The 57,671-nt window shown below is 58.3% G+C and carries 50 protein-coding genes and 7 tRNA genes (2 of these 57 running past the window's edge); 40 read left to right on the top strand and 17 right to left on the bottom strand.

The window, feature by feature from the left end:
- Positions 1–127: the 3' end of a citrate synthase gene (gltA, locus tag ACOI7Z_RS01315; RefSeq protein ID WP_023288873.1), read on the top strand. It extends 1,157 nt beyond the left edge of the window; only the last 127 of its 1,284 coding nucleotides appear in the window; its start codon lies beyond the left edge, outside the window; its stop codon occupies positions 125–127.
- An 85-nt stretch (positions 128–212) separates the two neighbouring features.
- Here gltA and nei read toward each other — a convergent pair whose 3' ends face one another.
- The 6 genes from nei to ACOI7Z_RS01285 are packed head-to-tail and all read right to left on the bottom strand — an operon-like array spanning position 213 to position 4,776.
- A complete protein-coding gene (gene nei, locus ACOI7Z_RS01310) occupies positions 213–1,004 on the bottom strand; it encodes an endonuclease VIII (RefSeq protein WP_032455160.1) in 792 nt (263 codons plus the stop codon).
- A gap of 15 nt (positions 1,005–1,019) precedes the next feature.
- Positions 1,020–1,664: a pyroglutamyl-peptidase I gene (gene pcp / locus ACOI7Z_RS01305; RefSeq protein WP_048334976.1), complete on the bottom strand. Its 645-nt coding sequence runs from the start codon at positions 1,662–1,664 to the stop codon at positions 1,020–1,022.
- A 29-nt stretch (positions 1,665–1,693) separates the two neighbouring features.
- Entirely contained in the window at positions 1,694–2,446 is a 753-nt protein-coding gene (gene pxpA / locus ACOI7Z_RS01300) for a 5-oxoprolinase subunit PxpA (RefSeq protein WP_087849755.1), read from the bottom strand.
- Positions 2,436–3,368 (bottom strand): 5-oxoprolinase subunit PxpC, encoded by a 933-nt coding sequence (gene pxpC / locus ACOI7Z_RS01295; protein WP_023288869.1) that lies wholly within the window; start codon positions 3,366–3,368, stop codon positions 2,436–2,438. Before pxpC ends, pxpA begins: the two co-directional genes overlap by 11 nt.
- Positions 3,362–4,018 carry a 5-oxoprolinase subunit PxpB gene (gene pxpB, locus ACOI7Z_RS01290; RefSeq protein WP_087849756.1) on the bottom strand — a complete coding sequence of 219 codons (657 nt, stop codon included), beginning with the start codon at positions 4,016–4,018 and terminating at the stop codon, positions 3,362–3,364. The genes pxpC and pxpB overlap by 7 nt, the downstream gene beginning before the upstream one ends.
- Before the next feature lie 14 nt (positions 4,019–4,032).
- The gene (locus ACOI7Z_RS01285; RefSeq protein ID WP_087849757.1) at positions 4,033–4,776 is read right to left on the bottom strand and encodes a type 2 GTP cyclohydrolase I; all 744 of its coding nucleotides are present in this window, start codon (positions 4,774–4,776) and stop codon (positions 4,033–4,035) included.
- A 267-nt stretch (positions 4,777–5,043) separates the two neighbouring features.
- On the opposite strand from ACOI7Z_RS01285, the gene ACOI7Z_RS01280 reads away from it, so the two are divergent.
- Positions 5,044–6,522: an MFS transporter gene (locus tag ACOI7Z_RS01280; RefSeq protein WP_032455154.1), complete on the top strand. Its 1,479-nt coding sequence runs from the start codon at positions 5,044–5,046 to the stop codon at positions 6,520–6,522.
- Here ACOI7Z_RS01280 and phrB read toward each other — a convergent pair.
- Together phrB and ACOI7Z_RS01270 are read right to left on the bottom strand one after the other, a co-directional pair.
- Entirely contained in the window at positions 6,494–7,936 is a 1,443-nt protein-coding gene (gene phrB, locus ACOI7Z_RS01275) for a deoxyribodipyrimidine photo-lyase (protein ID WP_065882493.1), read from the bottom strand. The two genes, ACOI7Z_RS01280 and phrB, sit on opposite strands and share 29 nt — an antisense overlap.
- Positions 7,937–8,118: 182 nt before the next feature.
- Positions 8,119–8,328, bottom strand: coding sequence for a DUF2517 family protein (locus ACOI7Z_RS01270; RefSeq protein WP_004142243.1), 210 nt, complete (start codon positions 8,326–8,328; stop codon positions 8,119–8,121).
- 307 nt (positions 8,329–8,635) lie between these two features.
- On the opposite strand from ACOI7Z_RS01270, the gene kdpF reads away from it, so the two are divergent.
- Genes kdpF through kdpE form a run of 6 tightly spaced genes read left to right on the top strand, consistent with a single transcriptional unit; the run spans position 8,636 to position 16,421 of the window.
- Positions 8,636–8,725: a K(+)-transporting ATPase subunit F gene (gene kdpF / locus ACOI7Z_RS01265; RefSeq protein WP_020323459.1), complete on the top strand. Its 90-nt coding sequence runs from the start codon at positions 8,636–8,638 to the stop codon at positions 8,723–8,725.
- Positions 8,725–10,404: a potassium-transporting ATPase subunit KdpA gene (gene kdpA / locus ACOI7Z_RS01260; protein WP_087849758.1), complete on the top strand. Its 1,680-nt coding sequence runs from the start codon at positions 8,725–8,727 to the stop codon at positions 10,402–10,404. The genes kdpF and kdpA overlap by 1 nt, the downstream gene beginning before the upstream one ends.
- A gap of 20 nt (positions 10,405–10,424) precedes the next feature.
- Positions 10,425–12,473 (top strand): potassium-transporting ATPase subunit KdpB, encoded by a 2,049-nt coding sequence (gene kdpB, locus ACOI7Z_RS01255; protein ID WP_087849759.1) that lies wholly within the window; start codon positions 10,425–10,427, stop codon positions 12,471–12,473.
- 10 nt (positions 12,474–12,483) lie between these two features.
- A complete protein-coding gene (kdpC, locus tag ACOI7Z_RS01250; protein WP_023288862.1) occupies positions 12,484–13,059 on the top strand; it encodes a potassium-transporting ATPase subunit KdpC in 576 nt (191 codons plus the stop codon).
- Complete coding sequence (gene kdpD, locus ACOI7Z_RS01245) at positions 13,060–15,747, top strand: two-component system sensor histidine kinase KdpD (protein WP_065882498.1); 2,688 nt, start codon at positions 13,060–13,062, stop codon at positions 15,745–15,747.
- Positions 15,744–16,421: a two-component system response regulator KdpE gene (gene kdpE, locus ACOI7Z_RS01240; RefSeq protein WP_002894776.1), complete on the top strand. Its 678-nt coding sequence runs from the start codon at positions 15,744–15,746 to the stop codon at positions 16,419–16,421. The genes kdpD and kdpE overlap by 4 nt, the downstream gene beginning before the upstream one ends.
- Here the strand turns inward: kdpE and ACOI7Z_RS01235 are convergent.
- The 3 genes from ACOI7Z_RS01235 to seqA are packed head-to-tail and all read right to left on the bottom strand — an operon-like array spanning position 16,403 to position 19,116.
- Entirely contained in the window at positions 16,403–16,840 is a 438-nt protein-coding gene (locus tag ACOI7Z_RS01235) for an arginine:ornithine antiporter (RefSeq protein WP_087849760.1), read from the bottom strand. The genes kdpE and ACOI7Z_RS01235 overlap by 19 nt on opposite strands.
- A gap of 54 nt (positions 16,841–16,894) precedes the next feature.
- Positions 16,895–18,535 carry a phosphoglucomutase (alpha-D-glucose-1,6-bisphosphate-dependent) gene (gene pgm, locus ACOI7Z_RS01230; protein ID WP_023288859.1) on the bottom strand — a complete coding sequence of 547 codons (1,641 nt, stop codon included), beginning with the start codon at positions 18,533–18,535 and terminating at the stop codon, positions 16,895–16,897.
- A gap of 32 nt (positions 18,536–18,567) precedes the next feature.
- A complete protein-coding gene (gene seqA / locus ACOI7Z_RS01225) occupies positions 18,568–19,116 on the bottom strand; it encodes a replication initiation negative regulator SeqA (RefSeq protein WP_032428668.1) in 549 nt (182 codons plus the stop codon).
- A gap of 183 nt (positions 19,117–19,299) precedes the next feature.
- Here seqA and ybfF point away from each other — a divergent pair, with 183 nt between their 5' ends.
- The 8 genes from ybfF (at position 19,300) to ACOI7Z_RS01185 (ending at position 26,957) form a co-directional block, all read left to right on the top strand.
- Positions 19,300–20,073: an esterase gene (ybfF, locus tag ACOI7Z_RS01220; protein WP_023288857.1), complete on the top strand. Its 774-nt coding sequence runs from the start codon at positions 19,300–19,302 to the stop codon at positions 20,071–20,073.
- A gap of 133 nt (positions 20,074–20,206) precedes the next feature.
- Complete coding sequence (gene ybfE, locus ACOI7Z_RS01215) at positions 20,207–20,500, top strand: LexA regulated protein (protein WP_002894767.1); 294 nt, start codon at positions 20,207–20,209, stop codon at positions 20,498–20,500.
- Positions 20,501–20,651: 151 nt separating this feature from the next.
- Positions 20,652–21,182: a flavodoxin FldA gene (gene fldA, locus ACOI7Z_RS01210; protein WP_002894765.1), complete on the top strand. Its 531-nt coding sequence runs from the start codon at positions 20,652–20,654 to the stop codon at positions 21,180–21,182.
- A 291-nt stretch (positions 21,183–21,473) separates the two neighbouring features.
- Positions 21,474–21,926: a ferric iron uptake transcriptional regulator gene (gene fur / locus ACOI7Z_RS01205; RefSeq protein WP_004885952.1), complete on the top strand. Its 453-nt coding sequence runs from the start codon at positions 21,474–21,476 to the stop codon at positions 21,924–21,926.
- A gap of 127 nt (positions 21,927–22,053) precedes the next feature.
- A complete protein-coding gene (tcuR, locus tag ACOI7Z_RS01200; RefSeq protein ID WP_023288855.1) occupies positions 22,054–22,980 on the top strand; it encodes a tricarballylate utilization LysR family transcriptional regulator TcuR in 927 nt (308 codons plus the stop codon).
- A 97-nt stretch (positions 22,981–23,077) separates the two neighbouring features.
- Positions 23,078–24,481, top strand: a complete 1,404-nt coding sequence (gene tcuA / locus ACOI7Z_RS01195; protein WP_023288854.1) for an FAD-dependent tricarballylate dehydrogenase TcuA — start codon at positions 23,078–23,080, stop codon at positions 24,479–24,481.
- On the top strand, positions 24,468–25,607 hold the full coding sequence (tcuB, locus tag ACOI7Z_RS01190) for a tricarballylate utilization 4Fe-4S protein TcuB (RefSeq protein WP_023288853.1): 1,140 nt from the start codon (positions 24,468–24,470) through the stop codon (positions 25,605–25,607). Before tcuA ends, tcuB begins: the two co-directional genes overlap by 14 nt.
- Before the next feature lie 54 nt (positions 25,608–25,661).
- Positions 25,662–26,957, top strand: a complete 1,296-nt coding sequence (locus tag ACOI7Z_RS01185; RefSeq protein ID WP_023288852.1) for an MFS transporter — start codon at positions 25,662–25,664, stop codon at positions 26,955–26,957.
- A 51-nt stretch (positions 26,958–27,008) separates the two neighbouring features.
- Here ACOI7Z_RS01185 and chiQ read toward each other — a convergent pair whose 3' ends face one another.
- The 4 genes from chiQ to nagE all read right to left on the bottom strand — a co-directional run bounded on the left by chiQ (position 27,009) and on the right by nagE (position 33,033).
- Positions 27,009–27,341 (bottom strand): ChiQ/YbfN family lipoprotein, encoded by a 333-nt coding sequence (gene chiQ, locus ACOI7Z_RS01180; protein WP_023288851.1) that lies wholly within the window; start codon positions 27,339–27,341, stop codon positions 27,009–27,011.
- 47 nt (positions 27,342–27,388) lie between these two features.
- Complete coding sequence (gene chiP, locus ACOI7Z_RS01175) at positions 27,389–28,792, bottom strand: chitoporin ChiP (RefSeq protein ID WP_087849761.1); 1,404 nt, start codon at positions 28,790–28,792, stop codon at positions 27,389–27,391.
- Positions 28,793–29,231: 439 nt separating this feature from the next.
- Positions 29,232–30,899, bottom strand: coding sequence for a glutamine--tRNA ligase (gene glnS / locus ACOI7Z_RS01170; RefSeq protein ID WP_004885933.1), 1,668 nt, complete (start codon positions 30,897–30,899; stop codon positions 29,232–29,234).
- Between the two features lie 178 nt (positions 30,900–31,077).
- Positions 31,078–33,033, bottom strand: a complete 1,956-nt coding sequence (nagE, locus tag ACOI7Z_RS01165) for a PTS N-acetyl glucosamine transporter subunit IIABC (RefSeq protein ID WP_087849762.1) — start codon at positions 33,031–33,033, stop codon at positions 31,078–31,080.
- Positions 33,034–33,349: 316 nt separating this feature from the next.
- Between nagE and nagB the strand changes: the two genes are divergently transcribed.
- The 12 genes from nagB (at position 33,350) to ACOI7Z_RS01105 (ending at position 40,446) form a co-directional block, all read left to right on the top strand.
- Positions 33,350–34,150, top strand: coding sequence for a glucosamine-6-phosphate deaminase (gene nagB, locus ACOI7Z_RS01160; protein WP_012542446.1), 801 nt, complete (start codon positions 33,350–33,352; stop codon positions 34,148–34,150).
- A gap of 114 nt (positions 34,151–34,264) precedes the next feature.
- Complete coding sequence (nagA, locus tag ACOI7Z_RS01155; RefSeq protein ID WP_032455137.1) at positions 34,265–35,413, top strand: N-acetylglucosamine-6-phosphate deacetylase; 1,149 nt, start codon at positions 34,265–34,267, stop codon at positions 35,411–35,413.
- Between the two features lie 8 nt (positions 35,414–35,421).
- Complete coding sequence (nagC, locus tag ACOI7Z_RS01150; RefSeq protein WP_032455136.1) at positions 35,422–36,642, top strand: DNA-binding transcriptional regulator NagC; 1,221 nt, start codon at positions 35,422–35,424, stop codon at positions 36,640–36,642.
- Positions 36,643–36,761: 119 nt separating this feature from the next.
- Positions 36,762–37,514, top strand: a complete 753-nt coding sequence (locus ACOI7Z_RS01145; RefSeq protein ID WP_023288846.1) for an HAD-IIA family hydrolase — start codon at positions 36,762–36,764, stop codon at positions 37,512–37,514.
- A 278-nt stretch (positions 37,515–37,792) separates the two neighbouring features.
- Entirely contained in the window at positions 37,793–39,457 is a 1,665-nt protein-coding gene (gene asnB / locus ACOI7Z_RS01140; protein ID WP_032455135.1) for an asparagine synthase B, read from the top strand.
- A gap of 237 nt (positions 39,458–39,694) precedes the next feature.
- A tRNA-Met gene (locus ACOI7Z_RS01135) sits at positions 39,695–39,771 on the top strand.
- Between the two features lie 9 nt (positions 39,772–39,780).
- Positions 39,781–39,865 (top strand) — tRNA-Leu (locus ACOI7Z_RS01130).
- A gap of 23 nt (positions 39,866–39,888) precedes the next feature.
- Positions 39,889–39,963, top strand: a tRNA-Gln gene (locus ACOI7Z_RS01125).
- 36 nt (positions 39,964–39,999) lie between these two features.
- Positions 40,000–40,074: transfer RNA gene (locus ACOI7Z_RS01120), tRNA-Gln, on the top strand.
- A 23-nt stretch (positions 40,075–40,097) separates the two neighbouring features.
- Positions 40,098–40,174, top strand: a tRNA-Met gene (locus ACOI7Z_RS01115).
- A 46-nt stretch (positions 40,175–40,220) separates the two neighbouring features.
- A tRNA-Gln gene (locus ACOI7Z_RS01110) sits at positions 40,221–40,295 on the top strand.
- A gap of 76 nt (positions 40,296–40,371) precedes the next feature.
- Positions 40,372–40,446 (top strand) — tRNA-Gln (locus ACOI7Z_RS01105).
- Positions 40,447–40,564: 118 nt separating this feature from the next.
- On the opposite strand, the gene ubiF is transcribed toward ACOI7Z_RS01105, so the two are convergent.
- Positions 40,565–41,740, bottom strand: a complete 1,176-nt coding sequence (gene ubiF, locus ACOI7Z_RS01100; RefSeq protein ID WP_087849764.1) for a 3-demethoxyubiquinol 3-hydroxylase — start codon at positions 41,738–41,740, stop codon at positions 40,565–40,567.
- A gap of 179 nt (positions 41,741–41,919) precedes the next feature.
- Here ubiF and miaB point away from each other — a divergent pair, with 179 nt between their 5' ends.
- The 11 genes from miaB to ACOI7Z_RS01045 all read left to right on the top strand — a co-directional run bounded on the left by miaB (position 41,920) and on the right by ACOI7Z_RS01045 (position 55,090).
- Positions 41,920–43,344, top strand: coding sequence for a tRNA (N6-isopentenyl adenosine(37)-C2)-methylthiotransferase MiaB (miaB, locus tag ACOI7Z_RS01095; protein ID WP_004885906.1), 1,425 nt, complete (start codon positions 41,920–41,922; stop codon positions 43,342–43,344).
- Positions 43,345–43,497: 153 nt separating this feature from the next.
- Entirely contained in the window at positions 43,498–44,544 is a 1,047-nt protein-coding gene (locus tag ACOI7Z_RS01090; protein ID WP_087849765.1) for a PhoH family protein, read from the top strand.
- Positions 44,541–45,014 carry an rRNA maturation RNase YbeY gene (ybeY, locus tag ACOI7Z_RS01085; RefSeq protein WP_023288844.1) on the top strand — a complete coding sequence of 158 codons (474 nt, stop codon included), beginning with the start codon at positions 44,541–44,543 and terminating at the stop codon, positions 45,012–45,014. The genes ACOI7Z_RS01090 and ybeY overlap by 4 nt, the downstream gene beginning before the upstream one ends.
- Positions 45,015–45,160: 146 nt before the next feature.
- Positions 45,161–46,039: a CNNM family magnesium/cobalt transport protein CorC gene (gene corC, locus ACOI7Z_RS01080; protein WP_004197606.1), complete on the top strand. Its 879-nt coding sequence runs from the start codon at positions 45,161–45,163 to the stop codon at positions 46,037–46,039.
- Between the two features lie 128 nt (positions 46,040–46,167).
- Entirely contained in the window at positions 46,168–47,706 is a 1,539-nt protein-coding gene (lnt, locus tag ACOI7Z_RS01075) for an apolipoprotein N-acyltransferase (RefSeq protein ID WP_065804702.1), read from the top strand.
- 355 nt (positions 47,707–48,061) lie between these two features.
- Positions 48,062–48,973 carry an amino acid ABC transporter substrate-binding protein gene (locus ACOI7Z_RS01070; protein WP_023288842.1) on the top strand — a complete coding sequence of 304 codons (912 nt, stop codon included), beginning with the start codon at positions 48,062–48,064 and terminating at the stop codon, positions 48,971–48,973.
- 164 nt (positions 48,974–49,137) lie between these two features.
- Positions 49,138–49,878: an amino acid ABC transporter permease gene (locus ACOI7Z_RS01065; protein ID WP_032455129.1), complete on the top strand. Its 741-nt coding sequence runs from the start codon at positions 49,138–49,140 to the stop codon at positions 49,876–49,878.
- On the top strand, positions 49,878–50,552 hold the full coding sequence (gltK, locus tag ACOI7Z_RS01060) for a glutamate/aspartate ABC transporter permease GltK (RefSeq protein WP_002894707.1): 675 nt from the start codon (positions 49,878–49,880) through the stop codon (positions 50,550–50,552). Before ACOI7Z_RS01065 ends, gltK begins: the two co-directional genes overlap by 1 nt.
- Positions 50,552–51,277 (top strand): amino acid ABC transporter ATP-binding protein, encoded by a 726-nt coding sequence (locus tag ACOI7Z_RS01055; protein WP_004885898.1) that lies wholly within the window; start codon positions 50,552–50,554, stop codon positions 51,275–51,277. Before gltK ends, ACOI7Z_RS01055 begins: the two co-directional genes overlap by 1 nt.
- 300 nt (positions 51,278–51,577) lie before the next feature.
- Positions 51,578–53,248 (top strand): ShlB/FhaC/HecB family hemolysin secretion/activation protein, encoded by a 1,671-nt coding sequence (locus ACOI7Z_RS01050; protein ID WP_087849766.1) that lies wholly within the window; start codon positions 51,578–51,580, stop codon positions 53,246–53,248.
- 63 nt (positions 53,249–53,311) lie between these two features.
- Positions 53,312–55,090, top strand: coding sequence for a filamentous hemagglutinin N-terminal domain-containing protein (locus ACOI7Z_RS01045; RefSeq protein WP_087849767.1), 1,779 nt, complete (start codon positions 53,312–53,314; stop codon positions 55,088–55,090).
- A 349-nt stretch (positions 55,091–55,439) separates the two neighbouring features.
- Here ACOI7Z_RS01045 and ACOI7Z_RS01040 read toward each other — a convergent pair whose 3' ends face one another.
- Positions 55,440–55,922, bottom strand: a complete 483-nt coding sequence (locus ACOI7Z_RS01040; protein ID WP_025999140.1) for a zinc ribbon-containing protein — start codon at positions 55,920–55,922, stop codon at positions 55,440–55,442.
- A gap of 226 nt (positions 55,923–56,148) precedes the next feature.
- Between ACOI7Z_RS01040 and leuS the strand changes: the two genes are divergently transcribed.
- Positions 56,149–57,671: the 5' portion of a leucine--tRNA ligase gene (gene leuS, locus ACOI7Z_RS01035; RefSeq protein ID WP_023288838.1), read on the top strand. Its footprint extends 1,060 nt past the window's final position; 1,523 of the gene's 2,583 nt are visible here — the first part of the coding sequence; its start codon is at positions 56,149–56,151; its stop codon lies off the right edge, out of view.

Raw genomic sequence — 57,671 nt, 5'->3', positions numbered from 1 at the left:
GGCGCGTACCGTGGGCTGGATTGCGCACTGGAACGAAATGCACAGCGATGGCATGAAAATCGCCCGTCCGCGTCAGCTCTATACCGGCTACGAAAAACGCGATTTCCAGTCCGACATCAAGCGTTAATCTCGCTGTCCGGATGATAAAAACGCGCCTGATGGCGCGTTTTTTTATGCCTGACGATGAGGTCTGGTGCTGCCTGGTCGCCGGCTTAATGCTGGCAGCGCGGGCACCAGTAAAACGGCCGCGAGGAGAGCATCGTCTTCTCAATCACGCCCCCGCAGCGCTCGCACTGTTCGCCATCGCGATGGAACACCTTAAAGCGGAACAGCGCGCCGTGGTGCTTGTTGTCATCGGGCTGGCCGCGGGTGCGATAGGAAAGCCGCGGGATATCAAGCAGCGCGTGCGCCAACGCATCCAGTTGTATTGCATTCAGCTCCGAGGCCTTATGCTGCCCGGTCAGCCCCACCTGCCAGAGGATTTCCACCCGCAGATAGTTTCCCAGCCCGGCAAGAAAAGCCTGATCCAACAGCAGGCCGGAAAACTGACGATGGCGGAATTTGGCCGACAGCAGCCGCGCTTTCACCTGCTCCGCGGTTAACGTCATATCCAGTACGTCCGGACCGATGCGCAGCAAGAATGGATGGTTGGCCACCTGCTCCGCTGTGAGCATCTCAATGTCCGACGCGCTGTAGAGCAAAATCGCCTTGCTGGCGGTCTGGAGCCTGACGCGCAGCACCCGGTTAGAGGCGGGCTGTTCGCCAGCGTCAACCACGCGCCAGACGCCGTACAGCTGATTATGGCTGTACAGGGTCAGGCCGCCGGAGAAGCGGGTCAGCAGGGCTTTGCCCCGGGTGTCGATATGGGTAACCCGCTGACCAATCAGCGGGGTTTGGTAGGGTTGCAACCGGGGAAAGGCGAACCAGACGTCGGTTAAGGGTTCGTCTTTGATTGCCGCCTCCAGTGTATCCGCCGCGCGGCGGATCTCCGGACCTTCCGGCATACTGTCATCCTTTTGTCAGTGGGTGGCGCCGCCGCCCAGTTTACTGTCCACCGGCTGGCGCAGGGCCACGGCAATGGCCGTCTCCAGCGCCTCCCGCACGGTGGCGATCGCCATACTCGGCTCGCCGGGATGGGCCGCCGCCTGCGCCGGTAGCCATGGAATATGGATAAAACCGCCTCTCACCTCAGCCTGACCCTGCAACCTGTGCAACAGGCCGTACATGACGTGGTTGCAGACGAAGGTGCCGGCGGTTTGCGACACCGAGGCCGGGATCCCGCGATCGCGCAGCGCGCTGACGATCGCTTTGATCGGCAAGGTGCTGAACCACGCCGCTGGCCCGCCGTCGACGATCGGCGTGTCGATGGGTTGCTGGCCTTTGTTATCGGGGATACGCGCATCATCGACGTTGATCGCCACACGTTCGACGCTGATATCGACCCGACCGCCGGCCTGCCCCACCGCGATAACCAGCTTCGGCTGCAGGTCCTCTATCGCCGCGTCGAGCGCCGACAGCGCCTCGCCAAACACGCAGGGAAGCTGCCGGGCGGTCACCGGCTGGCCAGCAATCATAGTGCCGTCAAGCTGCTGCACCACTTCCCAGGAAGGGTTCACCGTCTCGCCGTCAAAGGGTTCGAAACCGGTTAGTAATACTCCCGCCACCATCCTCTCCTTCGCGGTCATGCCGATTGTCATATCTCAGCCTCAGGCTGAGCGCTGACCAGAATATGGCGCCCGGCGAACGCCGCCCGCAAACGGCGGGCAAAATCGAGGGCATGCGGACCATCACCGTGCAGACATACCGTCTGCGCCACCACATTCGCCCATTCGCCGCTGACGCTGCGCACCCGGTGGTGTTGCACCATCTCGAGGGTTTGCGCCAGAGCCTGCTCTTCGCTGTCAATCAGCGCCCCGGGCTGGCTGCGCGGCACCAGGCTGCCGTCGGCCAGATAACCGCGATCGGCAAACACCTCCTGACGCGTCGTCAGACCATAGCGCTGTCCGGCGCGGATCAATTCGCTGCCCGCCAGACCCACCAGCACCAGCTGCGGGTTAACATCGCGGACCGCGCGGGCGATCGCGTCGGCCAGCGGTGGCGATTTGGCCGCCTGGTTGTAGAGCATGCCGTGCGGCTTCACGTGCTGCAACTCGCCGCCTTGCGCCAGAACGATCGCCGCCAGAGCGCCAATCTGATACAGCGTCTGGGCATAGACCGTTTCCGGCGGCAGATCCATCGCCGTGCGGCCAAAATTTTCCCGGTCGGGATATCCCGGATGGGCGCCCACCGCCACGCCGTACTTCAGCGCCTCGCGCACGCTCTGCACCATCAGCCCGGCGTCGCCGGCGTGAAAACCACAGGCGATATTCGCCGATGACACCAGCTGGAGCAGCGCGCTATCGTTCGCCCCGCCTTCTCCGAGATCGGCATTAAGATCAATCATCATCGTGGAGTCTCCAGGCCAGTTGTTCAAGATAACGCTGGCGATCGGCCCGCGCCTTCAGCGCCTCCTCCAGCGAGCAGGCCACGAAATGGATCGGCTGCCCCAGCGGGATCTGCGCCAGCTGGTACATATCGGCATCGATAATGCAGGCGATCCGCGGATAGCCGCCGGTGGTTTGCGCGTCGTTCATCAGCACAATGGGCTGGCCGTTGTGCGGCACCTGCACCACGCCCGGCAGCAGGCCGTGCGACAGCATTTCACGATCGGTGGTGCGTTTCAGCGGCTGCCCCTGCAGGCGGTACCCCATGCGGTTACTCTGCGGACTGAGCTTCCAGGGGGCGCGCCAGAATGACGCCTGCGAGGCCTCGTCAAATTCATGGTACTCCGGCCCGGGCAGCGCACGAATGCGGTTGCCCAGCGGCAGCTGCTTGACGCCGCGCGGGGTGGTGAAGCGGCGGGCGGCTTTCCCGAGCTTCAGCTTGTCGCCGTCCTGCAGGCGGCGTCCTTCCAGACCGCCAATCCCCGCCTTGAGATCCGTGCAGCGCGAGCCAAGGACCTCGGGGACCGCAATCCCGCCCGCCACCGCCAGATAGCTACGAATGCCATGCTGCGGCGTTTTCAGCACCAGCCGCTGCCCGGCCCGGTAGGCGGTGCGCCAGCCCACCCAGACCGCTTTACCGTCCAGCGTCGCTTCGCAGGCGGCGCCGGTCAGCGCAAACCAGCCGCTGCGGGCAAATTCGATCTCCACCTGGCCGAGGGTAATCTCCAGCCCGGCGGCATTCGCCTCGTTGCCAACCAGCAGATTGGCAATCACCAGCGAGGGATAATCCAGGGCGCCGCAGCGGCTGATGCCAGACTGGCGCAGGCCTTCTCGTCCACCGTCCTGTACCGAGGTGTACAGGCCGGCGCGGATCAAGGTCAACATACCCCCTCCTTTTGCGGCACAAAGCGAATTTTATCGCCCACGCGCAGTAGCGCAGGCTCCTTCCGCGCCGGGTCGAACAGCGTCAGCGCGGTCCGCCCCAGCAGCTGCCAGCCGCCGGGCGTCGCCAGCGGATAGATACCGGTTTGCGCGCCGCCGATACCCACCGATCCGGCCGGAACGAGCACGCGCGGTTCGGCGCGACGCGGTGTCGCCAGCGCCGCAGGCAGCCCGCCCAGGTAGGGAAATCCCGGCTGAAAACCAATAAACCAGACCAGATATTCCACCGAGGCGTGCAGCTCCACGACCTGTTTTTCACTCAGGCCGCTGTGCTGCGCCACCACCCCGAGGTCCGGTCCGGCCTCGCCGCCGTAGACGACCGGAACAGACAGCGAGCGCGACTCTGGCTCGATCGCGAGGCTCTCCTCCCACCAGCGCTGCAGACGGTCTATCGCCTCCCACGCCACCTCCTGCGGGCGGCGGAGCACCACAGTGATATTGTTCATGCCGGGAATGGCGTCAATCACCTCTTCATGGTTCGCCAGACGCTGGGCTAATCCCCAGATCCGTTGCTGGCTTTCAAGGGTAACCGGCGGCTCCAGCTCCAGCACGACAGACGTTTCTCCTAACAGATAACAACGCGCTCGCTGCACTTTTCTCTCTCCCGTCAGGCAGGGTTAGGAATATCAATAAAGGTGACATCCAGGTCGGTGGTTTCCATCAGCCATTCGCTGAGGGCGCGAATGCCGCCCCGCTCGGTGGCGTGGTGGCCGGCGGCATAAAAATGCAGACCCTGCTCGCGGGCAGAGTGGATGGTTTGTTCCGACACCTCGCCGGTGATAAACGCGTCCACGCCAAAGCGCGCCGCGGCGTCGATAAAGCTCTGGCCGCCCCCGGTACACCAGGCGACGCGGCTGACGGTGTCCGGCCCGGTATCGCCGCACCACAGCGGCTTGCGTCCCAGCCGCGCTTCAATCCACGAGGCCAGCTCGAGGCCGGACACCGGCATCGACAGTTCGCCCCAGGGCACCAGCGGTTCGATTTCGCCCAGCACGTTAATCCCCAGCAGATGCGCCAGCTGCGCGTTATTGCCCAGCTCGGGATGGGCATCCAGCGGCAGGTGCCAGCCGTAGAGATTGATATCGTTGGCCAGCAGGGTTTTCAGGCGCCGGCGCTTCATGCCGCGGATCACTGGCGATTCGTTTTTCCAGAAATAGCCGTGATGGACGATTACCGCATCCGCCTGCAGGCGGACGGCCTCATCCAGCAGCGCCTGGCTGGCCGTGACTCCGGTGACGATCTTGTGCACCGTGTCGCGCCCTTCCACCTGCAGACCGTTAGGGGCGAAGTCACTGATGGCTGCGCTATTGAGCTTGTCGTTTATCAGTTGTTCCAGTTCGCTATTTTTCATCGCCACTCCAGCAGATAATCAGGGTATACAAAGGCATAACATAACCAGATCCATTCGGGTCGTCGATAGTCCGCCTCCGACACTGACGATGACTTTTTACCGAATAGCCCAATTTGTCTATTCATCCCGCCGCGCATTCGTGTATATTTATGCACTAATAAAGCATATTAAATAATCAGAAAGCCCCTCAAGCCATGAATATGACTAATTAAACGCTATTCATGCAGAACGATCGACTTTCGCTTTACGCCAGGAAACACACTTCTCATGAAGACAACATCATCGCAACCGCGGGCGATTTACTACGTCGTGGCGCTGCAAATCTGGGAATACTTTAGCTTCTACGGCATGCGCGCCCTGCTGATCCTCTATCTCACCAATCAGCTTAAATATGACGATAACCACGCTTACGCCCTGTTCAGCGCCTACTGTTCGCTGGTCTATGTGACGCCGATCCTCGGCGGCTATCTGGCCGATAAGCTGTTAGGCAACCGGATGGCGGTCATGCTCGGCGCGCTGCTGATGGCCATTGGCCATCTGGTGCTCGGGGCCAGCGAAACCGCCCCGGTCTTCCTCTACCTGTCGCTGGCGATCATCGTCTGCGGCTACGGGTTGTTTAAATCCAACGTCAGCTGTCTGCTGGGCGAGCTGTACGAACCCGCCGATCCGCGTCGCGATGGCGGTTTCTCGCTGATGTATGCCGCGGGCAATATCGGCTCGATCATCGCGCCGATCGCCTGCGGCTACGTCCAGGAGGAGTATAGCTGGGCGATGGGCTTTGCCCTGGCGGCCATCGGCATGGTGGCGGGACTGGTGATTTTCCTCTGCGGCAACCGTCACTTCCAGCATACCGCCGGCGTGAACCGCCAGGCGCTGTGCGCACGTCGTTTCCTGCTGCCGAACTGGGGCTGGCTGCTGGTGCTGCTGGTCACTGCTCCGCTGCTGATTGCCGTGCTGTTCTGGCAGGAGTGGTCGGTATATGCCCTGATCGTGGCCACGGCCATTGGCCTCGCGGTGCTGGCGCGGATCTACCTGCGCGCCGAGACCGATAAACAGCGCAAGGATCTGCGCCTGATCGTCGTCCTGACCGCTTTCAGCCTACTGTTCTGGGCCTTCGCCCAACAGGGCGGCAGCTCCATCAGCCTGTATATTGACCGCTTCGTTAACCGCCATATCATGAGCTACGAAGTCCCTACCGCTATGTTCCAGTCGATCAATGCCTTCGCGGTGATGCTCTGCGGCATGGTGCTGGCGTGGCTGGTGAAAGAGAGCGTCGGCGGTAATCGCACCGTGCGCATCTGGGGAAAATTTGCCCTCGGTCTGGGCCTGATGAGCGCCGGGTTCTGCATCCTAACCCTCAGCGCCCGCTGGTCGGCGGCCTATGGTCAGTCGTCCATGCCGCTGATGGTGCTGGGGCTGGCGGTGATGGGTTTTGCCGAACTGTTTATCGACCCGGTCGCGATGTCGCAAATCACCCGCATTGAGATCCCGGGGGTCACCGGGGTGTTGACCGGCATCTATATGCTGCTCTCCGGGGCCATCGCCAACTATCTGGCCGGCGTTATCGCCGACCAGACCTCGCAGGCGTCATTCGACGCCGCCGGGGCGGTGAACTACTCCATTGACGCCTACATCAACGTCTTCAGCCAGATCACCTGGGGCGCGCTGGCCTGCGTCGGCGTGGTGCTGGTCATCTGGCTGTATCACTCGCTGAAGGTCAGGACCCGCCGTCTGGCGGTGGAGTAATCCCCTTTCTGGCGGCCTCCCAGGCCGCCAGCGTCTCCTGCCGCGCCTGCTTGTGATCGACTATCGGGCGCGGATAATCCAGCGTAATCCCCTGTTTATCCGCCCACGCCCACGGCTGATGCAGCGCCTTCTCCGGCACCTTTGCCAGCTCCGGCAGCCAGCGACGCATAAACACCCCCTGCTTATCAAACTTCTCGCCCTGGGTGGTGGGATTAAATATGCGGAAATAGGGCGCGGCGTCGGTGCCCGTCGAAGCCGCCCACTGCCAGCCGCCGTTGTTCGCCGCCAGGTCGCCATCAATCAGCTGGCTCATGAAATAGCGCTCCCCTGCCCGCCAGTCGAGGCGCAGATCTTTAGTCAGGAAGCTGGCGACGATCATGCGCAACCGGTTATGCATCCAGCCGGTGGCGTTAAGCTGGCGCATGGCGGCATCGACAATCGGAAAGCCGGTCTCCCCGCGCTGCCAGGCCTGCAGGGCGCCATCCTCTTCGCGCCAGGCGACCTTATCGGTCCAGGCGACAAACGGCCGTCCTTTACAGAGTTTCGGATAGTAGACCATCAGATGGCGGTAAAACTCGCGCCAAATCAGCTCATTAAGCCAGGTGGCCCCTGCCCCGCCGTCCAGCGCGGCGGGGTGTTCCGTCAGCAGCCGATGCAGGCACTGGCGCGGCGACAGCACCCCGGTGGCCAGGCAGGGCGACAGGCGACTGGTCCCTTCCACGGCCGGGAAGTCGCGCTGCCCCTCATAATCCGCCGCCGGTTGCTGACAAAACGCGCGCAGCCGCGCCAGCGCCGTTTTTTCATCTGCGGCAAACAGCAGCCCATCGAACGGCGTTTGCGGATAGTTGAGCTCCGGCGGCGGCGGCGCCTGGCGGGCGGGTGCCTCGCGCGGCTTTGGCGCGGCCACGCACGCCGGCAGCCCTTCCCGTAGCCGGCGAATAAACGCATTCTTAAACGGAGTGAAGACTTTATACATTTCGCCGCCGCCGGTCAGTACGCTGCCGGGCGGCAACAGGACGCTGTCGTCAAATCCCTGGCAAATCACTTCGCTCAAGGTGTTCTCAACGGCGGCATCGCGCTGGCGTTCATTGAATTCGTACTGATAGTTGTAGAACAGGTGACTGACCTGGTGCTGCTGGCAAAAATGGGCCAGTCGCTCGACGCTGGCGCTAAAATCGTCCGCCTCTTCTACCCACAACGGTATGCCACGCTCCGCCAGCGCGGCGTGCAGACTGTGCAAATGGCTGGCGATAAAAGCGGCCTGCCGCGGCGCCATATGATGCTCGCGCCACTGCCCCGGGGTGGCAATATAGAGCGCCAGCACCTGCGCCTGCGGATCGCGGCAGGCGGCGGCCAGCGCCAGGTTATCGTGAATGCGTAAATCCGTGCGTAACCAGACCAGATGGGTGGCCATATCACTCCTCATTATCCGTCAGCAAAACTCATCTCATGATCTAAGCCGGAAAAAATAGCGCGCTCCGGCAAAATAAGCACCTGCCAATTCCGCTGCGGCGCTTGCAACGAGTGTAGACAAGCGACGAAAAAAAACCGCCGGGGGCAACCGGCGGTTATTGGCTTTCATTGCAGCAGGGCGAATCAGTAGAAGTCGTGAGCAGCTTTTTCCGCCTGCGCCATCCACACCGGCTGCTCGCTGGTTTTCGACCACACCCGGTGCAGCCAGCTGTAATAGCGGGCGCGATCTTTCCAGAACAGCATCACCGGCAGCGCCGCGACGCCAGCCACGACGGCGAAAGCCCGACGCAGCAAAATAATATGAGCAGGATAAGCTTTGTACAACGCCATCATTTCTCTCCCCTTTGTCAGGCCGGCAAGTCGCGCCGGTAAAAAATTACCATGTTTGTTTGAGCAAAATAGTACCGCGTTGGTTGTAATTTTACTACTCATCCGACCACTAAAAAGCACGTATTTATACTTAATTTACATTCATCCCGTAAATTAGTTACGAAAAAGTTAAATTAATACTAACCATCAGTTAAATTGTGCCTTTGCCATTTTTATACTTTTTTTACACCGCGCCCGCGGATTTTTGCGAAATCTTTGCGCCGTAATTTCTATTCTCCTGGTAAATCAAAAACACACCCGGAGGTGGATTGTGACTGCAGGCGTACTCACTGGCGTTGGGCTGGTGTTCCTGTTACTGGCTTATCTGGTTTATGCCTTGATACATGCGGAGGCATTCTGATGGCGGCCCAGGGATTTTTATTATTAGCCAGCTACCTGCTGGTATTGCTGGCGCTGGCGCGCCCGCTGGGGATGTGTCTGGCGAGAATGGTGAACGACATCCCGCTTCCCGGCCTGGCCGGCGTCGAGCGCGTTCTGTGGCGCGTGGCCGGGATCCGCACCGAAGAGATGGGCTGGCTGCAGTATTTGCTGGCGATCCTGCTGTTTAACGCCCTCGGCGGCCTGGCGCTGTTTGCCCTGCTGATGCTCCAGGGCGTGCTGCCCTTTAACCCGCAGCACCTGCCGGGGCTGCCGTGGGATCTGGCGCTCAACACCGCGGTCAGCTTTGTCAGTAATACCAACTGGCAGGCTTACGCCGGCGAAAGCACCATGAGCTATCTCAGCCAGATGGTGGGGCTGACGGTGCAGAATTTCCTCTCCGCCGCCACCGGCATCGCCGTGGTCTTCGCCCTGACCCGCGCCTTCGCCCGACAGAAAATGTCCACCCTCGGCAATGCCTGGGTCGACCTGACGCGCATTACCCTGTGGCTGCTGCTGCCGCTCTCTCTGCTGGTAGCCCTGTTCTTTATTCAGCAAGGCGTGCCGCAGAACCTGCAGGCTTACCAGCCCTTTACCACCCTCGAAGGGGCGCACCAGCTGCTGCCGATGGGGCCTGTCGCCTCACAGGAAGCGATTAAGCTGCTGGGCACCAACGGCGGCGGTTTCTTTAACGCTAACTCCGCCCATCCGTTTGAAAACCCGACGGCGCTGACCAATCTCGTGCAGATGCTATCCATCTTCCTGATCCCGGCGGCGCTGTGCTTCGCCTTCGGCGAGGTGGTGAGCGATCGCCGCCAGGGGCGCGCTATCCTGTGGGCGATGACGCTGATCTTTATCCTCTGCGTCGCCGTGGTGATGTGGGCGGAAACCCGCGGTAACCCGCACCTGCTGACGCTGGGCGCCGACAGCAGCCTGAATATGGAAGGTAAAGAGAGCCGCTTTGGTGTTCTCGCCAGCAGTCTGTTCGCGGTGATCACCACCGCCGCCTCCTGCGGCGCGGTCAACGCCATGCATGACTCCTTCACCGCGCTGGGCGGCATGGTGCCGATGTGGCTGATGCAGATTGGCGAAGTGGTGTTCGGCGGCGTCGGCTCGGGCCTGTACGGCATGCTGCTGTTCGTTATGCTGGCGGTGTTTATCGCCGGGCTGATGGTCGGCCGTACCCCGGAGTACCTCGGGAAAAAAATCGATGTCCGGGAAATGAAAATGATCGCCCTGGCCATTCTGGTCACCCCGACGCTGGTGCTGCTCGGCACGGCGCTGGCGATGATGACCGAGGCCGGCCGCGCCGGGATGTTCAACCCCGGACCACACGGCTTTAGCGAAGTGCTGTACGCCGTCACCTCGGCGGCCAATAACAACGGCAGCGCCTTCGCCGGCCTGGGCGCGGCGACGCCCTTCTGGAACCTGCTGCTGGCGTTCTGCATGCTGGCTGGACGCTTCGCCGTCATCATTCCGGTGATGGCTATCGCCGGCTCGCTGGTGGCGAAGAAAATTCAACCGGCCAGCCCCGGTACCCTGGCCACCCACGACGCCCTGTTTATCGGTCTGCTGATCGGCACCGTGCTGCTGGTGGGCGCCCTGACCTTTATTCCTGCGCTGGCGCTTGGCCCGCTGGCCGAACACTTTTCCTTACTTTGAGCGATGCGGAGCCCCCTGTTATGAGTCGCAAACAATTAGCCCTGCTGGAGCCGACGCTGGTGCGCCAGGCGCTGCTGGATGCCGTGAAAAAACTCAGCCCGATGGTGCAGTGGCGCAATCCGGTGATGTTTATCGTCTGGGTGGGCAGCCTGTTAACCACCCTGCTGGCCATCGCCATGGCTGGCGGCGCCCTGACCGGCAGCGCCACGTTTACCGCCGCCATCAGTATCTGGTTATGGTTTACCGTGCTGTTCGCCAACTTTGCCGAAGCGATGGCGGAAGGCCGCAGCAAAGCCCAGGCCAATAGCCTGAAAGGGGTGAAAAAAACGGCCTTCGCCCGTAAGCTGCGCGCCCCGCAGCACGACGCGACGGTCGACCATGTGCCGGCGGAAGACCTGCGCAAAGGCGACGTGGTGCTGGTGGAAGCCGGGGATATTATCCCCTGCGATGGCGAAGTCATCGAAGGCGGCGCCTCGGTGGACGAAAGCGCCATTACCGGCGAGTCCGCGCCGGTGATCCGCGAATCCGGCGGCGATTTCGCCTCGGTGACCGGCGGGACGCGTATCCTCTCCGACTGGCTGGTGATCCGCTGCAGCGTCAACCCGGGAGAAACCTTCCTCGACCGGATGATCGCCATGGTGGAAGGCGCCCAGCGCCGTAAAACGCCGAACGAAATCGCCCTGACGATCCTGCTGATCGCCCTGACGATGGTGTTCCTGCTGGCCACCGCCACCATCTGGCCATTCTCGGCCTGGAGCGGCAATGCGGTGAGCGTCACCGTGCTGGTCGCTCTGCTGGTGTGCCTGATCCCGACCACCATCGGCGGTCTGCTGTCGGCGATCGGCGTCGCCGGGATGAGCCGTATGCTGGGCGCCAACGTGATCGCCACCAGCGGCCGCGCGGTGGAGGCCGCAGGCGATGTCGATGTCCTGCTGCTGGATAAAACCGGGACCATTACGCTCGGCAACCGCCAGGCCTCCGCTTTCCTGCCGGCGCGCGGTGTGGAAGAGCGAACCCTCGCCGACGCCGCCCAGCTCTCCTCGCTGGCGGACGAAACCCCGGAGGGACGCAGCATCGTGGTGCTGGCGAAGCAGCGCTTCAACCTGCGCGAACGCGATCTGCAGTCGCTGCACGCCACCTTTGTCCCCTTTACCGCGCAAACGCGGATGAGCGGCATCAATATCGATCAGCGCATGATCCGTAAAGGCTCGGTGGACGCGATTCGCCGTCACGTGGAGGCCAACGGCGGCCACTTCCCTGCCGATGTCGAGAAGCAGGTGGAAGAGGTCGCCCGCCAGGGGGCCACGCCGCTGGTGGTTGCCGAAGGTGAAAAGGTGCTGGGGATTATTTCCCTCAAAGATATCGTCAAAGGCGGCATCAAAGAGCGTTTCGCCCAGCTGCGCAAAATGGGCATTAAAACGGTGATGATCACCGGCGATAACCGCCTCACCGCCGCGGCGATCGCCGCCGAGGCCGGTGTCGACGATTTCCTCGCCGAAGCGACGCCGGAAGCCAAGCTGGCGCTGATCCGCCAGTATCAGTCGGAAGGTCGGCTGGTGGCGATGACCGGCGACGGCACCAACGACGCGCCCGCGCTGGCCCAGGCCGACGTGGCGGTGGCCATGAACTCAGGCACCCAGGCGGCGAAAGAGGCGGGCAACATGGTCGACCTGGATTCCAACCCCACCAAACTGATTGAGGTGGTCCATATCGGCAAACAGATGCTGATGACGCGCGGCTCGCTGACCACCTTCAGTATTGCCAACGACGTGGCGAAATATTTCGCCATTATTCCGGCGGCGTTTGCCGCGGTCTATCCCCAGCTGGCGATGCTGAACGTGATGGGCCTGCATTCGCCATCGTCGGCGATCCTCAGCGCCGTTATCTTCAACGCGCTGATCATCGTCTTCCTGATCCCGTTGGCCCTGAAAGGGGTGAGCTATCGCCCGCTCTCCGCCTCGGCGATGCTGCGCCGCAACCTGTGGATCTACGGCCTCGGCGGTCTGCTGGTGCCTTTTATCGGTATTAAAGCCATTGACCTGCTGCTGACCCTGAGCGGTCTGGTGTGAGGAACAAACTATGTCATTGATTCGTCCAGCACTTGTGCTATTTATTCTGTTAACCCTGCTCACCGGCGGCGTTTATCCTCTGCTGACCACCAGCCTGGGACAGTGGTGGTTTAACTCACAGGCCAATGGCTCGCTGATCCGCCTGAACGGCGAGGTGCGCGGCTCGGCGCTGATTGGCCAGAACTTTACCGCCGCAGGCTATTTCCAGGGCCGCCCGTCAGCCACCGCGGAGACAGCGGATAACCCGATGGCCTCTGGCGGCAGCAACCTCGCCGCCAGCAACCCGGCGCTGGATAAGGCGGTGAGCGAGCGGGTGCAGGCCCTGCGCGCCGCGAACCCGGATGCCGACCCGCGGGTGCCAGTCGAACTGGTCACCACTTCGGCGAGCGGTCTCGATAACAACCTGACCCCGGCCGCCGCGCTGTGGCAGGCGCCCCGGGTGGCCAAAGCGCGCCAGCTGAGCGTCGACCAGGTGACCGCGCTGGTTAACCAGGCCACACAAACGCCGCTGCTGAGCTTCCTTGGCCAGCCGGTGGTCAATATACTGCAACTCAATATGGCGCTGGATGCCCTGAAGGATAAGTAAATGAGTGACGAGCCGCTGCGTCCGGACCCTGACCGCCTGCTGCAGCATACCGCCGCCCCGCATCGCGGCAAACTGAAAGTCTTCTTCGGCGCCTGCGCCGGGGTGGGGAAAACCTGGGCGATGCTGGCGGAAGCGCAGCGGCTGCGGGCCCAGGGGCTGGATATTCTGATTGGCGTGGCGGAGACCCACGGCCGGAAAGAGACCGCCGCGATGCTGCAGGGCCTGAGCACCCTGCCGCCGCGGCGGCTCGCTCACCGCGGGCGCTACGTGTATGAGTTCGACCTCGACGCCGCCCTTGCCCGCCGCCCGGCGCTGATTCTGGTGGATGAACTGGCGCACAGTAATGCCCCCGGCTCCCGCCATCCGAAGCGCTGGCAGGATGTGGACGAACTGCTGGAGGCCGGGATTGACGTCTTCACCACGGTTAACGTTCAGCATCTGGAAAGCCTGAACGACGTCGTCAGCGGGATCACCGGCGTGCAGGTGCGGGAGACCGTCCCCGATCCCTTTTTTGACGCCGCGGACGACGTGGTGCTGGTGGACCTCCCCCCTGACGATCTGCGCCAGCGGCTCAATGAGGGCAAAGTCTACATCGGCGGCCAGGCCGAGCGCGCTATCGAGAACTTTTTCCGCAAAGGGAACCTGATTGCGCTGCGCGAACTGGCTCTGCGCCGTACCGCCGATCGCGTCGATGAGCAGATGCGCGCCTGGCGCGACCGCCAGGGCCAGGAGAAAGTCTGGCACACCCGCGACGCCATTCTGCTCTGTATCGGGCACAACACCGGTAGCGAAAAGCTGGTGCGTACCGCCGCCCGCCTCGCCGCCCGTCTGGGCAGCGTCTGGCATGCGGTATATGTCGAAACGCCTTCCCTGCACCGCCTGCCGGAATCCCGGCGGCGGGCCATCCTCGCCGCGCTGCGTCTGGCCCAGGAGCTGGGCGCCGAAACCGCCACCCTCTCCGACCCGTCTGAAGAGAAAGCGGTCCTCCATTACGCTCGCGAACATAACCTCGGAAAAATTGTCATCGGCCGCCAGAGCAAACGCCGCTGGTGGGATCGCAGCGGCTTCGCCGACCGTCTGGCTCGTCACGCGCCGGACCTCGATCTGGTGGTCATCGCCCTGGATGAAAAGCCCTTCCCCCTTCCGGCGCGCGCCAGCGACACTCGTCCGGCGCTGGAGAAATGGCGGCTGCAGCTGCAGGGCTGCGCGTTGGCGGTAGCCCTGTGCGCCATCATTACCCTGGTGGCCATGCAGTGGCTGATGGCCTTCGAAGCCGCCAACCTGGTCATGCTCTATCTGCTGGGGGTGGTGATCATCGCCCTGCTCTATGGCCGCTGGCCGTCGGTGCTGGCGACGGTGATCAACGTTATCAGCTTCGATCTCTTTTTTGTCGCCCCGCGCGGCACGCTGGCGGTGTCAGATGTCCAGTATCTGCTCACCTTCGGCGTGATGCTCACCGTTGGCCTGCTTATCGGTAACCTCACCGCCGGCGTGCGCTACCAGGCGCGGGTGGCGCGCTATCGCGAGCGGCGTACCCGCCACCTGTATGAAATGTCCAAAGCGCTGGCAGTGGGTCGTAGCCAGCAGGATATCGCCACCACCAGCGAGCGGTTTATCGCCTCCACCTTTCAGGCTCGCAGCCAGCTGCTGCTCCCGGACGCCCAGGGGAAACTGCTGCCCTTAACCCTCCAGCCCGGGCTGACGCCGTGGGATGACGCCATCGCCCGCTGGAGCTTTGATAAGGGGCAACCCGCCGGCGCCGGCACCGATACCCTGCCCGGCGTGCCGTATCAGATCCTGCCCCTGAAGAGCGCCGCCCGCACCTGGGGACTGCTGGTGGTGGAGCCGGCGAATCTGCGCCAACTGATGATCCCGGAGCAGCAGCGGCTGCTGGAGACCTTCACCCTGCTGGTGGCCAGCGCCCTGGAGCGTCTCACCCTGACCGCCAGCGAAGAGCAGGCCCGGCTGACCAGCGAGCGCGAAAGCCTGCGTAACTCGCTGCTCGCCGCCCTGTCCCACGATCTGCGTACCCCGCTCACCGTGCTGTTTGGCCAGGCGGAAATCCTGACCCTCGATCTGGCCAGCGAGGGCTCGAAGCATGCCCCGCAGGCCAATGAAATCCGCCAGCATGTGCTCAATACCACCCGGCTGGTGAACAACCTGCTGGATATGGCGCGGATCCAGTCCGGCGGCTTTAATCTGCACAAGGAGTGGCTGACGCTGGAGGAAGTGGTCGGCAGCGCGCTGCGTATGCTCGAGCCGAGCCTCGGCGGCCAGCACGTTCAACTGGATTTACCCGACCCGCTGCAGCTGGTGCATGTCGACGGGCCGCTGTTCGAGCGGGTGCTGATCAATCTGCTGGAGAATGCCCATAAGTATGCCGGCGCCCGGGCGGACATCGGTATTCGCGCCGAAGCGGACGCCCGGCAGCTGTCGCTGGAGGTATGGGATAATGGTCCGGGGATCCCGGCGGGCCAGGAACAGGCTATCTTTGATAAATTCGCCCGCGGCAACAAAGAGTCGGCGATCCCCGGCGTCGGGCTGGGCCTTGCCATCTGTCAGGCCATCGTCGACGTCCACGGCGGGACCATCTCCGCCAGCAACCGGCCGGAAGGCGGCGCCTCATTCCGTGTTACACTGCCGGGAGAAACGCCCCCTGAACTGGAAGAGCTATCTGAGGAATTGTGATTAACGTTCTGATTATCGAAGACGAACACGCTATCCGTCGCTTTCTGCGCACCGCGCTGGAAGCCGACGGCATGCGCGTATTTGAAGCGGAAACCCTGCAGCGTGGGCTGATCGAAGCCGCCACCCGTAAGCCCGACCTCGCGATCCTCGATCTCGGCCTGCCGGATGGCGACGGCATTGATTTTATTCGCGACCTGCGCCAGTGGAGTCAGATGCCGATTATCGTCCTGTCAGCACGTAGCGAAGAGCACGACAAAATTGCCGCCCTGGATGCCGGCGCCGATGACTACTTAAGTAAACCCTTTGGCATCGGCGAGCTGCAGGCCCGCCTGCGCGTCGCACTGCGTCGTCACGGCGCGGCGCAGGCCGACGAGCCGGTGGTGCGCTTCGCCGACCTGGAGGTCAATATCCCCGCCCGCCGCATCCTGCGCGGCAGCGAAGAGATCCACCTGACGCCCATCGAGTTTCGCCTGCTGGCGGCGCTATTGAATAATCCCGGCAAAGTGCTTACCCAGCGCCAGCTGCTGAACCAGGTGTGGGGCCCTAACGCCGTGGAGCACAGCCATTATCTGCGGATCTATATGGGTCACCTGCGGCAAAAGCTGGAGGCCGATCCGGCGCGCCCGCAGCATCTGCTGACCGAAACCGGGATTGGCTATCGCTTTATGCCCTGAGCCCCGCCTCTGCAGTACCAGAGGCTGGCGATTTTCAGCCCTTCAGAGAGCAGCATGAAGCCAGCCAGGATCGCGAAAAGCCGGACGCCGGCGGCCTGAATCAGCCACAGACCCAAAGAAAGCGAAGGCTGCATAAACACCAGCCTGAGCGGCGTCTGCCCCCAGGCCAGCCACAGCCCATAGCGGCTCTGACGGAATAAGAGGATCATCGACAGCGGGATGCTGATAATCAGCAGCACATTCAGCGGATAGAGCCAGACCGCCGCAGCGCCCCAGGCGTGCAGCAGCTGGAGATAAGCCAGCAGGTCGTCGAAAAAAGGGAGTCGGCGGTGGGCAATATTCCACCATAAGAATTGCAGGACGAAAAAGAGATCCATCCACGCCCAGAACAAAAACAGGGACTTCCGTTGTATTTTCATCGCTATCCCTGCGAAAAAAATCAGGCCCGCGAGGGGCCTGATGGCCGTACGCCTTTAGGCGTTCTTCAGCACTTCACTGACAATCTCTACCGCTTCTTTTTCGATCAGTTTGCGATGTTCTTCGCCGAGGAAGCTTTCACAGTAGATCTTGTAGGCGTCTTCGGTGCCTGACGGACGCGCCGCGAACCAGCCGTTGTCGGTCATCACTTTCAGGCCGCCAATCGCCGCCCCGTTGCCCGGCGCTGCGGTCAGACGGGCGGTGATCGGATCCCCCGCCAGGGTGTCAGCGCTGACCATTTCCGGCGACAGCTTAGACAGCGCCGCTTTCTGCGCGGAGGTCGCGGAAGCCTGCAGACGGTTGTAGCTCGGCGCGCCAAAGCGCTCCGCCAGCTCGTTATAGTGCTCCTGCGGGTTTTTCCCGGTCACTGCGGTGATTTCCGCCGCCAGCAGGCACATGATAATACCGTCTTTATCGGTGGACCACGGCGTGCCGTCGAAGCGCAGGAAGGAGGCCCCGGCGCTCTCTTCGCCGCCGAAACCGAAGCTGCCGTCGAACAGGCCGTCGACGAACCACTTAAAGCCCACCGGCACTTCCACCAGCTTGCGGCCCAGATCGTTCACCACGCGGTCAATCATCGCCGAGGAGACCAGGGTTTTACCGACCGCCACCTCTTTGCCCCACTGCGGACGATGCTGGAACAGGTAGTTAATCGCCACCGCCAGATAGTGGTTCGGGTTCATCAGCCCGGCTGGGGTGACAATCCCGTGACGGTCGTAATCCGGGTCGTTGGCAAACGCCAGATCGAACTTATCGCGCAGCGCCAGCAGGCCCGCCATCGCACATTCCGAGGAGCAGTCCATGCGGATGGCGCCGTCTTTATCGAGGTGCATAAAGCGGAAGGTCTGGTCTACCTGGTCGTTCACAATGGTCAGATTGAGCTTGTAGTGCTCGCCAATGCGTTTCCAGTATTCGATACCGGAACCGCCCAGCGGATCGACGCCCAGCGTCAGGCCCGCTTTCTGGATCGCCGCCATGTCGACGATATCCGCCAGGCCTTCAATAAACGGCTGCACCAGATCCTGCTCTTTGACGTGGCCGGAAGCCAGCGCCGCGTCCAGAGGAAGGCGTTTCACGCCCTGCAGGCCAGCGGCCAGCAGTTCGTTGGCGCGGTTTTCCACCACTTTGGTGACGTTGGTATCAGCCGGACCGCCGTTTGGCGGGTTGTACTTGATACCGCCATCTTCCGGCGGATTGTGTGACGGGGTGATCACAATGCCGTCCGCCAGCGGACCGCCTTTTTTGTTATGCACCAGAATCGCGTTGGAGACCGCCGGCGTCGGGGTGAAGCCATTGTTTTCCTGCACGATAACGTCAACGCCGTTGGCGGTTAACACTTCCAGCACCGAAATAAACGCCGGCTCGGACAGGGCGTGGGTATCTTTACCGACATAGCACGGACCGGTGATCCCGTTCTTCGCACGATCTTCCGCAATCGCCTGGGCGATGGCCAGGATATGCGGTTCGTTGAAGTTGTGACGCGCCGCGCTGCCGCGATGGCCGGAGGTGCCGAATTTGACCGCATGCTCCGCATTACCGACTTCAGGCTTCAGCACGTAGTACTGAGCAGTCAGTTGGGCGACGTTAATCAAATCACTCTGTTGCGCAGGCTGCCCCGCACGTTTATCGATTGCCATTGCCTGATCCTTCTGGTGCAAATGTTAAAAAGCTAGATCGTGCCGCAAACCTTTTCAATCAGCTCCGCAGGGAACTGCATCGACTGCATGATGTGCTCAATCATGCTGCATTTACGGCCGGTATTGGTATTGGTGATCACCCACCACGGTGTACCAGGAACCTGTTTCGGTTTGGTCTGATTACCGCTTTTCAGCAGCGTACGCGCATCTTCCGCGAAGTAGACGCGCGTGCGGCCATGCAGAGACTCGGTCGCCTCGGCAAATGCTTTACTGTCCAGGGAGTAGAGGGTCGTCAACACCAGCATAAAACGGTTCACCGCGCGCTTCTGCTCGGCGTATTCATCAGATAACAGCATCTCGCGCATGGCGCGGACTTTATCTTTCGCCGGGTTAGCGGGTTTCACCTCAACGGCAGGCGCGGGCGCCAGCGCCGGCGCGGCTTTGCTGACCTGTGTAGCTGGTTGGGAAACGGCGGAAAATTTCAGCATGCGCCGTAAAATGTCGGATGCGCTCTCGCCGATATGCAGAGTGTGGCTGGCAATATAGCGATAGAGTTCATCATCAACTTCAATTGTTTTCATCTTAATCCAGTGCGATATCTTTTCTGAATACAAATCGTTGGGATTATAAGTACAAATCCCAACCGCGGATAGCGTCAAACCAGGATGGCGGTAAAACTCAGAAAACTTCTGGGTCTTGCAGCCGGATGGCAGAATGTCCAACATAATACCCTAACCCGACGGAGCGAAAAAAAGAACTTTGCCATGAAATTAAATAGCCGAGCGCAATCTGCACAGAATCCGCACAACCACTCCCCGATCGTGCTGGTCCACGGTCTGTTTGGCAGCCTGGACAACCTGGGCATCCTCGCCCGCGACCTGGTCGCCGACCACGATATTCTGCAGGTCGATATGCGCAACCACGGTTTGTCGCCGCGGTCGCCAGAGATGACCTACCCCGCGATGGCGCAGGATCTGCTCGATACGCTCGACGCGCACCAGATTGAGCGCGCCACCTTTATCGGCCATTCGATGGGCGGCAAAGCGGTGATGGCGCTGACCGCCCTGGCGCCGGAGCGCATCAACGGTCTGGTGGCGATCGATATCGCCCCGGTGGATTATCATGTTCGCCGCCATGATGAGATCTTCGCCGCTATCCGCGCCGTCAGCGAATCCGCCGCCAGCACCCGCCAGCAGGCGGCGCAGGTGATGCGCGAGCATCTGCAGGAAGAGGGGGTGATTCAGTTCCTGCTGAAATCTTTCGTCGATGGCGACTGGCGCTTCAACGTCCCGGTGCTGTGGGACCAGTACCCGCATATCGTCGGCTGGGAAACCATCCCGGCCTGGCCGCATCCGACGCAGTTTATTCCCGGCGGCAACTCACCCTACGTGACCGACGCCTACCGCGACGCGCTGCTGGCCCAGTTCCCGCAGGCCCGGGCCCACGTCATCGCCGGCGCCGGACACTGGGTCCATGCCGAGAAACCCGAAGCGGTGTTGCGCGCGATCCGCCGCTATCTCACGAGCATTGGCGCCTGATTGGCTAAAATATGCCCGACCGCGCCGCAGAATGCCCGCGGTCGTTGGCGCAGCCGTTCGCCTGATGTATGATGGCGCGCTATCTGCGCCGGCTAGAGCCCGGCAGCTTGTTTCCCCGAAGTCACTCAGAATCATGGCAAAAGAACAAACGGACCGTACGACATTAGATTTGTTCGCAAACGAGCGTCGCCCGGGAAGACCAAAAACCAATCCGCTGTCGCGCGATGAACAACTGCGCATCAACAAACGTAATCAGCTGAAACGCGATAAAGTGCGCGGGCTGAAGCGCGTGGAGCTAAAGCTCAACGCCGACGCGGTCGATGCGCTTAACGAACTGGCGGAAGCGCGTAATATGAGCCGCAGCGATCTCATCGAAGAGATGCTGATGACGCAATTAACCGCCCTGCGCAGCCAGGGAAAAGTCTAACTTTCCGCGAAAAATCCGCATTCATGTAGCAGAGTGTGCAGTCGGGCGTGATTGCTGTTTCCGCGTCCTTGCCTGTTCTGCTATGATTGCCGTTATCTGTGGGCATCGCGTCCCTACCACATCATTTAAGTTTCAAGAGGTTATTTTACTCATGGCAATCATCGGCATCTTTTTTGGCAGCGACACCGGCAACACCGAAAATATTGCAAAAATGATTCAAAAGCAGCTTGGTAAAGATGTTGCTGATGTTCACGACATTGCCAAAAGCAGCAAAGAAGATCTGGAAGCCCACGACATCCTGCTGCTCGGCATCCCGACCTGGTACTACGGTGAAGCCCAGTGTGACTGGGACGACTTCTTCCCCACGCTGGAAGAGATCGACTTTAACGGCAAGCTGGTGGCGCTGTTCGGCTGCGGCGACCAGGAAGACTACGCAGAGTACTTCTGCGATGCGCTGGGCACCATCCGCGACATCATTGAGCCGCGCGGCGCGACCATCGTTGGCCACTGGCCGACTGCCGGCTATCACTTCGAGGCCTCCAAAGGCCTGGCGGATGACGACCACTTCGTCGGCCTCGCCATTGATGAAGACCGTCAGCCGGAACTGACCAACGAGCGCGTTGAGAAGTGGGTGAAGCAGGTGGCTGAAGAGCTGCACCTCGAAGAAATCAAAAACGCCTGATAATTAAGCGGCGCAATCATTGAGTTGCGTCGTATTAATAGACAAAAGCAATCAAACTAATAGCTACAAGTTTTTAACTTTTAATCACATATCTGTACAATGTCCTCTGATTCTACGAGGCACGTGACGCAGTTTGTAGCTGGTGCCTCGTTTTTGACAGCAAACCAGGCCCGATGCTTGCAGTTTTCATTTACCAGTGGCAGTTCTATAATGAGACGCATTACGTCGGGTTAATTTCTGTATGACTTCCGTTGAAGGAAGTAGATCGTTTAGCAACAGGACAGATTCCGCATGACTGACAACAATACCGCATTAAAGAAGGCTGGCCTGAAAGTCACACTTCCTCGACTGAAAATCCTTGAAGTGCTGCAGGAACCGGATAACCATCATGTCAGTGCGGAAGACTTATATAAACGCCTGATCGACATGGGCGAAGAGATTGGTCTGGCGACCGTTTACCGCGTCCTCAACCAGTTTGATGACGCCGGTATCGTGACTCGTCATAATTTTGAAGGCGGTAAATCCGTTTTCGAACTGACCCAGCAGCATCACCACGATCACCTGATCTGCCTCGACTGCGGCAAAGTGATCGAATTCAGTGATGACTCTATCGAAGCGCGCCAGCGTGAAATCGCTTCCCGTCACGGCATCCGCCTGACCAACCACAGTCTGTATCTGTACGGTCACTGTGCGGAAGGTGATTGCCGCGAGGACGAACACGCCCACGACGCGGTGGAAAAGTAATTCCCTGCTTCGCCTGCTCTGAAAAGCCAACCAGCCGGTTGGCTTTTTTATGGGCGCTTCTGCCGCGCTTCCCGCTCACGTCCCGGCGGCGACCCTCGCGAGTCCCCGCTTTGTCCGGAGAGTTGATATGGAACTTCGCCAGCTACGCTATTTTACGCGCATTGTTGAAACCGGCAGCATGGGCCGCGCCGCGCTCGATCTGAATATCGGCGTCTCGGCGCTCAGCCAGCAGATCGCGCGTCTGGAAAATGAGCTGTCCATTCGCCTCCTGCAGCGAACCTCTCGCGGCGTGACGCCCACCAGCGCGGGCCTCGCTTTCTACTCACAGGCGCAGCTGGCGCTACGTCATGCCGATGATGCCATCCTCGCCGCCCGCGAGGCGCGGCTGTCGGGCCACGTCAGCGTCGGTATGGCCCCCAGCACCGCCTCCGTTCTTGGCGTGCCGTTCATCAACGCGATGCGCGAGAGCTACCCCGACGTTCGCCTGCACCTGGTGGAAAGCCTCTCCGGGAATCTGGAGCGGATGATCAACACCCGCCAGCTGGATTTAGCCATCGTCTTCCAGCAGGAGAAGATCCTGCGCTGGAGCGCCAGACCGGTGCTCGAAGAGCGCCTGTTTCTGATCGGCACCCATGCGCTGTTGGCCTCGCTGCCGGATGACCCTGTTTCCCCTGACCAGCTCACCACCCTGCCGCTGATTATGCCAAGCCAGGGCCACGGCCTGCGCGGCAGGCTGGAGGCGGTTTGCCAGCAGCACAGCCTCAGCGTTGAGGTGGTGGCGGACATTGACGGTCTGGCCCTGCTGATGCAGGCCGTGCGCAGCGGACTGGGCGCCACTCTGCAGCCCGGGGCCGCTATTTCCCACCTCGACCATCAGGCGCTGAGGGTGATCGGCATCGCTAATCCGGTCCTCAGCCGCCCCAACTTTCTGGTCAGCCTGTCGGATGATGAGCTCACCCCGGCAGGCCTTGCGGCACGGGTCATACTAAGCAAAGTCATGCGCCAGCTGGTGGAGTCCGATCGCTGGCCAGGCGCCACCCTTTACGTTAACTAAACCCCTCTTTAGCGTTACGCCATAGCGCCCCGTCGCCGTTACCGCCTACATTCCCATTACAAATTTAACAATCCATTAAATTGTAAGGGAGCCGATAATGGTGGATGTACTGGTCATTGGCGGCGGCAATGCCGCGCTATGCGCCGCCTTAACCGCCCGGGAAGCCGGCGCCTCGGTGCTGCTGCTGGAGGCGGCGCCGCGGGAGTGGCGAGGCGGCAATTCGCAGCACACGCGTAACCTGCGCTGTATGCACGATGCGCCGCAGGACGTGCTGGTCGACAGCTATCCGGAAGAGGAGTACTGGCAGGATCTGCTGCGCGTCACCGAAGGGAACACCAACGAAGCGCTGGCCCGGCTGGTGATCCGCACCTCGTCACAGTGCCGGGACTGGATGCGTCAGCACGGGGTTAACTTTCAGCCGCCGCTCTCCGGCGCCCTGCACGTGGCCCGCACCAACGCCTTTTTTATGGGCGGCGGCAAAGCGCTGGTCAATGCCTATTACCGCAGCGCAGAGCGGATGGGGGTGCAGATCCGCTACAACACGCCGGTGCAGGCTCTGGAACTGCGCAACGGTGAATTTGTCGCCGCGCTGGCGGGCGAGGAACGGATTGTCGCGAGAAGCTGCGTCCTCGCCGCCGGCGGATTTGAATCCAACCGCGAGTGGCTGCGCGAGGCCTGGGGGCAAAATGACCGCGGCGAATGGCCCGCCGATAACTTTCTCATCCGCGGCACGCGCTTCAACCAGGGGGTGCTGCTCAAGTTTATGATCGACGCCGGGGCCGATATCATCGGCGATCCTTCCCAGTCCCACTGCGTCGCCATTGACGCCCGGGCGCCGCTCTATGACGGCGGGATCTGCACCCGCGTCGACTGCGTTTCGCTGGGGGTGGTGGTCAACCGCGATGCCGTGCGCTTTTATGATGAGGGGGAAGATTTCTGGCCTAAACGCTACGCCATCTGGGGCCGACTGGTCGCCCACCAGCCTGGACAGATCGGCTACTCGATCATCGACAGCAAAGCCATCGGCCACTTTATGCCCCCCGTCTTTCCCGGCGCTCAGGCCAATACCATCGCGGAACTGGCCCGCCAGTTGGGGCTGGACGGCGAACGCTTAGCGCAAACCATCGCCGACTATAATGCCGCCTGCGCGCCGGGCCAGTTCGATCACACCCGCCTGGATAACTGCGCGACCTCTGGCCTCACGCCGGCGAAAACCCACTGGGCGCGCCCCATCGATACGCCGCCTTACTACGGCTACGCCCTGCGTCCGGGGATCACCTTCACCTACCTCGGGCTCTACGTCGACGACACCGCCGCCGTCCATTTCGCCGGTCAACCTAGCCGTAATCTGTTCGTCGCCGGGGAAATGATGGCCGGCAACGTGCTGGGCAAGGGCTACACCGCCGGCGTCGGGATGTCGATCGGCACCACCTTCGGCCGCATCGCCGGCCAGCAAGCCGCCCGGGCGGCGCAGCAGGAGAAACACCATGAAGTCGCTTGAAAAGCTGATCATTGACGCGCAGATCATCACCGAACCGGAGGCGGAAGTCGAACGGGTGATGCAAGTGTGTAACGCCTGCCGCTACTGCGAAGGGTTTTGCGCCGTGTTCCCGGCGATGACCCAGCGCCTGGCCTTTGGCAAGGCGGACATCAACTATCTGGCTAACCTGTGCCATAACTGCGGCGCTTGCCTGCATGCCTGCCAGTATGCGCCACCGCACGAGTTCGCCATTAACGTGCCGAAGGCGATGGCCGAAGTCCGGCTCGAGACCTATCAACACTACGCCCAGCCCGCCGCCTTTGGCAGCCTGTACCGCCGGGCCGGCATGACCACCGTGCTGGCGCTGGTCGGCGGCCTGATTGTCTTTCTGCTGCTGGCGATGGGGCTCAAAGGCTCGCTGCGCCATCCGCCGCTGGCGGGCGACTTCTACCAGATATTCCCCCATAACCTGCTGGCGTGGATGTTTGGTTCGGTCTTTGTGCTGGCGATTGGCTTACTGATGAGCGGGGTGATCCGCTTCTGGCGCGAGATCTCCCCGGGCCAGCCGCAACCGATTGATATTGCGAAGGCATCCCATGATGCGCTGACGCTGAAATATCTCGACGGAGGCCACGGGAAAGGCTGCAACGAAGCCGATGACGCCTTCACCCTGCTGCGCCGCCGTTTCCACCACTGCACCTTCTACGGCTTTATGCTCTGTTTCGCCGCCACCGTGGTGGCCACGGGCTATCACTATATCGCCGGCCAGGAAGCCCCCTACCCGTTCTTCAGCCTGCCGGTGCTGCTCGGCACCCTCGGCGGCATCGGCCTGCTGGTCGGTCCGGCGGGCCTGCTGTGGCTGAACCTGCGCCGCTCGCCGCTGCACGGCGACGCGCGGCAGAAACCGATGGATCGCGGATTTATTCTGCTGCTGCTGCTGACCAGCTTCACCGGCCTGGCGCTGCTGGCGGGGCGGGATACTTCGTGGATGGGCGTCCTGCTCGCCATCCACCTCGGGGTGGTGATGGCCCTGTTCTTAACCCTGCCGTATGGAAAATTTGCCCACGGATTTTATCGCTGTGCGGCGTTACTCAAGTGGGCGATTGAGAAACGCCGCGGAAAACAGGCGGGCGTCGCCGGCGACTGACCTGCCCCTCTGCACCCGATAACAACAAGATAAAGACAATGGAGAGCACCCCCTATGACCCAACAACCCACTCGCGCCGGCACCGTCGGCGCTATCCTCCGCGTGACCAGCGGGAATTTTCTCGAACAGTTCGACTTCTTCCTGTTTGGCTTTTACGCCACCTATATCGCCCGCACCTTCTTTCCGGCGGAGAGCGAGTTCGCGGCGCTGATGCTCACCTTTGCGGTATTTGGCTCGGGCTTCCTGATGCGTCCTATCGGCGCGGTGGTGCTCGGCGCTTATATCGACAGAATCGGTCGCCGCAAAGGGCTGATGGTCACCCTGGCGATCATGGGCTGCGGGACGCTACTCATCGCCCTGGTCCCTGGCTATCAGACTATCGGCGTGCTGGCGCCGATCCTCGTGTTAGTGGGCCGTCTGCTGCAGGGCTTCTCGGCGGGCGTCGAGCTTGGCGGAGTGTCGGTCTATCTCTCTGAAATCGCTACGCCGGGCAATAAAGGCTTCTATACCAGCTGGCAGTCCGCCAGCCAGCAGGTGGCTATCATCATGGCGGCGCTGATCGGCTATGCGCTGAACGCCACGCTGGAACATGAGGAGATTGCCGCCTGGGGCTGGCGCATCCCCTTTTTTATTGGCTGTATGATCATTCCGCTGATTTTCGTGCTGCGCCGCTCGCTGCAGGAGACCGAGGAATTCCTGCAGCGTAAACATCGCCCGGATACCAAAGAGATCCTGACCACCATCGCCAGAAACTGGCGCATTATTACCGCGGGGACGCTGCTGGTAGCGATGACCACCACCACTTTCTACTTTATTACTGTCTATACGCCAACCTACGGCAGAGCAGTGCTGCACCTCAGCGCCCGCGACAGCCTGCTGGTCACCATGCTGGTGGGCATCTCCAATTTTATCTGGTTACCGATTGGCGGCGCGATCTCCGATCGGATCGGTCGTCGCCCGGTGCTGATGGGGATTACCGTGCTGGCGCTGCTCACCACCTGGCCGGTGATGCACTGGCTCACCGCCGCGCCGGATTTCACCCGTATGACGCTGGTCCTGTTGTGGTTTTCCTTCTTCTTTGGCATGTATAACGGCGCGATGGTGGCGGCGCTCACCGAAGTGATGCCGGTTTATGTCCGCACCGTGGGCTTTTCGCTGGCCTTCAGCCTCGCCACCGCCATCTTCGGCGGCCTGACGCCGGCTATCTCCACTGCCCTGGTCGAGCTTACCGGCGATAAAAGCGCGCCGGGATGGTGGCTGATGTGCGCTGCGCTGTGCGGGTTCATCGCCACCGCGCTGCTGTTCGTGCGCCTGAGTCGCGGCTATCAGCCGGCGGAGAGTCAGCGCTAAAAAAACAAACGGGCGGAGATAGACTCCGCCCGTTTGCCGCTGCCGTCTGGCTTAATGGGTGGTGTTATTGCTGCGGATCTCTTTCCAGATCTGGTCGCAGCGCGCTTTCACCGCCTGATCGTTACCGGTACGGGTAGCCTGGATACACTGCTGATAATCCAGTACCCGGACGCTCTCCTGGTTAGCAAACTGCTGGTGCTGTTTATCCTCTTTCAGGACATTCAGTACGCTCTGGCAGGCTTCAATTTTGTCCGGATTGCCTTCCGCCGTATTAATACAGGCGCTATAGGCATCTTTCAGTTTGGTGTCTTCTTTCGGTGCCGGCGACGTGGTGCAGGCCACCAGAGCCGATGCCATCATGGCAATAAGCAGCATTTTTTTCATTGTCGTTCTCCCAGAGGTGCGGCAGGCTCACGCCCGCCGCGCAGGCATCAGAAAATTGTGAACGGGGCGATAACCATGAACTTCACGTCGCGCTCATCCTGGAAGATGTTGCCGTAGCCGCCGCTCCAGCTCGGAATATCGGAATGGTTGTCGTACTGGGTAAAGTGCAGTTTAAACAGCGTGCCCTTCGCCCGGCCTTCCTGCACGGTATACAGCGCATCCAGGCTGTAGGCCGACTCTTTCAGACGGTAATCAGCGTCATAGTAGGCGTCCGGGGAGGACATTTTGCCCGGCTTCGCATCCCAGGCGTACACATAAGACGCGCCAAACGCCCAGCCCGGCATATCCCAGTTTTTCATGTCATACATCGCGCCGAAGAAGACCGCTTTTTCGCCGTTGGCGTTGAAGTCGGAGCGGTTATCCCACCAGATATCGAGACGACCGTTGGAGGAGGCGTAGGTCGGGGTCATACGCTGCAGGAAGTAGCCCTGCTGGCCATCGGCCTTCACCCAGGTCCCTTCCAGACGCAGATCCAGCACATCCGCCACTTTATAGCCAAAGGTTAACGCCTGCAGCCATGCGGTGCCGTCATAGATGTCGTTGACCCCGCCGTTGCTGACCTTATCGCGAGTGCCGTAGAACTGGTAGCTGGTGCTCAACGGCGCGCCGGCGACGTCAAACTTGTAGCTGGCTTTAGCAAAGTACTGATCGATATAGCCCTGAGCCTGACCAAATGCCGCCTCCAGCACCAGGTCGTTTTTGAAATCATATTTGGCGCCGACGGAGTGGAGATAATCGACTTTGGTCTTCTTATCGTTCTGGTAGAAATCATCCATCTCAATATGCCATGGCGCTTTATACTCGTTCGTCCACATGTAGGAGAAACTTAACGCGCCCGCGGTGCCATAGTCGAAGTTGGCCCCGGCTTCCGCCCCCTGATAGGTACCCGGCATAAAGCTCCAGTGCGGCGCCAGCAGGGTCTGACCGGTTGGCTGGATGTAGCCCGCGCGCGCCCACGCCGGACCGTATTTGAATTTCGCAGCGGCTTTATACAGGCTGATGCCGCTCTTATCGCCGGAGTAGTCTTCGTCATAGGCTTTGTTACGCGACGAGAAGGCGATTTCGTTCGGGTGGCCGCTGTCGCCGTTCTCCGCCATTTCAATCGCGGTAAACGCCGCAATATCAAGGCCAAACATATCGGCGGCATAGCCGGACTGGAAGTCCAGGTTGGCGTTCCAGGTGGAGTGGGAAAGGTTGGTTTTGTATTTGCCGCCGTCGGTCACATCTTTACGGTCACGCTCACGCTGCCAGTAATAGATACCGCCGGTTAAAGTAGAATCATCGATAAAGCCTGCTGCGCTGGCCTGCGGAATCACAACCCAGCCCGACATCGCGGTGACGGCGGCAATAGCCAGCGCCAGCGTACTACGTTTGCCACTAAACGTACGCATGTGCATATCCTCTTTGACGTTTTAAAAGGCGAAGACCAGGGGGTCATTCGCTAAAAAAAATAAATAACACTGCAAAATGTGGGGCGGTGAAAAAGGCCGCGAAACCACTGTAGATAGACTATTTTTCGTGACGCGAATTATCAATGTTTTTCGTGAGGCAAAGCTTAAGATTATGACAAAGCGCACATAATTTATGTCGTTTTGTTACAGTCTTATCTCTGATGATTTTGTCATGGAAGTCATTGCAAAATCAGGGAAAAACGCAAAACCTGAAAGCGATTACATTGGTTTTTTGTATGAGACAGGAAATATCAGAAGCGTTATTTATTTCCGGTTTGAAACAGAATTAATTCGCTTCGCGAAAATAAAAAGAGTAATTGGCTGATTCTGAAACAAAAAAAGCGCCGCAGAGTGCGGCGCTTTGACGGTAGGGAAACGGTTATTCGCCCGCTTTCGCCCAGGTATCGCGCAGACCGACGGTGCGGTTAAACACCAGACTGGTTGCGGTTGCATAGCGGCTGTCGAGGCAGAAGTAACCTTCACGCTCAAACTGGTAAGCTTTACCGGCTTCCGCCTGCGCCAGGCTCGGCTCCGCGTAACCCTGTTTGATCACCAGCGATTCCGGATTGATCACCGCGAGGAAATCCTCCGCTGCACCCGGGTTTGGTACGCTGAACAGGCGATCGTAGAGACGGATCTCTACCGGCAGCGCATGCGCCGCGCTCACCCAGTGGATCACGCCTTTGACCTTGCGGCCGTCAGCCGGATCTTTACTCAGGGTGTCGGCATCGTAGGTGCAGAAGATAGTGGTGATATTGCCTTCGGCATCTTTCTCCACGCGTTCCGCTTTGATGACGTAGGCGTTGCGCAGACGCACTTCTTTGCCCAGCACCAGACGCTTGTACTGCTTGTTGGCTTCTTCACGGAAGTCCGCGCGGTCGATCCAGATTTCCGCGCTGAACGGCACTTCGCGGCTGCCCATCTCCGGCTTGTTCGGATGGTTCGGCATCGCCACCATTTCGCTTTCGCCCTGCGGGTAGTTCTCGATAACCAGTTTCACCGGATCGATCACTGCCATCGCGCGCGGCGCGTTTTCGTTGAGATCTTCGCGAATGCAGGACTCCAGCGACGCCATCTCAATAGTGTTGTCCTGCTTGGTCACGCCGATGCGCTTGCAGAATTCGCGGATGGATTCGGCGGTGTAGCCGCGACGACGCAGACCGGAGATGGTCGGCATACGCGGATCGTCCCAGCCTTCCACGTGCTTCTCGGTCACCAGCTGGTTCAGCTTACGCTTGGACATCACCGTGTATTCAAGATTCAGGCGCGAGAATTCGTACTGGCGCGGGTGAACCGGGATGCTGATGTTGTCCAGCACCCAGTCGTACAGACGACGGTTGTCCTGGAACTCCAGGGTACACAGCGAGTGGGTAATGCCTTCCAGCGCATCGCTGATGCAGTGGGTGAAGTCGTACATCGGGTAGATGCACCACTTGTTGCCGGTCTGATGATGCTCAGCGAACTTAATGCGGTACAGCACCGGATCGCGCATCACGATGAACGGCGACGCCATATCGATCTTCGCGCGCAGGCAGGCCTTGCCCTCTTCGAAGCCGCCGCTGCGCATTTTTTCGAACAGCGCCAGGTTTTCTTCCACGCTGCGGTCGCGATACGGGCTGTTCTTACCCGGCGCTTTCAGGGTGCCGCGATATTCACGAATTTCATCAGGAGAGAGTTCATCAACATAGGCCAGGCCTTTGTTGATCAGCTCAACCGCATACTGATGCAGCTGATCAAAGTAGTCAGACGAGTAGCAAACGTCCCCGGACCAGTGGAAACCTAACCACTGCACGTCGTTTTTAATCGACTCCACGTATTCGATATCTTCTTTCACCGGGTTGGTGTCATCGAAACGCAGGTTGCATTGGCCCTGATAATCCTGGGCGATGCCGAAGTTCAGGCAGATGGATTTCGCATGGCCAATGTGCAGATAACCGTTCGGCTCCGGCGGGAAGCGGGTGTGAACGGTGGTGTGCTTACCGGTAGCCAGATCTTCATCAATGATCTGACGGATAAAGTTAGTCGGGCGGGCTTCTGCCTCACTCATCACGGGTTCCTCAAAGCGTAAACAACGTATAACGGCACATGATCTTACAAGCAGGGCGTAGTGACAACTATTAGTTACGTAAAATAGGTATCAGAAGAGGATTATGGGGCCGACTGCTGCAAAAAAAAGCGGCGAAGGTTTCCCTTCGCCGCTGAGGCATAAACTCGACTCAGGAGCCTTACTTGCCTTTAATCTCATACAGCGGCGTCTGGCCGGCAACGACCTTACCGCTCGCCAGTATCACCAGCGCGCTGTAGTCATCGCTGTTGCTGCAGACCACCGGGCTAATCATCGAGCGCGCGTTGGCGTTGAGGAAGTCCAGATCCATTTCCAGAATCGGCTCGCCCGCCTTCACGTCCGCGCCCTCTTCAACCAGACGTTTGAAGCCCTTGCCTTCCAGCGCCACGGTGTCGATACCCATGTGGACAACGATTTCCGCACCGTTGTTGGTTTCGAGGCAGAACGCGTGGTTAGTGTTGAAAATTTTCACCACGGTACCGGCGGCCGGGGCCACCACGATGTTGCTGGTCGGTTTCACCGCGATACCGTCGCCGACGGCTTTGCTGGCGAAGGCTTCGTCCGGCACCTGTTCGAGGGCCACCACGTCACCGGTAATCGGCGAAACCAGCGACTCAACGGTCTTCGCGTTCGCTACCGCCTGCGGTTTAGCCGCGGGCGCTGCGGTGGCGACGTTGCCAGCCGGTGCGGCTGCCGCTGCCGCTACCGGGCCGCGGGTCACCACTTTTTTCATCTCATCGCCGATAGACTCTGCCTTCGCGCCGACGATAACCTGGATGGTTTGCTTATTCAGTTTCACCACCCCGGACGCGCCGAGACGTTTACAGGCGGCGTCGTTGACTTTCGCCGAATCGCCCACGGTCAGGCGCAGACGGGTGATACAGGCGTCAATCGCTTTCAGGTTGTCCGTTCCGCCCACTGCGGCGATATAGCTGGTCGCCAGCTGGGTCAGGCCTTCTTCAGTGTTGCTGTTCGCTTCTTCCGTAACCACGTCAGCGGCTTTGTCTTCACGACCCGGCGTTTTCAGGTTGAACATGCGGATCACCGCGCTGAACAGCAGGAAGTAGATGAAGAAGAACACCACGCCCATCACCAGCAGCATCCAGACGTTTTTGCTGGCGGCCGGCAGGCTGTACATCAGCACGTAGTCAATAGCGCCTGCGGAGAAGGAGAAGCCCGCATGAATGCCCAGCGCCGTTGCGATGAACAGGCTGATACCGGTCAGTACCGCGTGCAGGAGGTACAGCAGCGGAGCCAGGAACATGAACAGGAATTCCAGCGGCTCGGTTACCCCGGTCAGGAACGCGGTGATGGCAACAGACAGCAGCATACCGCCCACCATCGGACGACGCGCTTTCGGAGCGGCCAGATACATCGCCAGCGCAGCGCCCGGCAGACCAAACATCATGATCGGGAAGAAGCCGGACATGAACATCCCCGCGGTGCCGTCGCCGGCGTAGAAGCGGTTGATGTCGCCGTGGAACACGGCGCCTGCGGCGTTCGTGAACTCACCAATCTGGAACCAGGCGATGGTGTTCAGCACCTGATGCAGACCGGTCGGGATCAGCAGACGGTTGATAAAGCCGAAGATACCGGAACCCAGCGCCCCTGCGGAAACGATCCACTCGCCGCCCGCATGGATAGCGTGCTGCACCGGCGGCCAGACGTAGCCGAAGAGCGCCGCGAGGATCAAACAGAAGAAGCCGGTGGCGATCGGCACGAAGCGTTTGCCGCCGAAGAAGCTCAGGAAGTCCGGCAGCTTGATGCCGGCCCAGCGATTGTACACCGCCCCTGCTACCAGACCGGTAATGATACCGGCCAGTACGCCCATGTTGATTTCCGGATTGATGGTGACCATCGCTTTGGTCATCACGAAATAACCTACTGCCCCGGCCAGCGCCGCAGAACCGGCGTTATCCTTGGACCAGCTTGACGCCACACCGATAGCAAAGATCAGCGCCAGGTTGTCGAAGATAGCCCCACCCGCTTGCGCGATGAAGGGTACATTCAACAGGTCTGGTTGCCCGAAACGCAGCAGCAATGCCGCGACCGGCAGCACTGCGATAGGGAGCTGTAACGCCCTACCCAGTCGCTGAAAGAAACCTAAAATATTCATCTTATTCCCCCTATGAGACCCCGATGAGGCTCATTTTCAAAGCCACTTTTTTATTGTGTAACAAGGTCGGTTTTATCACTTACCGGCAAAGTGTGTGAAAAATTAATTCGTATCGCAAATTAAACGGGTATTTTTTGTGATAATTATCACCAAATATCGTATTCACCCCTCCCTTAGACTGGCTAACATCGAAAACTTATTTTATCATTCAAAAAATCAACACGGATTGACCCCGGTCGGCGCAGTTGCTGCAATACTCTCCTCAGAGTGCTGGCGCCAATCCGCCAGATTCTACTTTTAACTATAGAGGTGAAGAATGAGACTGATCCCCCTGGTAACCGCTGAGCAGGTCGGTAAATGGGCTGCCCGCCATATCGTGAACCGCATTAATGCATTCAAACCAACCGCGGACCGTCCGTTCGTGCTGGGTCTGCCGACCGGCGGCACACCGCTCACCGCCTACAAGGCGCTGGTTGAAATGCATAAAGCAGGCCAGGTTAGCTTCAAACACGTTGTCACCTTCAACATGGATGAATACGTTGGCCTGCCGAAAGAGCATCCGGAAAGCTATCATAGCTTCATGCACCGTAATTTCTTTGACCACGTTGATATTCCGGCAGAAAATATCAACCTGCTGAATGGTAACGCGCCGGACATCGATGCGGAATGCCGTCGCTATGAAGAAAAAATTCGTTCCTACGGTAAAATCCACCTGTTTATGGGCGGCGTGGGCAACGATGGCCACATCGCGTTCAACGAACCGGCCTCTTCTCTGGCGTCCCGCACCCGTATTAAGACCCTGACCCATGACACCCGTGTGGCGAACTCCCGCTTCTTCGACGGCGACGTGGATCTGGTGCCGAAATATGCGCTGACCGTCGGCGTGGGCACCCTGCTGGATGCAGAAGAAGTCATGATTCTGGTGCTGGGCCATCAGAAAGCGCTGGCGCTGCAGGCGGCAGTTGAAGGTAACGTCAACCACATGTGGACCATTACCTGTCTGCAGCTGCATCCGAAGGCGGTGATCGTCTGCGACGAACCGTCCACCATGGAGCTGAAAGTGAAGACGCTGAAATATTTCAACGAATTAGAAGCTGAAAATATTAAAGGTCTGTAATGTAGTCGCGTCCCGCGACTTTGCGCGGGACCATCTTTTTCTTTGTATGCATCATCAGGCCGGCGGCAAACGAACGTTCCCGGGCCTGATGAGGCGTATATACCGGGGGTCGTAATGTATGCATTAACCCAGGGCCGGGTTTATACCGGTCATGAAATTCTCGATGACCATGCGGTTGTTATCGCTAATGGCCTTATCGAACGTCTTTGTCCGCTGGCAGATTTGCCGTCTGACATCGAGCAGCGCTCAGTCAACGGCGCGATCCTCGCCCCCGGTTTTATCGACGTCCAGCTCAACGGCTGCGGCGGCGTGCAGTTTAACGACAGCCCTGACGCGGTCACTGTCGAAACGCTGGAGATCATGCAGAAGGCCAACGAACGCTCAGGCTGCACCAGCTTCCTGCCGACGCTGATTACCTCCAGCGACGATCTGATGAAGCAAGGCGTCCGCGTGATGCGCGAATACCTGCAAAAGCACCCGAACCAGGCGCTGGGTCTGCATCTTGAAGGACCGTGGCTGAATATCGTTAAGAAAGGCACCCACAATCCCGACTACGTGCGTAAACCGGACGCGGCGCTGGTCGATTTCCTGTGCGACAACGCCGATGTGATCACCAAAGTGACCCTCGCCCCTGAGCGCGTCGAGCCGGAAGTGATCCGCAAACTGGTCGCCGCCGGGATCGTCGTCTCCGCGGGCCACTCCAACGCCACGCTGAAAGAGGCGAAAGTGGGCTTCCGCGCGGGCATTACCTTCGCCACCCACCTGTATAATGCGATGCCGTACATTACCGGCCGCGAACCGGGTCTGGCCGGGGCGATTTTTGACGAGCCGGATGTCTACTGCGGTATTATTGTCGACGGGATGCACGTCGATTACGCCAACGTGCGCAACGCCAAGCGCCTGAAAGGCGACAAACTGTGCCTGGTCACCGACGCCACCGCGCCGGCGGGGGCGAATATTGACCAGTTCATTTTTGCCGGGAAAACAATATACTACCGCAACGGGCTGTGCGTAGATGAAAACGGCACCCTCAGCGGATCTTCCCTGACCATGATTGAAGGGGTGCGTAATCTGGTTGAGCATTGCGGTGTGGCGCTGGACGAAGTATTGCGGATGGCGACGCTCTATCCCGCGCGCGCCATTGGTGTGGACAAGCAGCTCGGCAGCATTGCGCCGGGTATGGTCGCTAACCTGACCGCCTTTACACGCGATTATAAAATCACCAAGACCATCGTTAATGGTAACGAGGTCGTCACTGAGTAAGTAAAAGTATGACAGCAGGCGGACAAGCTCAAATTGGTAACGTTGACCTCGTAAAACAACTGAACAGCGCGGCCGTGTACCGCCTGATTGACCAGCATGGGCCTATCTCGCGCATTCAGATCGCGGAACAAAGCCAGCTTGCCCCTGCCAGCGTGACCAAAATCACGCGTCAGCTTATTGAGCGCGGCCTGATCAAAGAAGTCGATCAGCAGGCCTCCACCGGGGGGCGCCGCGCCATCTCCATCATTGCGGAGACGCGTAACTTCAACGCCATTGGCGTGCGCCTTGGCCGCTATGACGCCACCCTGACCCTCTATGATTTAAGCAGCAAGACCCTGGAGGAGGAGCATTTCCCGCTGCCCGAGCGCACCCAGGAAACGCTGGAACACGCCCTGCTGAATATCATCGCCACTTTTATCGAAAACTGTCAGCGCAAAATCCGCGAGCTGATCGCCATCTCGGTGATCCTGCCGGGGCTGGTGGATCCGGAAAGCGGCGTGATCCGCTATATGCCGCACATTGCGGTGGAAAACTGGGGCCTGGTCGGGGCGCTGGAAAAACGCTTCAACGTTACCTGCTTTGTCGGGCACGATATCCGCAGTCTGGCGCTGGCCGAGCACTATTTTGGCGCAAGCCAGGACTGCGAAGACTCCATTCTGGTGCGCGTGCACCGCGGCACCGGGGCGGGGATCATCTCCAACGGACGCATTTTTATTGGCCGTAACGGCAACGTGGGCGAAATTGGCCATATTCAGGTCGATCCGCTGGGCGAACGCTGCCACTGCGGCAACTTCGGCTGCCTGGAGACCGTCGCGGCGAACGCCGCCATCGAACATCGCGTTCGCCATCTGCTGGACCAGGGCTACCAGAGCCGCCTGACCCTCGATGACTGCACGATCAAAACCATCTGCAAAGCGGCCAACAAGGGCGATGCCCTGGCCTGCGAGGTGATCGAGTACGTAGGGCGTCACCTCGGAAAAACGATCGCCATCGCCATCAACCTGTTCAATCCGCAAAAAATCGTCGTCGCCGGCGAAATTGTGGAAGCCGAGAAAGTGCTGCTCCCGGCCATTGAGGGCTGCATTAACGCCCAGGCGCTGAAGGCGTTTCGTAAGAACCTGCCGGTGGTGCGCTCCACCCTCGATCATCGCTCAGCGATTGGCGCCTTCGCGCTGGTCAAACGCGCCATGCTCAATGGCACGCTGCTGCAGCGCTTGCTTGAGAGCTAATCGCCCCCCTTTATAGATAAGCGCGTCGCTCTGTCACTGGCGGGCATCGCCCGTCAGAGGTGTGAAACCGCATCGATGACGCGTATAGTTTCGTCTTTGTTAATGATTCTGGACCCACCATGACCATTCAAAACATAATTTGTGATATTGACGGCGTGCTGATGCACGATAACGTCGCCGTTCCCGGCGCTGCCGAGTTTATCAAGCGCATCCTCGATAAAGGCATGCCGCTGGTGATGCTGACCAACTACCCGTCGCAAACCGGCCAGGATCTGGCGAACCGTTTCGCCACCGCCGGGATTGAGGTGCCGGATAGCGCCTTTTACACCTCGGCAATGGCGACGGCCGATTTTCTGCGCCGCCAGGAAGGCAAGAAAGCCTATGTGGTGGGTGAAGGGGCGCTGATCCACGAGCTGTATAAAGCCGGCTTTACCATTACCGATGTCAACCCGGATTTTGTCATCGTCGGGGAAACCCGCTCCTTTAACTGGGAAATGATGCATAAGGCGGCCTTCTTTGTCGCCAATGGCGCCCGCTTCATTGCCACCAACCCGGATACTCACGGTCGCGGCTTCTACCCGGCCTGCGGCGCTCTGTGCGCCGGGATCGAGAAGATCTCCGGCCGTAAGCCGTTTTACGTCGGTAAACCCAGCCCGTGGATCATCCGCTCAGCGCTTAACAAAATGCAGGCCCACTCCGAACAGACGGTGATCGTCGGCGACAATCTGCGCACCGACATTCTGGCCGGCTTCCAGGCGGGGCTGGAGACCATTCTGGTGCTCTCCGGCGTCTCGACCCTCGACGACATCGACAGCATGCCGTTCCGCCCGTCGTGGATCTACCCTTCCGTCGCGGAAATCGATATTTTCTAATGCCAGCCACGTCTCAGGACGTGGTTGTTCATTTCTGACGCCGGCTAAAAGCGCCCCATCTAATAAAAACGGCTTGTAATTGCGTATTCTTCAATAAAGCCGTTCAAAAGATACTCTTTTTTTACTGTTCAACAATCGCAGTTGCGTTTTTTCTTTTTCCGGCCGTAAAACCCTTGCGCCGGCTCCCCCTTTACGGCATTTTCTTAAGCACGCACTCAGGCTTCGCCACGAGACGAAGCCAGCACAACATCAAACACGACAGGGTAATGGAGAAGGCTATGTGTTCTATTTTTGGCGTACTGGATATTAAAACTGACGCAGGCGAGCTGCGTAAAAAGGCGCTGGAGCTTTCCCGCCTGATGCGCCATCGCGGTCCGGACTGGTCTGGCGTGTATGCCAGCGACAAAGCGATTCTGGCGCACGAGCGCCTGTCGATTGTCGACGTCAACGCCGGCGCCCAGCCGCTGTACAACGCCGAAAAAACCCATGCGCTGGCCGTTAACGGCGAAATCTACAACCATCAGGCGCTGCGCGCGGAATATGGCGATCGCTATCAGTTCCAGACCGGCTCCGACTGCGAAGTGATCCTCGCGCTGTATCAGGAAAAAGGCCCGGCGTTCCTCGACGACCTGCAGGGGATGTTCGCCTTCGCCCTGTACGACAGCGAAAAAGACGCGTACTTAATTGGTCGCGACCATATCGGTATTATTCCGCTGTATATGGGCCATGACGAACACGGCAACTTCTACGTCGCCTCAGAAATGAAAGCCCTGGTGCCGGTGTGCCGCACCATTAAAGAGTTCCCGGCAGGCAGCTACCTGTGGAGCAAAGACGGTGAAATTCGCCAGTACTATCAGCGCGACTGGTTCGATTACGACGCGGTAAAAGACAACGTTACCGATAAGAACGAACTGCGTCAGGCGCTGGAAGAGTCGGTGAAAAGCCACCTGATGTCCGACGTGCCCTACGGCGTGCTGCTCTCCGGCGGCCTTGATTCTTCGGTCATCTCCGCCATCACCAAGAAATTCGCCGCCCGTCGCGTCGAAGATCAGGAGCGTAGCGAAGCCTGGTGGCCGCAGCTGCACTCCTTCGCGGTCGGTCTGGAAGGCTCTCCCGACCTGAAAGCGGCGCAGGAAGTGGCTAACCACCTCGGCACCGTGCACCATGAAATTCACTTTACCGTTCAGGAAGGGCTGGATGCGATCCGCGACGTTATCTATCACATCGAAACCTACGATGTGACCACCATTCGCGCTTCGACGCCGATGTACCTGATGTCGCGTAAAATTAAAGCCATGGGCATCAAAATGGTGCTTTCCGGCGAAGGCTCGGACGAAGTATTCGGCGGCTACCTCTACTTCCATAAGGCGCCGAACGCCAAAGAACTGCACGAAGAGACGGTGCGTAAGCTGCAGGCGCTGCATATGTTTGACTGCGCCCGCGCCAACAAAGCGATGTCCGCCTGGGGCGTGGAAGCCCGCGTGCCGTTCCTCGATAAGAAGTTCCTCGACGTGGCGATGCGCATCAACCCGCAGGATAAGATGTGCGGCAACGGCAAAATGGAAAAACATATCCTGCGCGAATGTTTTGAATCCTACCTGCCGGCCAGCGTGGCCTGGCGCCAGAAGGAGCAATTCTCTGACGGCGTCGGCTACAGCTGGATCGATACGCTGAAAGAAGTGGCCGCGAAACAGATCAGCGACCAGCAGCTGGAAACCGCAAGCTTCCGCTTCCCGTACAACACGCCGACCTCCAAAGAAGGCTATCTGTACCGCGAGATCTTCGAAGAGCTGTTCCCGCTGCCAAGCGCGGCGGAGTGTGTCCCTGGCGGTCCGTCGGTGGCCTGCTCTTCTGCCAAAGCCATTGAATGGGATGAAGCGTTCAAAACCATGAACGATCCGTCAGGCCGCGCGGTGGGCGTCCACCAGTCGGCCTATAAATAAGCCCTGACAGGCGATTAAACGCGAAACGGACCCTCCGGGGTCCGTTTTCTTTTTGCGGGATTTATGCCGCTGAAAAACGATAAATAACCAATAATTGCCGATTATTGCAGCGAGCTGTTCGCAACCTAACCAAACAGTCACATTACAACGATTTTCCTTGAAAAAGAGGTTGACGCTCGCAGGCCCAATACGCATAATGCGCCCCGCAACGCCGATAAGGTTACGCGAAAAAAAGATGGCTACGTAGCTCAGCTGGTTAGAGCACATCACTCATAATGATGGGGTCACAGGTTCGAATCCCGTCGTAGCCACCATCTTTTTTTGCGGGAGTGGCGAAATTGGTAGACGCACCAGATTTAGGTTCTGGCGCCGCAAGGTGTGCGAGTTCAAGTCTCGCCTCCCGCACCATTCACCAGTCAGCGTTGTACGGATGGGGTATCGCCAAGCGGTAAGGCACCGGTTTTTGATACCGGCATTCCCTGGTTCGAATCCAGGTACCCCAGCCATATTTCTTCGATATTTGCGGTTCACCGCGACGGTATTGGGGTATCGCCAAGCGGTAAGGCACCGGTTTTTGATACCGGCATTCCCTGGTTCGAATCCAGGTACCCCAGCCATCGAAGAAACAGTAAGACAATTTGGCTACGTAGCTCAGCTGGTTAGAGCACATCACTCATAATGATGGGGTCACAGGTTCGAATCCCGTCGTAGCCACCATATTCGGGACGTATCGATACACATCGATAAATCCGCAAAAATTTGTTGGGGTATCGCCAAGCGGTAAGGCACCGGATTCTGATTCCGGCATTCCGAGGTTCGAATCCTCGTACCCCAGCCAAATTAAAAAGTCGTTCAGCAATGAACGCACTGTTGCGCTAAAACCGGGATAGTGACGGAAAAATGCAACAGACAATTGGGGTATCGCCAAGCGGTAAGGCACCGGATTCTGATTCCGGCATTCCGAGGTTCGAATCCTCGTACCCCAGCCACTTCAATGCAAAAAAGCCCACCTCGGTGGGCTTTTTTGTTATTGGCGTTTTGCCATCCTGGCGCATCACTGACTGCCGGGCAGGCGCTTTCCACGACGCCCCTGCCCGCGACGCCGGTTTACAAGCCTAACGCATACTTCAGCGCCTGACGCTTCAGCGCCCCGGCGCGTTCGGCCGCCATCAGGCCAATATTGCGCAACATCCGCACCGGCGCCAGGTCATTGCTGAATCCTGCGTAAAAAAGATCCATCCCCGACTGCATAATAAAATTATCCGCCCGCCGCCGCCCCTGGTAGCGCTTGAGCACCGGCAGGCTGGCCCACTCTTCGCCGCGGCCGCGCGCTTGCGCCAGGATCTCCAGCAGGGCGTCGACATCACGGTAGCCAAGGTTAACCCCCTGCCCCGCCAGCGGATGAATGGTGTGCGCCGCATCGCCCACCAGCGCCAGACCAGGCTGAACATACTGCAGCGCATGACGCCGGGTGAGCGGGAAGGCGCCGGCCGCCTGCGGCGTCACCCGCCCGAGACGCGCCGGGAAATGGCGGGCGATCTCCTGCTGGAGCTGGGGCATGGACATGCCCTGCAGCTGACGGATCCGCGCCGGGGCGTCATACCACACCAGCGAGGCCCAGTTGTCGAACAGCGGCAGGAAAGCGCGCGGTCCGCTGGGGGTAAACTGCTGCCAGGTGCTGTCGCCGGGATCGTCGGCGCATTGGACGCTAATGAGCATACAGGATTGCAGATATTGCCAGGCATGCACGCCGATGCCGGCCATCTCCCGCACCTGAGAGCTGGCGCCGTCGGCGCCGATAACCAGCCGGGCGTGGATCGTCTCCCCGTCGCGTAAACGCAACGCCGTCTCCGCCTCGCCGCGCTGCATCGCCTCCAGTTCGCCGCCAACGCGCAGGGTAACCCCTTCGTGCGCCGTCAGCGCTTGCCACAGGCCCCACTGCAGGACCTTGTTCTCGACCATATAGCCCAGCTCCGGCAGCTTAAGCTCGGCGGCGTCAAAGGCGACGTGGGCGCTCTCCCACTCCCAGGTCTCCAGACGACGGTAAGCGTGGACGCGCATCGCCCGCACGGCATCCCAGACGCCAAGGCTTTTCAGCAGGCCAACCGAGGCCGCGCTGATCGCCGAGATCCGCACATCCGGGGCGGATGCTGGATCGAAAGCCGGAGGCGCCGTTTTCTCAAGCACCGTCACGGTAAATCCCTGTTGCGCCAGCCCCAACGCCAGGGCGCCGCCGACCATGCCGCCGCCCACGATGGCGACATCTGTTGCGTGAATTGTCATGGCTATTATCCTTAAAGCAGAATCCGTTAAGTTTACCGGATTTTTCGCCCTCTTGCGGTGATAACGCTCGCACTGGTCAGGGGGCGACCAAAGCATTACAATACGCGCCCTGGAATGCGAAATTCACCCTGTATATATCCCCGCGTTTTGGATATCTATTACTGAGCATGAGCAAGTCAATGACAAAAAAACTCCATATTAAAACCTGGGGCTGTCAGATGAACGAGTATGATTCATCAAAGATGGCCGATCTGCTGGATGCGACACATGGGTATCAACTGACCGAAGTGGCGGAAGAAGCAGATGTGCTGTTGCTCAATACCTGCTCAATTCGTGAGAAGGCCCAGGAAAAAGTTTTCCATCAGCTTGGCCGCTGGAAGCTGCTGAAAGAGAAGAACCCGGACCTGATTATTGGCGTTGGCGGCTGCGTGGCTTCCCAGGAAGGCGACCATATTCGTCAGCGCGCGCACTATGTCGATATTATTTTCGGGCCGCAAACCCTGCACCGCCTGCCGGAGATGATTAACTCCGTGCGCGGTAACCGCAGCCCGGTGGTTGATATCAGCTTCCCGGAAATTGAAAAATTCGATCGCCTGCCAGAACCGCGCGCCGAAGGCCCGACCGCCTTTGTCTCGATTATGGAAGGCTGCAACAAATACTGCACTTACTGCGTGGTGCCCTACACCCGCGGAGAAGAAGTCAGCCGCCCGTGCGACGATATCCTGTTTGAAATCGCCCAACTGGCGGCGCAGGGCGTGCGTGAAGTCAACCTGCTGGGCCAGAACGTGAACGCCTGGCGCGGCGAGAACTACGACGGCACTACCGGCAGCTTTGCCGATCTGCTGCGCCTGGTCGCCGCTATCGACGGCATCGACCGCATTCGCTTCACCACCAGCCACCCGATCGAATTTACCGACGATATCATCGACGTCTATCGCGATACGCCGGAGCTGGTGAGCTTCCTGCACCTGCCGGTGCAAAGCGGCTCCGACCGCGTACTGAACCTGATGGGACGCACCCATACTGCGCTGGAGTATAAAGCGATTATTCGCAAGCTGCGTGAAGCGCGTCCGGATATTCAGATAAGCTCCGACTTTATCGTCGGCTTCCCCGGCGAAACTACGGAAGATTTCGAAAAGACAATGAAGCTTATCGCCGACGTCAATTTCGATATGAGCTACAGCTTTATCTTCTCCGCCCGCCCGGGCACCCCGGCGGCCGATATGGTTGACGACGTGCCGGATGCCGATAAGAAACAGCGTCTGTATATTCTGCAGGAGCGCATCAACCAGCAGGCGATGGCCTGGAGCCGTCGCATGCTCGGCACGGTACAGCGCATCCTGGTGGAAGGCACGTCGCGCAAGAACATCATGGAGCTTTCCGGACGTACGGAGAACAACCGGGTGGTCAACTTTGAAGGCACCCCGGACCTCGTCGGCAAGTTTGTGGATGTCGAAATTGTCGATGTTTACACCAACTCGCTGCGCGGCAAAATCGTGCGCACCGAAGCGGAGATGGGTCTGCGTATCGCTGAATCACCTGAATCAGTGATTGCCCGCACCCGTAAAGAGAACGATCTTGGCGTGGGTATCTATCAGCCGTGATCCCTTCAGGCCTGTCGGTTCCGGCAGGCCTTGTAATTCCTCTCTCCGTCCCTATATCTACAGCAATGCTTGCGCCATTTTCCTGTGACGTAAATAATTTCCTGATTAGCCGGCCACGCGCCGCGTCCGGCCACCTGCGTAAAGAGGAACAGTTTGAACATAGACACTCGTGAAATTACCCTGGAGCCAGCGGATAACGCACGCCTGTTAGCCCTGTGCGGCCCGTTTGACGACAACATCAAACAGCTGGAGCGTCGGTTAGGCATTGAGATCAACCGCCGTGACAATCATTTTAAACTGACCGGACGCGCCCTATGCGTGCACGCCGCCGCCGATATTCTGCGCAGCCTGTATGTCGACACGGCGCCGATGCGCGGTCAGATTCAGGATATTGAACCAGAGCAGATCCATCTGGCGATTAAAGAGGCGCGCGTGCTGGAGCAGAGCGCCGAGAGCGTGCCGGAGTACGGAAAAGCCGTCAATATCAAGACCAAGCGCGGGGTGATCAAACCGCGTACGCCGAACCAGGCGCAGTACATCGCCAATATCCTCGATCACGACATCACCTTCGGCGTGGGTCCGGCAGGTACCGGCAAAACCTATCTGGCGGTGGCGGCGGCGGTCGATGCGCTGGAGCGCCAGGAGATCCGCCGCATTCTGCTGACCCGTCCGGCCGTCGAGGCGGGCGAAAAGCTCGGCTTCCTGCCCGGCGATCTGAGCCAGAAGGTCGACCCGTATCTGCGCCCGCTGTACGACGCGCTGTTCGAGATGCTCGGCTTTGAGAAGGTGGAAAAGCTGATTGAGCGTAACGTCATCGAAGTGGCTCCGCTGGCCTATATGCGCGGACGGACGCTGAATGACGCCTTTATCATTCTTGATGAAAGCCAGAACACCACCATCGAGCAGATGAAGATGTTCCTGACCCGCATCGGCTTTAACTCCAAGGCGGTGATCACCGGCGACATCACGCAGATTGACCTGCCGCGCAGCACCAAATCCGGTCTGCGCCACGCCATCGAAGTGCTGGCGGAAGTCGATGAGATCAGCTTTAACTTCTTCCATAGCGAAGACGTGGTCCGCCATCCGGTGGTCGCCCGCATCGTGAACGCCTATGAGGCATGGGAAGCCGCAGACCAGAAACGTAAAGCAGAACTGGTCGCCGAGCGCAAACGCGAAGCCCAGGAACAGGAGCAAAAATGAGTCAGGTGATCCTCGATTTACAGCTGGCCTGCGAAGAGACCAGCGGCCTGCCGGACGAAGCCCTTTTTCAACGCTGGGTCGACGCCGTCATTCCGCCGTTTCAGGAGGAGTCAGAGTTAACGATTCGTCTGGTCGACGTTGCAGAAAGTCATGAGCTGAACCTGACCTATCGCGGCAAGGATAAACCGACCAACGTCCTCTCTTTCCCGTTTGAAGCGCCGCCGGGGATTGAAATGCCGCTGCTCGGCGATCTGATCATTTGCCGTCAGGTGGTGGAGCAGGAAGCCAGCGAGCAAGGGAAGCCGCTGGAGGCGCACTGGGCGCATATGGTGGTTCACGGCAGCCTGCATCTGCTGGGCTACGATCACATCGAAGATGACGAAGCGGAAGAGATGGAAGCCCTCGAAACAGAGATAATGCTTGCTCTGGGCTATGAGGACCCGTACATTTCCGAGAAGATTGCTGAATAGCCCCCTGCCGGATGGCGGCGCTTGCGTCTCATCCGGCCGCTGTTCATGCATTTTACCCGCCTGAACCTCAGGCACCCCATGCCGTCCGGCGCTGAGTGTACGCGCGACGAGCGACATTAAATCAACATGAGAACCCAAACGACGCCATGAGCGACGACAATTCACACAGTAGTGACACAGTAAACAGCAAAAAGGGATTTTTCTCCCTGTTACTCAGCCAGCTCTTTCACGGGGAACCGAAAAACCGCGATGAACTGCTGGCGCTGATCCGTGATTCCGGGCAGAACGACCTTATCGATGAAGATACCCGTGACATGCTCGAAGGGGTAATGGATATCGCCGACCAGCGGGTCCGCGACATTATGATCCCCCGTTCACAAATGATTACCCTGAAACGCAATCAGACGCTGGACGAGTGCCTTGATGTCATCATCGAATCCGCCCACTCGCGCTTCCCGGTCATCAGTGAAGATAAAGATCACATCGAAGGGATTCTGATGGCCAAGGATCTGCTGCCGTTTATGCGCAGCGACGCCGAAGCTTTCAGCATGGAAAAAGTGTTACGGCCGGCGGTTGTCGTTCCGGAAAGCAAGCGGGTCGACCGCATGCTGAAAGAGTTTCGCTCACAGCGCTACCATATGGCGATCGTTATTGACGAATTCGGCGGCGTCTCCGGTCTGGTGACCATCGAGGATATCCTTGAGCTCATCGTCGGGGAAATTGAAGACGAGTACGACGAAGAAGAAGATATCGATTTCCGCCAGCTGAGCCGCCATACCTGGACGGTGCGCGCTCTGGCCTCTATCGAAGACTTCAATGACGCCTTCGATACGCACTTCAGCGATGAAGAAGTGGATACCATTGGCGGACTGGTAATGCAGGCCTTTGGCCACCTGCCGGCTCGCGGCGAATCTATCGACATTGATGGTTACCAATTCAAGGTAGCAATGGCAGATAGTCGTCGTATCATTCAGGTGCATGTTAAGCTGCCGGATGACGCTCCCCAGCCGAAGCTGGAAGAGTAAGCGGCGGCGCTGAAGGTCATGGCCAGCCGGGAGACAGACCGTGGGCGATCCCCGGTTGTTCCCTCCCCCGGCTGGCAAACAGCATAGCCTGTGGCAACAGGCGTTAATTAACGGGACGATTAGCCTAAATGGTATTTGCCTCTCTTCTTGAACGCCAGCGCGTACGTCTGCTGCTGGCGCTGCTATTCGGAGCCAGCGGAACGCTGGCTTTTTCACCTTATGACTTCTGGCCCGCGGCGATTATTTCGCTGGTCGGTCTGCAGGCGTTAACCCTCAACCGCCGCCCGCTGCAAAGCGCCGGCATCGGCTATTTCTGGGGTCTCGGCCTGTTCGGCACGGGTATCAACTGGGTCTATGTCAGCATCGCGCAGTTTGGCGGTATGCCGGGCCCGGTTAACGTCTTCCTCGTCGTGCTGCTGGCGGCCTATCTCTCGCTCTACACCGGCCTGTTTGCCGGCCTGCTCGCCCGTCTGTGGCCCAAAACCAGCTGGCTGCGGGTAGCGATCGCCGCTCCCGTCGTCTGGCAGATCACCGAGTTCCTGCGCGGCTGGGTGCTGACCGGTTTTCCGTGGCTGCAGTTCGGCTACAGCCAGATTGACGGCCCGCTGAAAGGCCTGGCGCCGGTGATGGGCGTCGAGGCGATCAACTTCCTGCTGATGATGGTAAGCGGCCTGCTGGCCCTGGCCCTCGTGCAGCGCAACGGGAAGCCGCTGGTCATTGCCGCACTGCTGTTCGCCCTGCCGTTCCCGCTGCGCTATATCCAGTGGTATCAGCTGCTGCCGGCGCGTGCGACGCAGGTCTCGCTGGTGCAAGGCGATATCCCGCAGGCCATGAAGTGGGACGAGAAGCAGCTGGTTAACACTCTGAAAACCTATCTGGCGCTGACCCAGCCGCATATCGGCCACTCGCAGCTGATTATCTGGCCCGAATCGGCGATCCCGGATCTCGAGATCAACCAGCAGCAGTTCCTCAGCATGATGGACGATCTGCTGCGCGCAAAAGACAGCTCACTGATCACCGGCATCGTCGACGCGCGTCTCAATAAGCAGAACCGCTACGACACCTACAACACCATCATTACCCTCGGCAAAGATAACCCGTACCGCTACGACTCGACCAACCGCTACAACAAGAACCATCTGGTGCCGTTCGGCGAGTTTGTACCGCTGGAGTCGATTCTGCGTCCGCTGGCGCCATTCTTCGACCTGCCGATGTCCTCCTTCAGCCGCGGTCCCTATGTGCAGCCGCAGCTGATGGCGCATAACCTCAAGCTGACCGCGGCCATCTGCTACGAGATCATCCTCGGGGAACAGGTGCGGGATAACTTCCGTCCGGACACCGACTTCCTGCTGACCATCTCCAACGACGCCTGGTTCGGCAAGTCCATCGGCCCGTGGCAACACTTCCAGATGGCGCGGATGCGCGCCCTGGAGCTGGCCCGCCCGCTGCTGCGCAGCACCAACAACGGCATTACCGCCGTCATCGGCCCGCGCGGCGAGATTCAGAAGATGATCCCGCAGTTTACCCGCGAGGTGTTGACCACCACCGTGACGCCCACCAGCGGCTTGACCCCTTACGCCCGCACTGGCAACTGGCCGCTGTGGGCGCTGACGGCGCTGCTCGGCTTCGGCGCGCTGCTGATGAGCCTGCGTCAGCGTCGCCGATAAATGCTCTGCCGGCGACGCCCGTCGTCGGCTTTTTTTCTTCCCGTCATTTGCCACCCTGGCACAGTCATTGCTTTATTTAATCGGGTAGCGCCGCCCTCTGGCCCAGTGCAACCAGGTTGCACCATAAACGATCGGCGGTCGCGCTATTTTGGTGCAATGGAAGATATTTGCCTCCGATTGGTGCGGAGCGCTTCGCAAAAATAAACAATAAAACAGCAAAATCTTTACATTAAGCCAAACTAAATGCTAACAAACACATACAAATGCGGCACGTGGATGCGTGCCCCCAATAACAACACACACAATCACAATGGGTATCAATAGCGTCGGTGACGCTGCGGATAAGGAGTTGGATATGCAATTACGTAAACTGGCCACGGCAATGCTGGTAATGGGAATGACCGCTGGTCTGGCGCAGGCGGAAGATGCTGCCCCGGCGGCTGGCCAGAGCACTCTGGATAAGATCGCGAAAAATGGCGTTATCGTTGTCGGCCATCGCGAATCTTCCGTCCCTTTCTCTTACTACGATAACCAACAGAAGGTTGTGGGTTACTCTCAGGACTACTCCAACGCCATCGTCGATGCCATCAAGAAGAAGCTGAACAAACCCGATCTGCAGGTCAAACTGATCCCGGTTACCTCGCAGAATCGTATCCCGCTGCTGCAGAATGGCACCTTTGATTTCGAGTGCGGCTCAACCACCAACAACCTCGAGCGCCAGAAACAGGCGGCCTTCTCCGATACTATCTTCGTCGTCGGCACTCGTCTGCTGGTGAAGAAAGGCGGCCCGATCAAAGATTTCCCGGACCTGAAGGATAAAGCGGTCGTTGTCACCTCCGGGACCACCTCAGAGATCCTGCTGCATAAGCTGAACGATGAGAAAAAAATGAATATGCGCATCATCAGCGCCAAAGATCATGGCGACTCTTTCCGCACCCTGGAGAGCGGACGCGCGGTGGCCTTTATGATGGATGACGCTCTGCTGGCCGGCGAACGCGCCAAGGCGAAGAAACCGGATAACTGGGAAATCGTCGGCACCGCGCAGTCGAAAGAAGCCTATGGCTGCATGCTGCGTAAGGACGATCCGGCCTTCAAGGCGCTGGTCGATGAAACCGTTGCCCAGGCCCAGACCTCTGGCGAAGCGGCGAAGTGGTTCGATAAATGGTTCAAAAACCCGATTCCGCCAAAAAATCTTAACCTGAACTTCGAGCTGTCGGACGACATGAAAGCGCTGTTCAAATCACCTAATGACAAAGCACTGAACTAATTATAACAACCAGGGGCGGGATATCCTGCCCTCCCGATGGTTGTCACAGCACGGACAGACTATACGGCGGCTGGTCGTTCCCCAGCCGCCGCGAATACCGAAACAAGCTGGACAACCGTCTTCGAGGGTAGCAATGGCTACCCTTTTTTTTCCAGGAGTCATGTATGTCAATAGACTGGAACTGGGGGATATTCCTGCAACAGGCCCCCTTCGGCAACACTACCTACCTGGGCTGGCTGTGGAGCGGTTTTCAGATCACCGTCGCCCTCTCCATCTCGGCCTGGATCATCGCTTTTCTCGTCGGCTCGCTGTTCGGTATTTTACGCACGGTGCCCAATCGTCTGCTCTCAGGGATTGGCACCTGCTATGTCGAACTGTTTCGCAACGTGCCGCTGATCGTGCAGTTCTTTACCTGGTACCTGGTGGTGCCGGAATTCCTGCCGGAAAATATCGGCATGTGGTTTAAATCGGAGCTGGACCCAAATATTCAGTTCTTTGTCTCCTCGATGCTGTGCCTGGGGCTGTTTACCGCCGCTCGCGTCTGCGAGCAGGTACGCGCCGCTATCCAGTCGCTGCCGCGCGGGCAAAAGAACGCCGGTCTGGCGATGGGGTTGACCCTGCCGCAAACCTACCGCTACGTGCTGCTGCCGAACGCCTATCGCGTTATCGTGCCGCCGATGACCTCAGAGATGATGAACCTGGTGAAAAACTCGGCCATCGCCTCCACCATCGGTCTGGCCGATATGGCCGCGCAGGCGGGCAAACTGCTGGACTACTCCGCTCATGCCTGGGAGTCTTTTACCGCCATCACCCTGGCCTATGTTTTCATCAACGCGGTGATTATGCTGATTATGTATGTGGTCGAGCGTAAGGTTCGCCTGCCTGGCAATATGGGAGGCAAATAATGTACGATTTTGACTGGAGTTCGATCGTTCCCTCCATGCCCTACCTGCTGGCGGGGCTGGTGATCACCCTGAAGATCACAGTGATCGCCATCGTGGTCGGTATCGTCTGGGGCACCCTGCTGGCGGTAATGCGCCTGTCCAGCTTTCTGCCGCTGGCCTGGTTTGCTAAATCCTACGTTAACGTGTTCCGTTCCATCCCGCTGGTGATGGTTCTGCTGTGGTTCTACCTGATTGTCCCGGGCTTCCTGCAGAACGTGCTGGGACTGTCGCCGAAAACGGATATTCGCCTGATCTCGGCGATGGTGGCGTTTTCGATGTTCGAAGCCGCCTACTACTCGGAGATTATCCGCGCCGGCATCCAGAGCATCTCCCGCGGCCAGTCGAGCGCCGCGCTGGCGCTGGGAATGACCCACTGGCAGTCGATGCGGCTGGTGATCCTGCCGCAGGCCTTCCGCGCCATGGTGCCGCTGCTGTTAACCCAGGGGATCGTCCTCTTCCAGGATACCTCGCTGGTGTATGTATTGAGCCTCGCCGACTTCTTCCGTACCGCCTCGACGATTGGCGAGCGTGACGGGACCCAGGTCGAAATGATCCTGTTCGCGGGCGGCGTCTATTTTGTGATTAGCCTCAGCGCCTCGCTGTTGGTCAGCTGGTTGAAGAAAAGGACTGTGTAATGATTACCCTGAAAAATGTTTCAAAATGGTATGGTCACTTTCAGGTGCTGACCGATTGCTCCACGGAAGTGAAAAAAGGCGAAGTCGTGGTGGTCTGCGGGCCGTCAGGCTCCGGTAAATCCACGCTGATTAAAACCGTGAACGGCCTTGAGCCGGTGCAGCAGGGGCAGATTATCGTCGATGGCACCGTGGTTAACGATAAAAAGACCAATCTTGCCAAACTGCGCTCGCATGTCGGAATGGTGTTTCAGCATTTTGAACTGTTCCCGCACCTGTCGATTATCGACAACCTGACGCTGGCGCAGGTAAAGGTGCTCAATCGTGACAAAGCGTCATCGCGCAAGAAGGGTCTCAAGCTGCTGGAGCGCGTGGGCCTGGCGGCGCATGCGGAAAAATACCCGGCGCAGCTCTCCGGCGGCCAGCAGCAGCGCGTGGCCATCGCCCGTGCGCTGTGCATGGACCCGATCGCCATGCTGTTTGATGAACCTACCTCCGCGCTCGACCCGGAGATGATCAACGAGGTACTGGACGTCATGGTGGAACTGGCCAACGAAGGGATGACTATGATGGTGGTTACCCACGAAATGGGCTTCGCCCGCAAGGTGGCCAACCGGGTGATCTTTATGGATGAAGGAAAGATTGTCGAAGACGCCGATAAAGAAGCGTTCTTCGCTAACCCACAATCCGATCGCGCCAAAGACTTCCTCGCCAAAATTCTGCACTAACTTCTGCGGCGCGCACGATATCACCGTGCGCGCCTGTCAGCCCCTCCCCTTTTCAATCGCTCCATCTCAAAGCGACAACTTCACAACGTGAAGTAAAAATTTCACAAAGAATTCAGGGGCCTTAGAATAGATTAACCGCCACGTCATCGTTAGCATACGGCATCTTGTAATAATCCCCGTGAGTTTAAATTTCTTGAAAATAATATTTCAATTGACTTGCTATATCTCGCGCAGGCTATTTCATGCCGCGCATAACCATTAATTATAATCTTACTCAATGAAACAAACGGATATTGCTTCATGTGGACTAATACCAACAGACTGGCCATTATTTTGTGTTTAAATTTGCTCACCTGCTTTACCTCCTGGGCGGGTATTGAGTCCGCCACGGTAAACCAGGTAGAACAGGATAAAGCCCGTGAAAGCGCATTAATGCCCCATCAGCAGCAATACCAATCTTCTCGCACCTATGCGAAAACGCAAACCTTGATATTTCCCGAAGAAGCGACCTGTCGGTACATCACGAAAGTTGATATTGCCTCCGAGGACAATGCAAAAACCACCGCCCTCCTCGGGAAGATCGCTGCCCAGGCGCCCGGCCATTGCCTCGGAATAGAAGGGATTCGCCTGCTGACGACCGCCCTACAAAATGAACTGATAACGCAAGGGTATATTACTTCCCTGATCGATATCCCTTCTCAGTCACTAGAAGGGGGCATTCTCAAAATAACGCTGACTTATGGCAAAACGGGGCATATTGATTTTGCGCCGAATAGTGCCGTGACGAACCTGTGGACCTCCATGCCCACCCATACCGGTAAAATCCTGCGCCTCAGCGATCTTGAACAAGGGATGGCTAACCTGCAGCGCCTGCCTGGCGCCAGCGCCCATATGAAGCTGCGGCCCGGGGAACATATTGGCGAAAGTGATATTGAAATCGCCCGGGTAATGGATAAACAGTGGCAGGTTGGCGCCTGGCTTGATGACGCAGGCAGCCGCGCCAGCGGTCGCTATCAGGGCGGCGGCGCGCTATACCTTTACGATTTATCCTCATTGAACGATATTCTTTCCATCTCGGCAGGCGGCGACGTTGAATTCAACCAGCACAACGATGGCAACCATAACGGCAACCTTTACTACTCCGTGCCTTTTGGTTATTGGTCATTGAGCCTGTACGGCTCCTACAGCCAGTACCGCCAGCAGTTTAAAGGAAGATGGTCAAGCATCGACTATAAAAGTAAAAACCGTTATTACAGCGCGACCGTTAGCCGCCTGCTTTCGCATACCCGACAACAAAAAACGACCGCCGATCTGCGCATAGCGAAGAGCAGTTCGCACTATTTCTTTGGCGGCGATGAGCTGTATGTGATGCGTAAACAAAATCCGGTCTGGGAATTTACCGTGCGCCATCAGCACTATTTCAACAGGAAAATTATCGACGCCAGCCTGGGCGTTCAGCGCAGCCTGCCGTGGCTGAGCTCCGTCCCCACCCCCGAGGAAAAAGGCGGTTTATATAGCCATCAATCGCGCATTGTTCACGCCGATATACAGGCCTTGGTGCAGTTTGCCGCAACCGGCGATAAGTTTAACTGGATGCCGCGTTTCCATGCCCAGTTCAGCCCGGATATATTATCTTCGGACAACCAGTTTAATATCGGCAATCGCTGGACGGTTCGCGGCTTTGACGGTGAAAATACGCTTTCGGCCAATCAGGGCTGGTACTGGCGCAATGATTTTAGCTGGAATATTCCCACCCCCGACCGGCAGGTATATCTTGGCTTTGACTTCGGCAGGATCATTGGTACCGAGCGCGCCCGGCAGGGAAAAAGCCTTTCAGGCGCGGTCGGCGGTATTCGCGGAGAAATAGCGTCTACGCAATATGACTTTTTTATCGGCACGCCTGTCAGTAAACCTGATGACTTTCATAGCGATGCCATGAATATGGGTTTTTCATTACAGTGGAGGTATTAGTTTTCATCAGCACATTACTGCAATTTACTGATTCATTTTTTCATATTTAAAGGAATAAATTACATGTTTAAATTTAAGGTTTCATATGTTGCGCTGGCTGCAGCGCTAAGTTCATCCGTTGTTTATGCCGATCCGTCAAGCTATACGCATAGGTCAGGGGTAAATGTTATTGATATCGAAGCGCCTAATGCCGCAGGCGTCTCGCATAACTTATATCGCGAATTCAACGTCGGTCCTAACGGCACTATTTTAAACAACAGCGCCAGCGACGTGAACCATAGCACTCACGGTAACATCGCAAAAAATAACAACCTCACCAACGGCAGCGCTTCCGTGATTTTAAATGAAGTGACCTCGAATAAAATGAGTAACCTGCAGGGCTTTATCGAAGTCAACGGGCAAAAAGCCGATGTCGTTATCGCTAACCCCAACGGCATCACCTGCTCCGGGTGCAGCTTTATCAACACCAACAATGCAATACTTACCACAGGCCAGGTCAACCTGAGCGACACCGGCGCAATTGAGAGCTATACGGTCACGCAAGGGAAAATCACCATCGGTGATAAAGGTATGAATGCCTCAACTAACTATGCCGCCCTGCTTGCGGATGCCATTGCGATTAACGGCACCGTGGCCGCCGCCAATGCTACATTAGGCGCGGGTAACTTCACGTTTGACAACAACACCAGGAAAATAGCTTCCCTGGGGAAAACGGCGACGGTTAAGCAGATGCTTACACCGGAATACAGCATTGATATCAGTAAACTGGGCGGAATTAAGGCCAATAGTATTAGTATGGTGGGTAATACTTTAGGTCTTGGCGTGCGAAATAAAGGTACCATTACGACAAATACCGCGCTCGCCATGACCAGCTTTGGTTCTCTGGTTAATGAAGGGGCTATCAACGGGAACGGCATTATGGCGTCTATGATATCAGTCGGCGACATGAAAAATACGGGTTCGATCAATAGCAAAGCCTACGCTACACAGCTAAATAGCATGGGCGCGTTGACCAATGAAGGCACTATTGCCAGCAGCCAGACGCTAGCTATTGGCTCGACGGGTAACCTTGTTAATACAGGCAACATTAGCGGAACTGAAGCATTATCCGTGGCCAGCACAGGCAATATCACCACCCGCTATGGCTCATATATCGGCTCCGAAGGCCAGTTAGATGTGTCCGCCAAAAATATCGATAACGGAGGTTCAATCCGGGGCAATGCCACGAACATTTCCTTCAGCGGCGATAGCCTCAACGTTACCGGAAATATTTTTGGCTACTCCAACCTCAACGTGAAATCTGTAAAGGATGACAAAATCAATACGGGGAAAATATATAACTCAGGGCGAATTTCCGGCAATGACGTAACGATTACCACTAACGGAAAATTGGAGCAGGAAGGTAACCTTGTTGGCAGTAATTCGCTTACGATTAAAAGTGATGTCATATACAACGCTTATTATATTTACGGTGGTTCGCTGAATATCGAGAGTAACTACCTACGCAACAGGGCCACAATAGATGGGAACAATACCAGCATCAGCGCAAACAACGGTATTCTTAATGATGGTCTGCTTTATGCGAACAATGATATGACGCTGTATACACGAAATAGTGCAGACATCACTAACCGCTACCAAATTAAAGCTAATGGCACCTTGACAATGACTACCAGGAATGTCAAAAATGGCGGCTACCGCTGCGGCTTTTTGAACCTGGAAACCTGCGGTAAAGGTTCTATTTCCGCTAACAAACTGGTCCTCAACTCTTATCATAACTACGCCTCTGACATGGGCGGGAAACAGCAGTATAAATATGCTGAAATAAATACTATTCGCTAAAAATAAGCGATGCGCTGGTGACAGCGCATCGCCAATGATTAACCACTACTGACAACGCCTTGCATCAGGCGGAGCCCACCCACCTTTAGCAAGCGATCGCCAGCATCTTATTGCAAATTAATTTTGCCAAGAGAATATGCCATGATACCTGCGATGTGCTGCATGTCATGCTTCAGGATAAGTCGTAACTTAGTGAAAAAAGAATAAGTATCAAGCCAGAAGAGATAAAAAGGACGAACAGCATATTTTTAAAATGCAAGCCAATATATAACTTATATTGTCCAATAAATTTATCATTAATTATTTTTACACCGGCCCGGCGCAATCATTCAGCACCGGGCCCGATCGATCAGGGCTCAAACGGGCGACGCTGGAACTGATCGTGGCCGCACTTCGGACAGCGCGGTAGCACATCCGGGGTATACACCGCCAGGTGATAGTGACACTTCTCACACACCAGGTTACCTAAACCGACCACTTCGCCGCTGTGGTATACGCCGTGGTGATTCAGATCCTGAAAAACCTCCCGCCACTCAAGCTGGGTTTTGTCAGTGATATCGGCCAGCTCCTGCCACAGGCTCTCTTTGATCACCCGCATAAACACGCTGTCGCTCTCGTCTTCATGACTCTCTTCGTAGCTGCGGGCAAACTCCTCAAGATCGCGCTTGACCGCGGCTATCACCGACTCAATCTCGCTCTGCGTCAGATCGCCGGCGCGGACAATTTTATCGCGTGCCTGCGTCACCAGCGCATCAATATCGCGCTCTCCATGGCGGAGCCGTTCGCTGAGCGAGGAGACCAGTTCACGGTAATATTGAGCAACCTTGTTCATCATTTCGCCTCCGGTGTGGTTAACGTCTTCTGATAATAGACCTTATTCCTCTCCCGCTGTGTCTGACAAGCCACAGACTTGCGAAATAATCTGCCCAGCTTTTGCCGATGTTGATGTGCGAAAAGCTGTTTTGACGTTGGCGTTTGGGCTATGCTATGCCGATCTGAAATAACACATCCATTGGCTACATTTTGTAGCTGTATTGAAAACAGGACCACTGGCTGCCATGCAAGAGCAATACCGCCCGGAAGAGATAGAATCGAAAGTCCAGCTTCACTGGGACGAAAATCGTACATTTGAAGTAACTGAAGACGAGAGCAAAGAGAAGTATTACTGCCTGTCGATGCTTCCTTATCCTTCTGGTCGACTACACATGGGTCACGTGCGTAACTACACCATCGGCGACGTGATTGCCCGCTATCAGCGTATGCTGGGTAAAAACGTCCTGCAGCCAATTGGCTGGGATGCGTTCGGTCTGCCTGCGGAAGGCGCGGCGGTAAAAAACAACACCGCGCCAGCGCCGTGGACCTACGACAACATCGCCTACATGAAAAACCAGCTCAAAATGCTGGGCTTCGGCTATGACTGGAGCCGCGAGCTGGCGACCTGCACTCCGGAATACTACCGCTGGGAGCAGAAGTTCTTCACCGAGCTGTACAAAAAAGGCCTGGTGTACAAAAAAACCTCCGCGGTGAACTGGTGCCCGAACGACCAGACCGTACTGGCCAACGAGCAGGTTATCGACGGCTGCTGCTGGCGCTGCGACACCAAAGTCGAGCGTAAAGAGATCCCGCAGTGGTTTATTAAAATCACCGCCTACGCCGATGAGCTGTTGAACGATCTGGATAAGCTGGACCACTGGCCGGACACCGTGAAGACCATGCAGCGCAACTGGATCGGCCGTTCTGAAGGGGTGGAAATCTCCTTTGACGTTAACCATTACGCCGACAAGCTGACCGTCTACACCACTCGCCCGGACACCTTTATGGGCTGTACCTACCTGGCGGTCGCTGCGGGTCACCCGCTGGCGCAGCAGGCTGCGGCCAACAATCCGGCACTGGCCACCTTTATCGACGAATGCCGCAACACCAAAGTGGCGGAAGCCGACATGGCGACGATGGAGAAAAAAGGCGTCGATACCGGCTTTAAAGCTATCCACCCGCTGACCGGCGAAGAAATTCCGGTATGGGCGGCTAACTTCGTGCTGATGGAGTACGGCACCGGCGCGGTGATGGCCGTTCCGGGTCACGACCAGCGCGACTACGAGTTCGCCAGCAAATACGGGCTGAACATCAAGCCGGTGATCCTCGCCTCCGACGGTTCTGAGCCAGATCTCTCGGAGCAGGCGCTGACCGAGAAAGGCGTCCTGTTTAACTCCGGCGAGTTCAGCGGCCTCGATTATGAAGCGGGCTTCAACGCCATTGCCGACAAACTGGCAGCCATGGGCGTCGGCGAGCGTAAAATTAACTACCGCCTGCGCGACTGGGGCGTCTCCCGTCAGCGCTACTGGGGCGCGCCGATCCCGATGGTCACCCTGGAAGACGGCACCGTGCTGCCGACCCCGGAAGATCAACTGCCGGTGATCCTGCCGGAAGACGTGGTCATGGACGGCATCACCAGCCCGATCAAAGCCGATCCTGAATGGGCCAAGACCACGGTTAACGGCCAGCCGGCGCTGCGCGAAACCGACACCTTTGACACCTTTATGGAATCCTCCTGGTACTATGCGCGCTACACCTGCCCGCAGTA

Source organism: Klebsiella sp. C283 (assembly GCF_048822555.1).
GTDB classification, from domain to species: Bacteria; Pseudomonadota; Gammaproteobacteria; order Enterobacterales; family Enterobacteriaceae; genus Klebsiella; species Klebsiella quasipneumoniae.
This window is presented reverse-complemented; position numbering and strand designations above follow the sequence as displayed.

Coding starts and splice junctions, on each gene's coding strand:
- lnt (WP_065804702.1), top strand. CDS start 46,168: ATGGTATTTGCCTCTCTTCTTGAACGCCAGCGCGTACGTCTGCTGCTG.
- kdpD (WP_065882498.1), top strand. CDS start 13,060: ATGAGTGACGAGCCGCTGCGTCCGGACCCTGACCGCCTGCTGCAGCAT.
- tcuA (WP_023288854.1), top strand. CDS start 23,078: ATGGTGGATGTACTGGTCATTGGCGGCGGCAATGCCGCGCTATGCGCC.
- nagA (WP_032455137.1), top strand. CDS start 34,265: ATGTATGCATTAACCCAGGGCCGGGTTTATACCGGTCATGAAATTCTC.
- miaB (WP_004885906.1), top strand. CDS start 41,920: ATGACAAAAAAACTCCATATTAAAACCTGGGGCTGTCAGATGAACGAG.
- chiP (WP_087849761.1), bottom strand. CDS start 28,792: ATGCGTACGTTTAGTGGCAAACGTAGTACGCTGGCGCTGGCTATTGCC.
- pxpA (WP_087849755.1), bottom strand. CDS start 2,446: ATGATGATTGATCTTAATGCCGATCTCGGAGAAGGCGGGGCGAACGAT.
- ACOI7Z_RS01055 (WP_004885898.1), top strand. CDS start 50,552: ATGATTACCCTGAAAAATGTTTCAAAATGGTATGGTCACTTTCAGGTG.
- ACOI7Z_RS01185 (WP_023288852.1), top strand. CDS start 25,662: ATGACCCAACAACCCACTCGCGCCGGCACCGTCGGCGCTATCCTCCGC.
- ACOI7Z_RS01045 (WP_087849767.1), top strand. CDS start 53,312: ATGTTTAAATTTAAGGTTTCATATGTTGCGCTGGCTGCAGCGCTAAGT.
- ybfF (WP_023288857.1), top strand. CDS start 19,300: ATGAAATTAAATAGCCGAGCGCAATCTGCACAGAATCCGCACAACCAC.
- nagB (WP_012542446.1), top strand. CDS start 33,350: ATGAGACTGATCCCCCTGGTAACCGCTGAGCAGGTCGGTAAATGGGCT.
- kdpB (WP_087849759.1), top strand. CDS start 10,425: ATGAGTCGCAAACAATTAGCCCTGCTGGAGCCGACGCTGGTGCGCCAG.
- fur (WP_004885952.1), top strand. CDS start 21,474: ATGACTGACAACAATACCGCATTAAAGAAGGCTGGCCTGAAAGTCACA.
- kdpC (WP_023288862.1), top strand. CDS start 12,484: ATGTCATTGATTCGTCCAGCACTTGTGCTATTTATTCTGTTAACCCTG.
- corC (WP_004197606.1), top strand. CDS start 45,161: ATGAGCGACGACAATTCACACAGTAGTGACACAGTAAACAGCAAAAAG.
- ybfE (WP_002894767.1), top strand. CDS start 20,207: ATGGCAAAAGAACAAACGGACCGTACGACATTAGATTTGTTCGCAAAC.
- ACOI7Z_RS01235 (WP_087849760.1), bottom strand. CDS start 16,840: ATGAAAATACAACGGAAGTCCCTGTTTTTGTTCTGGGCGTGGATGGAT.
- nei (WP_032455160.1), bottom strand. CDS start 1,004: ATGCCGGAAGGTCCGGAGATCCGCCGCGCGGCGGATACACTGGAGGCG.
- phrB (WP_065882493.1), bottom strand. CDS start 7,936: ATGGCCACCCATCTGGTCTGGTTACGCACGGATTTACGCATTCACGAT.
- ybeY (WP_023288844.1), top strand. CDS start 44,541: ATGAGTCAGGTGATCCTCGATTTACAGCTGGCCTGCGAAGAGACCAGC.
- chiQ (WP_023288851.1), bottom strand. CDS start 27,341: ATGAAAAAAATGCTGCTTATTGCCATGATGGCATCGGCTCTGGTGGCC.
- pxpC (WP_023288869.1), bottom strand. CDS start 3,368: ATGTTGACCTTGATCCGCGCCGGCCTGTACACCTCGGTACAGGACGGT.
- seqA (WP_032428668.1), bottom strand. CDS start 19,116: ATGAAAACAATTGAAGTTGATGATGAACTCTATCGCTATATTGCCAGC.
- ACOI7Z_RS01040 (WP_025999140.1), bottom strand. CDS start 55,922: ATGAACAAGGTTGCTCAATATTACCGTGAACTGGTCTCCTCGCTCAGC.
- ACOI7Z_RS01070 (WP_023288842.1), top strand. CDS start 48,062: ATGCAATTACGTAAACTGGCCACGGCAATGCTGGTAATGGGAATGACC.
- tcuR (WP_023288855.1), top strand. CDS start 22,054: ATGGAACTTCGCCAGCTACGCTATTTTACGCGCATTGTTGAAACCGGC.
- glnS (WP_004885933.1), bottom strand. CDS start 30,899: ATGAGTGAGGCAGAAGCCCGCCCGACTAACTTTATCCGTCAGATCATT.
- fldA (WP_002894765.1), top strand. CDS start 20,652: ATGGCAATCATCGGCATCTTTTTTGGCAGCGACACCGGCAACACCGAA.
- ACOI7Z_RS01285 (WP_087849757.1), bottom strand. CDS start 4,776: ATGAAAAATAGCGAACTGGAACAACTGATAAACGACAAGCTCAATAGC.
- ACOI7Z_RS01270 (WP_004142243.1), bottom strand. CDS start 8,328: ATGATGGCGTTGTACAAAGCTTATCCTGCTCATATTATTTTGCTGCGT.
- kdpA (WP_087849758.1), top strand. CDS start 8,725: ATGGCGGCCCAGGGATTTTTATTATTAGCCAGCTACCTGCTGGTATTG.
- ubiF (WP_087849764.1), bottom strand. CDS start 41,740: ATGACAATTCACGCAACAGATGTCGCCATCGTGGGCGGCGGCATGGTC.
- gltK (WP_002894707.1), top strand. CDS start 49,878: ATGTACGATTTTGACTGGAGTTCGATCGTTCCCTCCATGCCCTACCTG.
- ACOI7Z_RS01065 (WP_032455129.1), top strand. CDS start 49,138: ATGTCAATAGACTGGAACTGGGGGATATTCCTGCAACAGGCCCCCTTC.
- nagE (WP_087849762.1), bottom strand. CDS start 33,033: ATGAATATTTTAGGTTTCTTTCAGCGACTGGGTAGGGCGTTACAGCTC.
- nagC (WP_032455136.1), top strand. CDS start 35,422: ATGACAGCAGGCGGACAAGCTCAAATTGGTAACGTTGACCTCGTAAAA.
- tcuB (WP_023288853.1), top strand. CDS start 24,468: ATGAAGTCGCTTGAAAAGCTGATCATTGACGCGCAGATCATCACCGAA.
- pgm (WP_023288859.1), bottom strand. CDS start 18,535: ATGGCAATCGATAAACGTGCGGGGCAGCCTGCGCAACAGAGTGATTTG.
- ACOI7Z_RS01050 (WP_087849766.1), top strand. CDS start 51,578: ATGTGGACTAATACCAACAGACTGGCCATTATTTTGTGTTTAAATTTG.
- asnB (WP_032455135.1), top strand. CDS start 37,793: ATGTGTTCTATTTTTGGCGTACTGGATATTAAAACTGACGCAGGCGAG.
- ACOI7Z_RS01280 (WP_032455154.1), top strand. CDS start 5,044: ATGAAGACAACATCATCGCAACCGCGGGCGATTTACTACGTCGTGGCG.
- ACOI7Z_RS01145 (WP_023288846.1), top strand. CDS start 36,762: ATGACCATTCAAAACATAATTTGTGATATTGACGGCGTGCTGATGCAC.